Here is a 53,915-nt window from a genome sequence, read left to right on the forward strand (position 1 = left end):
AACTGTTTACAAAAGAGCAATTCATCGACATTTTCGATGTAAACCGACTTTCTAAGTCACCAGCTCTATTCGATATGCATAAACTAAAATGGGTGAACAACCAATACGTGAAAGCACTTGATCTTGATCAGGTTGTGGCACTAACACTTCCGCATCTTCAAAAAGCAGGCAAGGTAAGTGAGCAGCTGACTGAAGAAGAAAACACGTGGGTACGCAAGCTTATTTCTCTGTATCACGAACAATTAAGCTACGGAGCAGAAATTGTTGAGTTAACAGAGTTGTTCTTTAAGGAGCAAATTGAGTATAATCAAGAGGCAAAGGAAGTTCTAGCAGAGGAGCAAGTACCAGAAGTGATGGCATCTTTTGCAGGTCAGCTTGAACAGCTTGAGTCTTTCACACCTGATGAAATCAAGGCTGCCATTAAAGCGGTACAAAAAGAAACAGGGCATAAAGGCAAGAAACTATTCATGCCGATTCGTGTGGCTGTCACAGGACAAATGCATGGCCCAGAACTTCCGCAAAGTATTGAATTACTAGGTAAAGAAACGGTATTAAACCGCATTAAACAAATATAAGGAAATCGTTGCGAGGGAGAAGTACAATGTACTCGTCCATCACAGAAAGAGTCTCCACCGGCTGAAAGAGACTTATGGGCAGACATTGGAAATGCACCCTCAAGACCCTTGAGGAACACGTACGTTAGTATGCAAGGGCGGTACCCTCCGTTATGGGATTAAGTTGAGAAGGCTGAAAGATAAGTAGCTTTCTAAACAGAGTGGAACCGCGTTTTCAAAACGTCTCTGTCATTTGGCAGAGGCGTTTTTTATTTGTCCAAAAAAAGAGAGCAAGTCCTAAGAGAGATTCATGGGGAAGAACGGGGGGAGCATGTGTTTTTCAAAATGCTGAAAGAAGATATTGATACTGTGTTTGATCAAGATCCTGCTGCTAGAAGCTATATTGAAGTAGTGCTAACTTATTCAGGGCTTCATGCGATTTGGGCTCACCGTATTGCGCACGCATTTTATAAGCGGAAGCTGTATTTTATTGCGCGGATCATTTCTCAGGTCAGCCGCTTTTTCACAGGGGTGGAAATTCATCCGGCGGCAACCATTGGCAGGCGGTTCTTCATTGATCACGGCATGGGCGTCGTGATCGGGGAAACATGTGAAATTGGAGACAACGTCACTGTTTTCCAAGGCGTGACATTAGGGGGAACAGGGAAAGAAAAGGGAAAGCGGCATCCGACCATTTTAGATGATGCCCTCATTGCGACAGGTGCCAAGGTGCTTGGTTCTATCACGGTTGGAAAAGGGTCCAAGATTGGTGCAGGGTCAGTCGTGTTAAAAGACGTCCCAGACCATTCCACTGTTGTAGGTATACCTGGGCGAGTGGTCGTTCAAAATGGAAAGAAAATCAATCGTGATCTCAACCATCAAGATTTGCCAGATCCAGTTTCCGATCGTTTTAAAGAATTGGAACGAGAAATGGAAAAGCTAAAAGGTGAGCTGGCTTCATTGAGCAGAAAGGAAGAACAATCATGACAATCAATATTTATAATACATTGACACGTAAGAAGGAAGAATTTGTCCCGCTTGAGCCAGGAAAGGTCAAGATGTATGTGTGCGGACCAACCGTTTATAACTACATTCATATCGGGAATGCTAGACCTGCTATTGTTTATGACACTGTACGTAAGTATTTAGAATACAGCGGTTACGATGTGAACTTTGTATCAAACTTTACAGATGTGGATGATAAACTCATCAAGGCAGCCAATGAACTCGGAGAAGATGTGCCGACAATTGCTGATCGTTTTATCCAAGCCTACTTTGAAGACGTCAGTGCGCTCGGCTGCAAAAAAGCAGACCTTCACCCGCGAGTGACGGAAAACATGGATGATATCATTGCGTTTATTGCGACATTGATTGAAAAAGGCTACGCCTATGAAGCAGATGGTGACGTGTATTACAGCACACGCTCATTTGAAGGCTATGGAAAGCTTTCTCACCAATCAATTGACGAACTGAAGACGGGTGCTCGTATTCGTGTAGGTGAAAAGAAACGAGATGCGCTGGACTTTGCCCTTTGGAAGGCTGCAAAGGATCAGGAAATCTCTTGGGATAGCCCGTGGGGCAAAGGACGCCCAGGCTGGCACATCGAATGCTCGGCAATGGTCAAAAAATATTTAGGTGATACGATCGACATTCATGCTGGCGGACAGGATTTAACATTCCCTCACCATGAGAATGAAATTGCCCAATCTGAGGCTTTGACAGGGAAGCCTTTTGCGAAATATTGGATGCATAACGGGTATATTAATATCGATAATGAGAAAATGTCAAAATCACTTGGCAACTTTGTGCTCGTGCATGACATTGTGAAAGAACAAGATCCTGATGTGCTCCGCTTCTTTATGTTGTCGGTTCACTATCGCCACCCAATTAACTACTCAATGGATTTATTAGAAAGTACAAAGAGTGCGTTTAACCGACTCAAGACATCGTATGCGAACTTACATCACCGTCTTGAGAGCAGCACGAATATCACGGAAGACAATACTGAATGGCTGGAAAAAATTGAAGATCAGCGTGCGACATTTGTTTCTGAAATGAATGATGACTTCAATACGGCAAATGCGATCTCTGTTTTATTCGAATTAGCGAAACAGGCGAATTATTATATGGAAAATGATCATACTTCGGAGGAAGTGATCAAGGCATTTATCGGCTTGTTCCAAGAAATTACGTCTGTTCTCGGCTTCTCATTAGAAGAAAAGCACACGCTTGACGAAGAGGTAGAAGCGTTAATTGAAAAACGCAATGAAGCTAGAAGAAATCGTGACTTTGCCCTATCTGATCAAATTCGTGATCAATTAAAGAACATGAATATTGTGTTGGAGGACACTCCTCAAGGTACTCGTTGGAAAAGAGGAGAATAGGCAATGTTGAATTTTGAAAAGCTGAAAGACGGTAAACAGCTGAACGGACTTGCGCTGGCTTATATGGGTGATGCCATTTTTGAAGTATATGTGAGGCATCACCTCCTCCAAACGGGGGCGACAAAACCAAATGAGCTGCACAAACGAGCAAGCAAAATTGTTTCAGCTAAATCACAGGCTGCTATTTTATTTACGCTTCAGCAGCAAGGCTTTTTCACTGAAGCAGAAGAAGCGGTGCTGAAAAGAGGAAGAAACGCAAAATCAGGCACAGTGCCTAAAAACACAGACGTTCAAACGTATCGTTATAGTACAGCGTTTGAAGCGCTTATGGGTTATTTATTTATCGAAAAGCAGGACGAACGCTTAGAAGAGCTGATTGGTCAGGCGATTGAAATCGGAACGTCAGGGAGGAAGACAAATGAGTCAGCAACATGATTATGTCATTGGGAAAAATGCAGTGATTGAGACACTGAAGTCAGATCGGGAGTTATACAAGCTCTGGATGGCGGAAAACACTGTAAAAGGACAAGCCCAGCAGGTCATTGAACTCGCTAAAAAGCAAAATATCACCATTCAGTATGTTCCGAGGAAAAAGCTTGATCAAATGGTTACAGGTCAGCACCAGGGAATCGTTGCACAAGTAGCAGCATATGAATATGCAGAATTGGACGATCTGTATCAAATCGCTGAAAAGCGGAATGAACAGCCTTTCTTTCTGATTTTAGATGAAATTGAAGACCCGCATAATTTAGGATCTATTATGCGTACGGCAGATGCTGTAGGTGCACATGGGATTGTCATTCCGAAAAGGAGAGCGGTCGGTCTAACAACAACAGTTGCTAAGGCATCCACTGGAGCAATTGAGCATATTCCTGTTGCAAAAGTGACCAATCTTTCAAGAGCCCTTGATGAAATGAAAGAAAGAGGAATCTGGGTTGCGGGAACAGATGCGTCTGCTAAACAGGATTACAGACAATTTGATGGCACAATGCCGCTGGCTCTTGTGATTGGCAGTGAAGGAAAAGGAATTGGCCGATTGATTAAAGAAAAGTGTGATTTTCTGATTAAACTGCCTATGGCCGGGAAGGTTACTTCGTTAAACGCATCAGTTGCGGCTGGTCTATTGATGTATGAAGTGTATCGAAAACGTTATCCGTTAGGAGAATAGAGATGGATATCCTCTTAGTCGATGGATACAACATGATAGGTGCATGGCCTCAGCTGCAGCACTTAAAGGAAAACAGCTTTGAAGAAGCCAGAGACGTGCTGATTCAACATTTAGCAGAATATCAAGCCTACACAGGGTATCGAGTCATTGTCGTATTCGATGCCCATATGGTCAAAGGAATTGAAAAAAAGCGGACTAACCACCGAGTAGAGGTCATCTTTACGAGAGAGAATGAAACGGCGGATGAGCGGATTGAAAAGCTGGCGCAGGTTTTGAATAATATCCGGACGCAAATTCATGTGGCAACCTCAGATTTTACGGAACAATGGGCTATTTTTGGACAAGGAGCTCTTCGGAAGTCGGCTCGTGAGCTTTTAAGAGAGATTGAAGTGATAGAACGAAAGATTGAAACGAGGGTCAAAAAGATTACTTCTGATAAACCAGCATCTAAGATTGAATTGTCAGAAGATGTATTGAAAACGTTTGAAAAATGGCGGCGCGGGAATCTGGAATAGCTTGACGATATTCCAACCATTAATGTATAATATTTCTATCTAGGTGCGGTCGGGGGGATCGAAGTGAATCTAAACAACAGCAAGGGTAAGTCCATCAGAGAGCAATTTTGCCAGTTGGAAGATGAACAAGTCATTGAAAGGGTTCATGTCGGAGATAGTGATGCGCTAGATTATTTAATAACGAAATACCGCAATTTTGTACGTGCGAAAGCAAGATCTTATTTCTTGATAGGAGCGGATCGAGAGGACATTGTCCAAGAGGGGATGATCGGACTTTATAAGTCTATCCGCGATTTCAGAGAGGACAAGCTTACTTCATTTAAGGCTTTTGCAGAATTATGTATTACCCGCCAAATTATCACCGCAATTAAAACAGCTACTCGCCAAAAACATATCCCGTTAAATTCCTATGTATCATTAGACAAGCCGATCTACGATGAAGAATCGGACAGAACATTATTAGATGTCATTTCCGGTGCTAAAGCGCTTAACCCAGAAGACTTAATCATTAGCAAAGAAGAATTTGATGATATCGAAATGAAGATGGGTGAACTGCTAAGCGAGCTGGAAAGAAAGGTACTTGTGCTGTATCTTGATGGCAGATCCTATCAAGAGATTTCGGAAGATTTAAACCGTCATGTGAAATCAATTGATAACGCACTCCAAAGAGTAAAGAGAAAATTAGAGAAATATTTAGAGCTTCGCGAGATTAGTCTCTAATCAAACCTATATTGACAGCTTTTTCGACACTGTGATAAGGTACTAATGAAATGATGTCGAGAAAATAGGTGTAAATATGAGGAAAAAGATTACTCTAGCCTGTAAAGACTGCGGAAGCCGCAATTATACGACAATGAAAAGTGTTGCTTCAGCAGCTGAAAGATTAGAAGTTAAGAAATATTGCAAGACTTGTAATTCACATAAAACACATTTAGAAACGAAGTAAGATTTGCGTTCTTTAATCTGTGGAGGTCTTTTACATGCGTATTATCAGTTTCTTAAAAAGTGTCGGAAAAGAAATGAAAAAGGTCAGCTGGCCAAAGAAGAACGAAATGGTCCGCTACACAATCACTGTTATTTTAACAGTCGTATTCTTTGCCATCTTTTTCTCTTTTCTTGATATAGGAATCTCACAATTAATCGAATTAATTCATTAATACTTGAATAATGGTCTGCTGAACGTGCTATAATAGATCATAATATGACTTGCCAAAAAACCCGTTTTACGGGTTTTTTCAATTGCTTGAAAATATTTACCGTTACTCGAGATTCGTCAAATAGACATTATGAAATGTGGGGAGGGAAGGACTAAATAGTCCTGAACGAAAATGGAAAAGAATTGGTATGTTGTGCATACGTACTCTGGCTATGAAAACAAAGTAAAAGCGAATTTGGAAAAGCGTGTTGAATCAATGGGCATGCAGGATAAAATCTTCCGCGTCGTCGTACCGGAAGAAGAAGAAACGGATATTAAAAATGGTAAGAAAAAAGTTGTCAAAAAGAAAGTATTCCCTGGCTATGTCCTAGTGGAAATCGTGATGACTGACGACTCTTGGTATGTTGTTCGTAATACACCAGGTGTCACTGGATTCGTTGGATCAGCTGGATCAGGCTCAAAGCCGACTGCACTGCTGCCAGGCGAAGCCGAAACCATTCTGAAGAGAATGGGTCTTGAAGAACGCAAAACAGAAATCGACTTTGAACTGAAAGAAACAGTTAAGGTCATCGATGGACCATTTGCTAACTTCACTGGATCGATTGAAGAAATTGATTACGATAAAAGCAAAGTCAAAGTATTCGTTAATATGTTTGGTAGAGAAACACCTGTTGAACTTGAGTTCACGCAGATCGATAAATTGTAATTTAAAAGAGCTTGAAATGAGTGTATAGAAGTGGTAATATAGCAAAGGTACGTCTTGAGTTCACTCAAGATCGCTAGCTAGTTATTTCGTCATTCATATAAAGAATGAAGTTGTTGAGTGGGAGGGGGATTCCCCTATTACCACATCACGGACTTTAAGGAGGTGTGTCTCGTGGCTAAAAAAGTAGTTAAAGTTGTTAAATTGCAAATTCCTGCTGGAAAAGCTAACCCAGCTCCACCAGTTGGACCTGCACTAGGTCAAGCCGGTGTTAATATCATGGGATTCTGTAAGGAGTTTAACGCTCGTACAGCTGACCAAGCTGGTCTTATCATTCCTGTTGAAATTTCGGTTTTTGAAGACCGTTCATTTACATTTATTACTAAAACTCCACCTGCTGCAGTTTTACTTAAAAAAGCAGCTGGTATTGAGTCTGGTTCTGGTGAACCTAACCGTAATAAAGTGGCAACTGTTAAGCGTGATAAAGTACGCGAAATCGCGGAAACAAAAATGCCTGACTTAAACGCTGCTAGCGTTGAATCAGCTATGCGCATGGTTGAAGGTACTGCACGCAGTATGGGTATTGTCATCGAAGATTAATTTTTTGTCTTGTTGGGTTGCGAGTTTGGTTTTGACAAGTTCGCAACCCTTATTCGTGGGAGGTTATTCCGCTAAAACCACATAAGGAGGATTTTTATAATGGCTAAAAAAGGTAAAAAGTATGTAGAAGCTGCTAAGCTGATCGATCGTACTAAAGCGTATGATGTAGCTGAAGCTGTTTCTCTTACAAAAAAAGCAAATACAGCTAAATTTGATGCGACTGTAGAAGTTGCTTTTCGTTTGGGCGTAGACCCTCGTAAAAACGATCAACAAATCCGCGGTGCAGTTGTACTTCCTAACGGAACTGGTAAAACTCAACGCGTTCTTGTGTTCGCTAAAGGCGAAAAAGCAAAAGAAGCAGAAGCTGCTGGAGCAGACTACGTTGGAGATTCTGATTATATCACTAAAATCCAACAAGGCTGGTTCGAATTCGATGTAATCGTTGCGACACCTGACATGATGGGTGAAGTTGGTAAGATCGGTCGTGTACTTGGACCAAAAGGTCTTATGCCAAACCCTAAAACAGGAACTGTAACGTTCGAAGTTGAAAAAGCAATCAATGAAATCAAAGCTGGTAAAGTAGAATACCGCGTTGATAAAGCTGGTAACATCCACGCGCCAATCGGAAAGGTTTCTTTCGAGGACGAAAAGCTTGTTGAGAACTTTGCAACAATCTATGACACAATCCTTAAAGCAAAACCTGCAGCGGCTAAAGGTGTATACGTGAAAAACGTTTCTGTTACATCTACTATGGGCCCTGGCGTGAAAGTGGATCCATCTTCTTTCTCTGCAAAATAATTCTTGACTTATGACAACCATTTTGATAATATCAAAATGTTGTAAAATAGAATAATGTCCATTTATACCGTAGACAGCAGGGGCCTTATGGCTTAATTAACCCGCCGAGGTGTATATGTCACAGTCTTACGTTAACGTATGCTTGTATATACAGCCTCCATGTCTTAGTGGAGGCTTTTTATATGGAGAACCGTTCGTTAGGAACGTGATGGCCTGATCGGTATAAGTGTTACACAAAGAATGTACAGGAGGTGTAACCATGAGCAATGCAATCGATACTAAAAAAGTTGTCGTTGATGAAATTACTTCTAAATTTAAAGATAGTATGTCTACTGTCATTGTAGATTACCGCGGTCTTTCAGTTTCTGAAGTGACTGAACTTCGTAAACAGCTTCGTGAAGCTGGCGTAGAATTCAAAGTTTACAAAAACACTTTGACTCGCCGTGCAGTTGAACAAGTTGAACTAACGGGTTTAAACGATTTCTTAACAGGTCCAAACGCTATCGCATTCAGTAACGAAGATGTTATCGCACCTGCGAAAATCATCAACGAATTTGCGAAAAGCCACGAAGCTTTAGAAATCAAAGCTGGTGTCATCGAAGGAAACGTAGCGACTGTAGAAGAAGTGAAGGCTCTTGCGGAACTTCCGTCTCGCGAAGGCTTACTTTCTATGTTGCTTAGCGTTCTTCAAGCTCCAGTTCGTAATCTTGCTCTTGCTACTAAAGCAGTTGCAGATCAAAAAGAAGAACAAGGCGCTTAATGCGTACTTTACGTTTACGTAAAAAAACTTAAAATGGAGGAATTACAAATGGCTTTAAATATCGAAGAAATCATTGCTTCAGTTAAAGAAGCAACTGTACTTGAGTTAAACGACTTAGTAAAAGCAATCGAAGAAGAATTTGGCGTAACTGCTGCTGCTCCTGTAGCTGTAGCTGCTGGTGGCGGTGCTGCTGCTGAAGAAAAAACTGATTTTGATCTAGTACTTGCTGGTGCTGGAGACCAAAAAATCAAAGTTATCAAAGTGGTTCGTGAAATCACTGGTCTTGGCTTGAAAGAAGCTAAAGAACTTGTTGACAACACTCCAAAACCACTTAAAGAAGGTATTGCTAAAGAAGAAGCTGAAGAACTTAAAGCTAAGCTTGAAGAAGTTGGCGCTTCTGTAGAAGTTAAGTAATCTTCGCCTAATCTTTTGGGAAAGCTCGCTTTTACTGGCGGGCTTTTTCTTTTCTAATCTCCTGAAACGATTGAATCCAGAGGAGGTCCATTCACCATGAGTGACCACTATTATACGGAAAAGCCATCAGTGAAAAGCAATAAACAGACATGGGACTTCACCTTGAGAAACCGTACCTTTACTTTTACAAGTGACAGTGGAGTGTTTTCTAAGAAAGAAGTCGACTTTGGTTCAAGGCTTTTAATTGAAGCTTTCGAAGAACCTGACTTGGATGGCGATGTCTTAGATGTCGGTTGCGGTTATGGACCGATCGGCTTATCGTTAGCAAACGAAATGACTAGCCGTACCATTCATATGATTGATGTGAACGAAAGAGCAGTCGAACTTTCAAAGGAAAACGCTAAACATAATCGCATTGATAATGTTCGCATCTATCAAAGTGATTTGTTCTCGAATGTTCATTCCTCAGCTGCTTTTGCCTCTATACTGACCAATCCCCCAATACGGGCAGGGAAGAAAGTTGTACATGCGATCTTTGAAAAAAGTGCTGATCATTTATTGCCGGAAGGTGAGTTGTGGGTGGTTATTCAGAAAAAGCAAGGTGGGCCATCTGCGATTGAAAAATTAGAGCAGCTCTTTGGAGAAGTCGAGGTTGTGCTGAAAAAAAAGGGCTACTATATCATCAAAGCTAAAAAAGTTTGACGCAGTTTCCTAGCTGTGTTAACATTATAAAATGCCAATGTGTATATTTTGCTTGATAGGCTTAAAAAACAACTATTTTGTATAAATTATGCATACTTGGGAAAACTAATAAAATCGGTATTTGTTTTTGGATGTGGTTTTCTTATTTTAGAAACCCTTTTTTCTTTTGTCTTGTAAAAGTATTTCTTTACTGACATTTGAAAGACAGAAATACTTTTTACACATATAATACGCATGATTTGAGGGGTGAATCAGTTGACAGGTCAACTAGTTCAGTATGGACGACACCGCCAGCGCAGAAGCTACGCACGCATAAGCGAAGTGTTAGAATTACCAAATCTCATTGAAATTCAAACCTCTTCTTATCAGTGGTTTCTTGATGAGGGTCTTAGAGAGATGTTTCAAGATATATCCCCAATTGAGGATTTTACTGGTAACCTTTCTCTTGAATTCATTGATTACAGCCTAGGGGATCCTAAGTATCCTGTAGCAGAATCAAAAGAACGTGATGTAACTTACTCTGCTCCACTAAGAGTAAAAGTTCGTTTAATTAACAAAGAAACTGGAGAAGTAAAAGACCAAGATGTGTTCATGGGTGATTTCCCAATCATGACAGACACAGGTACTTTTATCATTAATGGTGCGGAACGTGTAATCGTTTCTCAGTTAGTGCGTTCTCCAAGTGTATATTTCAGTGGTAAAGTAGACAAAAACGGTAAAAAAGGTTTTACTGCGACTGTCATTCCAAACCGTGGCGCATGGTTAGAATACGAAACTGATGCGAAGGATGTAGTCTATGTACGCATCGATCGCACACGTAAGTTGCCGGTTACGGTTCTTTTGCGTGCTCTCGGCTTCAGCTCTGATCAAGAGATTCTTGACCTCATTGGCGAGAATGAATACTTACGCAACACACTGGAAAAAGACAATACAGAGAATGCGGATAAAGCACTTCTCGAAATCTACGAGCGCCTCCGTCCTGGAGAACCGCCAACTGTTGAAAATGCGAAAAGCTTGCTAGACTCTCGCTTCTTCGATCCGAAGAGATATGACCTAGCAAATGTTGGACGCTACAAGATTAATAAGAAGCTTCATATTAAAAATAGACTGTTCAATCAAAAATTGGCTGAAACGCTAGTTGATCCTGAAACAGGTGAAATTCTAGCAGAAAAAGGTCAAATTTTAGACAGAAGAGTTCTTGATAAAGTTCTTCCATACTTAGAAAACGGCATCGGATTTAGAAAGCTTTATCCTAATGGTGGCGTAGTAGAAGATGAAGTAGAACTTCAATCTATTAAGATTTATGCACCGACTGATCAAGAAGGCGAGCAAGTGATCAACGTGATTGGAAATGCATATGTAGAGGAAGCTGTGAAAAACATCACGCCTTCTGACATCATTGCGTCAATCAGTTACTTCTTCAACCTTCTTCATGGTGTAGGTGACACAGATGATATCGACCACCTTGGTAACCGTCGTCTGCGTTCTGTAGGTGAACTTCTGCAAAACCAATTCCGTATTGGTTTAAGCAGAATGGAGCGTGTTGTCCGTGAAAGAATGTCAATTCAAGACACAAACACGATCACACCTCAGCAGCTGATCAACATTCGTCCTGTGATCGCTTCTATCAAAGAGTTCTTTGGTAGTTCTCAGCTTTCTCAGTTCATGGATCAAACAAACCCGCTTGCTGAATTGACGCACAAACGTCGTCTGTCAGCGCTTGGACCGGGTGGTTTGACACGTGAGCGTGCAGGAATGGAAGTTCGTGACGTTCACTACTCTCACTATGGACGTATGTGTCCGATTGAAACACCAGAGGGTCCAAACATTGGTTTGATCAACTCTCTATCTTCATTTGCAAAAGTGAATCGCTTCGGATTTATCGAAACACCTTACCGCCGGGTTGATCCTGAAACTGGTAAAGTGACACCGAGAATCGATTACTTAACTGCTGATGAAGAGGATAACTACGTAGTAGCACAAGCGAACGCTCAGTTAGCTGATGATGGTTCGTTTATCGATGATAATATCATTGCTCGTTTCAGAGGGGAAAACACCGTTGTTCCTCGAAACCGCGTTGACTACATGGACGTTTCGCCAAAGCAGGTTGTTTCTGCAGCGACAGCATGTATCCCATTCTTAGAAAACGATGACTCTAACCGTGCTCTAATGGGAGCGAACATGCAGCGTCAGGCTGTGCCTTTGATGCAGCCAGAATCACCGATTGTTGGTACAGGTATGGAGTACGTATCAGGTAAAGACTCTGGTGCTGCTGTCATCTGCCGCTACCCAGGTGTTGTAGAACGTGTAGAAGCAAAAAATATTTGGGTTCGCCGTTATGAAGACGTTGACGGACAACAAGTCAAAGGAAACCTAGACAAATACAGCTTGCTGAAATTTGTCCGCTCTAACCAAGGGACTTGCTACAACCAGCGTCCTATCGTAAGTGTTGGAGATGAAGTCGTTAAAGGGGAAATCCTTGCAGACGGTCCTTCTATGGAAAAAGGTGAATTGGCTCTAGGACGTAACGTCATGGTCGGCTTCATGACTTGGGACGGTTACAACTACGAGGATGCGATCATCATGAGTGAGCGCCTTGTAAAAGATGACGTCTACACGTCTATTCATATTGAAGAATATGAATCAGAAGCTCGTGATACAAAGCTTGGACCAGAAGAAATCACTCGTGATATTCCAAACGTTGGGGAAGATGCTTTACGCAACCTTGACGAGCGCGGAATCATCCGTATCGGTGCAGAAGTAAAAGACGGAGACCTTCTTGTAGGTAAAGTAACGCCTAAAGGTGTAACTGAACTAACAGCTGAAGAACGTCTATTACATGCAATCTTCGGTGAAAAGGCTCGTGAAGTTCGTGATACGTCACTACGTGTTCCACACGGCGGCGGCGGAATTATCCACGATGTAAAAGTCTTCAACCGTGAAGATGGAGATGAATTACCTCCAGGTGTAAACCAATTAGTCCGCGTATACATCGTTCAGAAGCGTAAGATTTCTGAAGGTGACAAAATGGCCGGACGACATGGTAACAAAGGGGTTATCTCTAAAATCCTTCCAGAAGAAGATATGCCTTATCTTCCAGACGGAACACCGATCGATATCATGTTGAACCCTCTAGGGGTACCATCTCGTATGAACATCGGTCAGGTACTTGAGCTTCATATGGGTATGGCTGCACGTTACCTCGGCATCCACATTGCGTCACCAGTATTTGATGGTGCGCGCGAGGAAGATGTTTGGGAAACGCTTGAAGAAGCAGGTATGTCCCGTGATGCGAAAACAGTCCTTTATGACGGTCGAACTGGTGAACCATTCGACAACCGTGTATCTGTCGGAATCATGTACATGATCAAACTGGCTCACATGGTTGACGATAAACTTCACGCTCGTTCAACTGGACCATACTCACTTGTTACGCAGCAGCCACTTGGCGGTAAAGCACAGTTTGGTGGTCAGCGTTTCGGAGAGATGGAAGTATGGGCACTTGAAGCTTACGGTGCAGCATATACACTTCAAGAGATCTTAACAGTTAAATCGGATGACGTTGTGGGTCGTGTGAAAACATACGAAGCCATCGTCAAAGGGGATAACGTACCTGAACCAGGTGTCCCTGAATCATTCAAAGTGTTAATCAAAGAACTTCAAAGTTTAGGTATGGATGTGAAAATCCTATCTGGCGATGAAGAAGAGATAGAAATGAGAGATTTAGAAGACGATGAGGAAACGAAGAAAGCAGACGGATTAGCGTTATCTAATGACGAAGATGCTGCAGACCTCGCACCTGTCGATCTTGAACGTGACGCAGTCACAAAAGAATAGCAGAAACGATTAGAGCAAGTGACTAGGGTATAACCCGAAGATTAAAAGGGAGGTAGGCCCCTTGCTAGATGTGAACAATTTTGAGTATATGAACATCGGTCTCGCATCACCTGATAAAATCCGTTCTTGGTCTTTTGGTGAAGTGAAAAAGCCTGAAACGATTAACTATCGTACACTGAAACCTGAAAAAGATGGTCTCTTTTGTGAACGTATCTTCGGACCGCAAAAAGACTGGGAATGTCATTGTGGGAAGTATAAACGCGTTCGGTATAAGGGTGTTGTATGTGACCGTTGTGGTGTAGAAGTAACACGGGCAAAAGTCCGTCGTGAGAGAATGGGGCATATCGAACTGGCTGCCCCAGTTTCCCACATTTGGTATTTCAAAGGTATCCCAAGCCGTATGGGTCTTGTTCTTGATATGTCACCACGTGCGTTAGAAGAAGTGATCTACTTCGCTTCTTACGTCGTGACAGATCCGGGCAATACACCGCTTGAGAAGAAACAACTTCTTTCTGAGAAAGAATTCCGTGCTTATTTAGATAAATACGGTAATACATTCCAAGCAGCTATGGGTGCAGAAGCAATCAACAAACTTCTTCAAGATATCGATCTTGTAAAAGAAGTAGATACACTGAAAGAAGAGCTGAAAACTGCTCAAGGACAGCGCCGTACACGTGCGATCAAACGCCTTGAAGTGTTAGAAGCCTTCCGCAACTCAGGAAACAAACCATCTTGGATGATTCTTGATGTACTTCCGGTTATTCCACCAGAATTACGTCCAATGGTTCAGCTTGATGGTGGACGTTTTGCTACTTCTGACTTGAACGACCTTTATCGTCGTGTTATCAACCGTAACAATCGTCTGAAGCGTTTATTAGATCTTGGCGCGCCAAGCATCATCGTTCAGAACGAGAAGCGTATGCTTCAAGAAGCTGTCGATGCCTTGATTGATAATGGACGTAGAGGCCGACCAGTAACAGGACCAGGAAATCGACCATTGAAATCTCTTTCTCACATGCTGAAAGGGAAACAAGGACGTTTCCGTCAAAACTTGCTTGGTAAACGTGTTGACTATTCTGGACGTTCCGTTATCGTCGTAGGACCACATTTGAAAATGTATCAGTGTGGACTTCCGAAAGAAATGGCTCTTGAATTATTCAAACCATTCGTGATGAAGGAGCTTGTTGAAAAAGGATTAGCTCACAACATCAAGAGTGCGAAGCGTAAAATTGAACGCGTGCAGCCGGAAGTATGGGATGTTTTAGAATCAGTTATTCGTGAGCATCCAGTCTTACTAAACCGTGCACCGACTCTTCACAGACTTGGTATTCAAGCGTTTGAACCTACACTTGTGGAAGGACGCGCAATTCGTCTGCATCCACTTGTGTGTACAGCCTACAACGCTGACTTTGACGGTGACCAAATGGCGGTTCACGTACCATTGTCTGCTGAAGCTCAAGCTGAAGCTCGTATCTTAATGCTTGCGGCTCAAAACATTTTGAATCCGAAAGATGGAAAACCAGTTGTTACGCCATCTCAGGATATGGTGCTTGGTAACTACTACCTTACACTTGAGCGCAAAGGTGCTATCGGAGAAGGTATGGTCTTCAAAGATACTGACGAAGCCCTTCTAGCTTATCAAAATGGTTATGTGCATCTTCATACACGTGTAGCTGTTGCAGCTAGCTCGTTGAAGAATGTGACATTCACTGATGAACAGCGTTCTAAATTGTTGATTACAACAGTTGGAAAACTGATCTTTAACGAAATCTTACCGGAATCATTCCCATACATGAATGAGCCGACAAAGAGCAATATTGAAGAAAAAACGCCTGATCGTTTCTTCCTTGAAAAAGGTGAGGATGTAAAAGCTGCGATCGAGAAACAAGAAATCAATGCGCCGTTCAAAAAAGGTATTTTAGGTAAAATCATTGCAGAAATCTTTAAGAGATTCCATATTACTGAGACATCTAAAATGCTTGACCGCATGAAAAATCTTGGTTTCAGATACTCTACTAAAGCCGGTATTACGGTTGGTGTGTCTGATATCGTCGTATTAGATGATAAGCAGCAAATTCTTGAAGAAGCACAAGCAAAAGTAGATAACGTCATGAAGCAATTCAGACGTGGTTTGATTACTGAAGAAGAGCGTTATGAGAGAGTTATTTCAATCTGGAGTTCTTCTAAAGATGTGATCCAAGGTAAACTGATGAAGTCCCTTGATGAAGTCAACCCAATCTACATGATGAGTGACTCTGGAGCGCGTGGTAACGCATCTAACTTTACTCAGCTGGCTGGTATGCGTGGTCTGATGGCCAACCCGGCTGGACGTATCATCGAACTTCCGATTAAATCTAGTTTCCGTGAAGGTTTAACCGTATTGGAATACTTTATTTCCACTCACGGTGCGCGTAAAGGTCTTGCCGATACAGCCCTTAAAACAGCTGACTCAGGTTACCTCACGCGTCGTCTCGTTGACGTTGCACAGGATGTCATCATCCGTGAAACAGATTGCGGTACAGACCGTGGAATCTTGGCGAAGTCTATTAAAGAAGGAAATGAAATTATTGAGAAACTTGAAGAACGTCTGATCGGACGTTTTGCAAGAAAACCAATTGTTCATCCTGAAACAGGCGAAGTCATTGTAGCCGAAAACGAACTAATTGATGAAGATAAAGCACTTGAAGTAGTTGAAGCAGGAATTGAGGAAGTATGGATCCGTTCTGCATTTACATGTAACACGCCTCATGGTGTATGTAAACGATGCTACGGCCGTAACCTTGCAACTGGTACTGACGTTGAAGTCGGTGAAGCAGTTGGAATCATCGCTGCACAATCAATCGGTGAGCCAGGAACACAGCTTACAATGCGTACGTTCCACACCGGTGGGGTAGCAGGAGACGATATCACTCAAGGTCTACCTCGTATCCAAGAGCTATTTGAAGCGCGTAATCCGAAAGGGCAAGCGACAATTTCTGAAATTGATGGTGTCGTTGCTGAAATTAACGATGTTCGTGACAAGCAGCAGGAAATTGTGGTTCAAGGCGAAGTTGAAACTCGCTCATACACAGCTCCTTACAATGCGCGTTTGAAAGTTGTTGAAGGTGACACAGTTACTCGTGGTCAAGTACTTACAGAAGGTTCGATCGATCCGAAAGAACTTCTTAAAGTGACTGACATGACAGCTGTTCAAGAATATCTGCTTCATGAAGTACAAAAAGTATACCGTATGCAAGGGGTAGAAATCGGAGATAAGCACGTAGAGGTAATGGTTCGCCAAATGCTTCGTAAAGTGCGTGTCGCTGATGCAGGGGATACAGACGTATTACCAGGCACACTTCTTGATGTACATCAATTCACTGAAGCGAACAAAAAAGTACTATTCGAAGGCAAACGTCCTGCAACAGGCCGTCCAGTTCTTCTTGGTATTACAAAAGCTTCGCTTGAAACAGACTCATTCTTGTCTGCGGCATCCTTCCAAGAAACGACTCGTGTCCTAACAGATGCGGCGATCAAAGGAAAACGTGATGAACTGCTTGGCTTGAAAGAGAATGTGATCATTGGTAAACTTGTTCCTGCTGGAACGGGAATGCCAAACTACCGTAAAGTTAAGCCGGTTTCGCAAGTGCAGCCGTCTGACGATATGGTTCCTGTAGAGTAATCTTTCTCGTGAGATTCCTATAAAATCATCAAAAATGGTGAAGGATGTCAAGATAATCTGTCATACGATATTGACATCCTTCTGCCATGATGATAATATAACCAAGGTGCTCAAAATAAAACCTGTTACTTTGGAGGATATTCGATGTCTTATGATAAAGTATCACAGGCTCAATCCATTATTATCGGTACGAAGCAAACAGTAAAAGCTCTGAAACGAGATTCAGTAAAGGAAGTCGTCGTAGCGAAAGATGCTGATCCTGCTTTAACTGCTAGTGTATTGAAACTAGCACAAGAGAAGGGTGTAGACATTTTAGTGGTAGATTCCATGAAAAAGCTCGGCAAGGCCTGCGGAATTGAAGTTGGGGCAGCAGCTGTTGCCATTATGTTATAACGTACTTGTTTTGTTTTTGCATGCTTAAAATGCAAAAGCATTGTTTTTTGCCTTTTGATGAACCACCTGGGTATGTGGGTTATAAAAAAAGTAATGAAGGGAGGAATAACAACATGCCTACAATTAATCAGCTAGTACGCAAAGGACGCGTGAGTAAAGTTGAAAACTCAAAGTCTCCTGCACTTAACAAAGGATACAACAGTTTCAAAAAAGAGCACACTAACGTAACATCTCCACAGAAGCGCGGGGTTTGTACTCGTGTCGGTACAATGACACCGAAAAAACCAAACTCAGCACTACGTAAATATGCTCGTGTACGTTTGTCTAACCTGATTGAAGTAACAGCTTACATTCCTGGTATCGGACATAACCTACAAGAGCACAGTGTAGTACTTATCCGTGGCGGACGTGTAAAAGACTTACCGGGTGTACGTTACCACATCGTTCGTGGTGCGCTTGATACTGCCGGAGTTGACGGTCGTATGCAAGGACGTTCTAAATACGGAACAAAACGCCCTAAACAAAGCAAATAATACAAACAAACATAAGGGTTTTTAGAAGTTGATATCAGATCAGTGGAGTCAGGTAACTGACAATGATATTGAGATGAGAGACAGATAGAAATCCTTTTAAAAGAGAAGGGAGGCTATTCAGATGCCACGTAAAGGTCCTGTAGCAAAAAGAGACGTATTGCCAGATCCAATTTACAATTCTAAACTTGTATCTCGTTTGATCAACAAAATGATGATCGACGGTAAAAGAGGAAAAGCACAAACAATTCTCTACAAGTCATTTGATATCATCAAAGAACGTACTGGTAATGAAGCGATGGAGGTTTTCGAACAAGCCTTGAAAAACATCATGCCAGTTCTTGAAGTTAAAGCACGTCGTGTAGGTGGAGCTAACTACCAAGTTCCTGTAGAAGTTCGCCCAGACCGTCGTACTACTTTAGGTCTTCGCTGGTTAGTAAACTACGCTCGTCTTCGTGGAGAAAAAACGATGGAAGAGCGTCTTGCTAACGAAATCCTTGACGCAGCTAACAACACTGGTGCTGCTGTTAAGAAACGTGAAGATACACACAAAATGGCAGAAGCGAACAAAGCATTCGCTCACTACCGCTGGTAGGATTTATACCAAACTAAAAAAACTATTCCCTAATGAGGAAGGAGAAATTACCCAATGGCAAGAGAGTTCTCCTTAGACAAAACTCGTAATATTGGTATCATGGCTCACATCGATGCCGGTAAAACGACAACGACTGAGCGTATCTTATACTACACTGGTCGTATCCATAAAATTGGTGAAACTCACGAAGGAGCTTCACAAATGGACTGGATGGAGCAGGAGCAAGAACGTGGTATTACAATCACTTCTGCTGCTACTACAGCACAATGGAAAGGTTACCGTGTAAACATCATCGATACACCAGGACACGTAGACTTCACTGTTGAAGTTGAACGTTCTTTACGTGTACTTGATGGTGCGGTTGCTGTTCTTGATGCACAATCAGGTGTAGAGCCACAAACTGAAACAGTTTGGCGCCAAGCAACAACTTACGGAGTACCTCGTATCGTATTCGTTAACAAAATGGATAAAACCGGTGCGGACTTCCTTTACTCTGTAAGCACATTAAGAGATCGTCTTCAAGCGAACGCTCATGCAATTCAATTGCCGATCGGCGCTGAAGATCAATTCGAAGGAATCATCGACCTTGTAGAAAACGTAGCATACTTCTACGAAGATGACCTTGGAACTCGCTCTGATGCTAAAGAAATCCCTGCTGAGTATAAAGACAAAGCTGAAGAGCTTCGCAGCAGCCTAATTGAAGCTGTCGCTGAGCTTGATGAAGAGCTTATGGAAAAATACCTTGAGGGTGAAGAAATCACAATTCCTGAATTGAAAGCTGCAATCCGTAAAGGAACATTGAATGTTGAATTCTACCCAGTTCTTGTTGGATCTGCTTTCAAAAACAAAGGTGTTCAGCTTGTACTTGACGCTGTGCTTGACTACCTTCCTGCACCAACTGATGTTGCTGCAATCAAAGGTATCCTGCCAGATTCAAATGAAGAGGTTGTTCGTGAGTCTACTGATGACGCACCATTCGCAGCTCTTGCATTTAAAGTTATGACTGACCCTTATGTTGGGAAACTAACTTTCTTCCGCGTATACTCTGGAACACTTGATTCTGGTTCATACGTGAAGAACTCTTCTAAGAACAAGCGTGAACGTGTTGGACGTATCCTTCAAATGCACGCAAACAGCCGTGAAGAAATCTCTACTGTATATGCAGGGGATATCGCAGCAGCTGTAGGTCTTAAAGATACTTCTACTGGTGACACTCTTTGTGACGAGAAAAATCTTGTTATCCTTGAGTCTATGGAATTCCCAGAGCCAGTAATCGATGTAGCTATCGAGCCTAAATCTAAGGCTGACCAAGATAAAATGAGTATCGCTTTAGCTAAACTAGCTGAAGAGGATCCAACATTCCGTACACAAACAAACCCTGAAACTGGTCAAACGATCATCTCTGGTATGGGTGAGCTTCACCTTGATATCATTGTTGACCGTATGAAGCGTGAATTCAAGGTTGAAGCTAACGTAGGTGCTCCTCAGGTTGCGTACCGTGAAACATTCCGTTCTGGTGCAAAAGTTGAAGGTAAATTCGTACGTCAGTCTGGTGGACGCGGTCAGTTCGGACACGTTTGGATCGAGTTCGAACCAAACGAAGAAGGCGCGGGATTCGAGTTTGAAAATGCAATCGTCGGTGGGGTTGTTCCACGTGAATACATCCCAGCAATTCAAGCAGGTCTTGAAGATTCACTTGAAAATGGTGTATTAGCTGGATTCCCATTAATCGACATCAAAGCAAAATTATTTGATGGATCTTACCACGATGTTGACTCGAACGAAATGGCGTTCAAAATTGCTGCATCTATGGCATTGAAAAATGCTGTCAGCAAATGTAACCCAGTTCTACTTGAGCCAATGATGAAAGTGGAAGTTGTTATCCCAGAAGAATACATGGGAGACATCATGGGTGATATCACATCTCGTCGTGGACGTGTAGAAGGTATGGAAGCTCGCGGTAACGCTCAAGTTGTTCGCGCTATGGTTCCACTTTCTGAAATGTTCGGATATGCTACTGCACTCCGTTCTAACACACAAGGACGCGGTACTTTCACTATGCACATGGATCACTACGAAGAAGTGCCTAAGAGCATCAGTGAAGAAATCATCAAAAAAAATAAAGGTGAATAATTGATTTTGCCTTTAAACTAAAGTATAACTACTATTGAAGATCAGAAAGTGAGAGGTAACTCTTCACTTTCTATCACTCTATACCAAATACAATGAACCTTTAAGGAGGATTTTTAGAATGGCTAAAGAAAAATTCGACCGTTCCAAATCGCATGCTAACATTGGTACAATTGGACACGTTGACCATGGTAAAACAACTCTAACTGCTGCTATCTCAACAGTTCTTCATAAGAAATCTGGTAAAGGTACAGCTATGGCTTATGACCAAATCGATGGTGCTCCAGAAGAGCGCGAGCGTGGAATCACAATCTCAACTGCACACGTTGAGTATGAAACTGAAACTCGTCACTATGCACACGTAGACTGCCCAGGACACGCTGACTATGTTAAAAACATGATCACTGGTGCTGCTCAAATGGACGGCGCGATCTTAGTAGTATCTGCTGCTGATGGTCCAATGCCACAAACACGTGAGCACATCCTACTTTCTCGTAACGTAGGTGTACCATACATCGTAGTATTCCTTAACAAATGTGACATGGTTGACGATGAAGAGTTACTTGAACTTGTTGAAATGGAAGTTCGTGACCTTCTTTCTGACTATGACTTCCCTGGTGACGATGTACCAGTTATCAAAGGTTCTGCTCTTAAAGCTCTTGAAGGAGATGCTGATTACGAAGCAAAAATCTTTGAACTTATGGATGCGGTTGATGAGTACATCCCAACTCCAGAGCGTGACACTGAGAAGCCATTCATGATGCCAGTTGAGGACGTATTCTCAATCACTGGTCGTGGAACAGTTGCTACTGGTCGTGTTGAGCGTGGACAAGTTAAAGTCGGTGACGAAGTTGAAATCATCGGTCTTCAAGAAGAAAACGGTAAAACAACTGTTACAGGTGTTGAAATGTTCCGTAAACTTCTTGACTATGCTGAAGCTGGTGACAACATCGGTGCACTACTTCGTGGTGTATCTCGTGAAGATATCCAACGTGGTCAAGTACTTGCTAAACCAGGTACAATCACTCCACACAGCCGCTTCAAAGCTGAAGTTTATGTACTTTCTAAAGAAGAGGGTGGACGTCATACTCCATTCTTCGCTAACTACCGTCCGCAGTTCTACTTCCGTACAACTGACGTAACTGGTATCGTACATCTTCCAGAAGGTACTGAAATGGTAATGCCTGGCGATAACACTGAGATGGAAGTTGAACTTATCTCTACTATCGCTATCGAAGAAGGAACTCGTTTCTCTATCCGTGAGGGTGGACGTACTGTAGGTTCTGGCGTCGTTTCAACTATCATTAAGTAATAAACATATAAAAGAGACTCCTTGCAAAAGGGTCTCTTTTTTTGCTTTTCCAGATCAGAACGGCTACTATAAGCTATAGAATCTAAATGGAACCGAGAGGATCGCTGGAATGGCAAAGACATATTTGAAAAAATGGTCGATCGGCGGAATTGACCAATGGATTAGGATGAAAGAAGATCAGACGAGTGAAACGAAGCCTGTACTTTTATTTTTACACGGTGGGCCCGGCTCAGCTCAAATCAGTTATATTGATTCCTTTCTCGAGGAACTTGATCAAGACTTTACAGTTGTCCATTGGGATCAGCGTGGCGCAGGACTTTCCTATCACGAGAATCTTCCCGATGCATCGATGACCATTCAGCAATTTATTGAAGACACGATTGAATTGACAGAGAAGATCCTATCTTATCTAGGTCATTCAAAATTGTATATCGCAGGATACTCGTGGGGATCATTAATTGCCATACAAGCAGTACATAAGCGTCCGGATCTTTATCATGCTTATTATGGGATTAGTCAGGTAGTAGATGTGTTAAAGGAAGATATCGTATCATACGAGCTTCTTTTGAAGAAATACCATCGCAATCGGCTGTTTACTGGGTGTCTGCGATTACTGACGCCTCCTCCATGGAAACGGACATCAGCTCATGCCTTGTTTTCTCTATATAAAGAGTTTGCGAGCGTAGGTCTCACACATAGATGGAAGCCGGTTTTTCAAATACTAAAAGGGTTTCTTTTTAGTAAGCAATATCAGCTGAAAGATAAATGGAAGTTCATAAAAGGGCAGAAGTTTAGTCAAGACAAGTTATGGGATCAGCTAATGAATGAGAGTATTCAATACCGAGTTTCTACTATATTAATACCGTGCTACTTTCTCATTGGCGATCACGACATGATTACACCAGCTGCTGTATCAAAACCATATGTTGATCAATTAAAAGCACCAATCAAAGAATGGTTTACCTTTAAAGACTCTGCACATTCTCCGCATATCGAAGAGCCAGATGAATTTATACGTATCATAAGAAAGACTGCTATACATCATCTTCAGGGAAAGCTTGATTTATAGGCTGAATCCCTGTATAATATGAAAAGTGTGCAAATCATAAATTTATCCGATTTATTATTGCAACACGCAGGCCAATTTGGTACAATAGTGCATGTTGGTCTTTGACTGCGATGAAGTGAGAGGTTGCTGACACACCCGGCCGCTTTGCCATGGCGAGGTGATCAGGTTTTTCTCACGGAGAACTGTCTAACGTAAGTAGGCGAAAAGGAGGGAAAATAATGGCAAAACAAAAAATTCGTATTCGTTTAAAAGCATATGATCATAGAATTCTTGATCAATCTGCCGAGAAGATTGTTGAAACGGCTAAGCGTTCTGGTGCTAGTGTATCTGGTCCAATCCCGCTTCCGACTGAAAAATCAGTTTACACAATCCTTCGTGCGGTGCATAAGTACAAAGATTCTCGTGAGCAATTCGAGATGCGTACTCACAAACGTCTAATCGACATCGTGAATCCAACTCCGCAAACAGTTGATGCACTTATGCGTTTAGATTTACCATCTGGTGTAGATATCGAAATCAAACTTTAATTCAAATAGAAAACACATATTATAGGAGGTGTGACTAATGACCAAAGGAATCTTAGGTAGAAAAATTGGTATGACGCAAGTATTCGCAGAAAACGGTGATCTTATCCCTGTAACTGTTGTTGAGGCTGCTGCTAACGTTGTTCTTCAAAAGAAGACTGTTGACACGGATGGCTATGAAGCAATCCAAATCGGTTTTGATGACAAACGTGAAAAGCTTTCTAACAAGCCAGAGAAAGGCCACGTTGCTAAAGCGGAAACTGCTCCTAAGCGCTTCGTAAAAGAATTACGCGGTGCGGAGTTAGATGCGTATGAAGTTGGTCAGGAAGTCAAAGTTGATATTTTCGCAAATGGAGATATCGTAGATGTAACAGGAACATCAAAAGGTAAAGGATTCCAAGGGGCTATCAAACGCCACGGACAATCACGCGGACCAATGACTCACGGTTCACGTTACCACCGTCGTCCTGGTTCAATGGGACCTGTTGATCCAAACCGTGTATTCAAAGGTAAACTTCTTCCAGGTCGTATGGGCGGAGAGCAAATCACTGTCCAAAACCTTGAGATCGTGAAAGTTGATGCAGAACGCAATCTTCTATTGATCAAAGGAAACGTACCAGGAGCTAAAAAATCTCTAGTAACTGTAAAGAGTGCAGTTAAATCTAAATAACTCTCTTAGGAAAGGAGGAAACAAGTCATGCCAAAAGTAGCATTATATAACCAAAACGGTTCTACTAACGGTGAAATCGAATTAAACGCTTCTGTGTTTGGAATCGAGCCAAACGAAAGCGTAGTATTCGATGCTATTCTTATGCAAAGAGCTTCCTTACGTCAAGGAACTCACAAAGTAAAAACTCGTTCTGAAGTACGTGGCGGAGGTCGTAAGCCTTGGAGACAGAAGGGTACAGGTCGTGCTCGTCAAGGTTCTATCCGTTCACCACAATGGCGCGGAGGCGGTATCGTATTCGGTCCAACACCACGCAGTTATTCTTATAAATTACCTAAAAAAGTTCGCCGCTTGGCTATCAAGTCAGTATTGTCTTCTAAAGTAATCGACAACAACATCATCGTTCTTGAAGATCTGACTCTTGATGCAGTGAAAACGAAAGAATTCGCAGGCATCCTTAAAGGATTATCTGTTGAGAAGAAAGCGTTGATCGTCACTGCGGATGCAAACGAAACAGTTGCTTTATCTGCTCGTAACATCCCTGGAGTAACAGTTGTTGAAGCTAACGGTATCAACGTTCTTGACGTTGTCAACCACGACAAACTTCTGATCACTAAAGCAGCGGTTGAAAAAGTAGAGGAGGGACTTGCATAATGAAAGATCCTCGTGATGTTCTAAAGCGCCCTATCATTACTGAACGTTCTGCTGATCTAATGACAGAGAAGAAGTACACGTTCGAAGTTGATGTCAGAGCTAACAAAACAGAAGTGAAAGACGCTGTTGAAGAAATCTTTGGAGTGAAAGTTGAGAAAGTCAACGTTCAAAACTACAAAGGAAAATCAAAACGCGTTGGACGCTACACTGGTATGACTAGCCGTCGCAGAAAAGCGATCGTGAAATTAACTGCTGACAGCAAAGAAATCGAAATTTTTGAAGCGTAAATCTTAAAAAGAAGGAGGGAAATTCAAAATGGCGATTAAAAAGTATAAACCAACCAGTAATGGTCGTCGTGGCATGACTACTTCAGATTTTGCTGAAATCACGACTGACAAACCAGAAAAATCGTTGCTTGCACCGCTACACAAAAAAGGCGGACGTAACAACCAAGGTAGATTGACTGTTCGTCATCAAGGTGGCGGTCACAAACGTCAATACCGTATCATCGACTTTAAGCGTGATAAAGACGGTATACCTGGACGCGTTGCTACAATCGAGTATGATCCAAACCGTTCAGCTAACATCGCTCTTGTAAACTATGCAGATGGTGAGAAACGTTACATTCTTGCTCCGAAAGGAATCCAAGTTGGTACTGAAGTTACTTCTGGACCAGAAGCTGACATCAAACCAGGTAATGCTCTTCCACTTATCAACATCCCAGTTGGTACAGTTGTGCATAACATTGAATTAAAACCAGGTAAAGGTGGACAATTAGTTCGTTCTGCTGGTACTTCTGCTCAAGTTCTAGGTAAAGAAGGTAAATACGTTCTTGTACGTTTGAACTCAGGAGAAGTTCGCATGATTCTTTCTGCTTGCCGTGCGACTATCGGTCAAGTTGGAAACGAGCAACACGAATTAATCAACATCGGTAAAGCTGGACGTTCTCGCTGGAAAGGCGTACGCCCAACAGTTCGTGGTTCTGTAATGAACCCTAACGATCACCCACACGGTGGTGGTGAAGGACGCGCTCCAATCGGACGTAAATCACCAATGTCTCCATGGGGTAAACCGACTCTTGGATTCAAGACTCGTAAGAAAACCAACAAGTCTGATAAATTCATTGTACGTCGTCGTAAAAACAAGTAACGGGGTTGTCTACGGTTCATTTAGGACCGTAGTTCAATCACGAAGGGAGGTTCCACAATGGCTCGCAGCTTAAAAAAAGGACCATTTGTTGATGATCATTTGATGGCTAAAGTCGAGAAATTGAATGAAACTGACAAAAAGCAAGTCGTAAAAACTTGGTCTCGTCGTTCTACAATTTTCCCACAATTCATCGGTCACACAATCGCTGTCTATGACGGACGCAAACATGTACCTGTTTTCATTTCTGAAGATATGGTAGGTCACAAATTGGGCGAATTCGCACCAAGCCGTACTTACAAAGGTCATGCTAGTGACGATAAAAAAACAAGACGCTAATGAGAGGAGGCTTTTAAATGCAAGCTAAAGCTGTCGCAAGAACAGTCCGTATTGCTCCTCGTAAAGCACGTCTAGTAATGGACCTGATCCGAGGTAAGCAAGTAGGAGAAGCAGTTTCTATCTTAAACCTTACACCTAAGGCTGCTTCACCAATTATTGAAAAAGTATTAAAATCTGCTATCGCAAACGCTGAGCACAACTACGAGTTGGACGCTAACAGCCTAGTGATTACTCAAGCATTCGTTGACGAAGGTCCAACACTTAAGAGATTCCGTCCACGTGCTATGGGTCGTGCGAGCGCAATTAACAAACGTACTAGCCACATTACAATCGTTGTATCAGAAAAGAAGGAGGGATAATCCGTGGGTCAAAAGGTAAATCCAGTAGGTCTTCGTATTGGCGTCATTCGTGATTGGGAATCTAAATGGTTCGCAGGAAAAGATTACGCTGACTTCTTACATGAAGACTTGAAAATCCGTGAATTCATCAGCAAGCGTTTGTCTGACGCGTCTGTTTCTAAAGTAGAAATCGAACGTGCTGCAAACCGCGTAAATATCACAATCCACACGGCTAAACCAGGTATGGTAATTGGTAAAGGCGGATCTGAAGTTGAAGCACTTCGTAAAGCTCTTAACAGCCTAACTGGCAAACGTGTACACATCAACATTCTTGAAATCAAGAGAGCAGATCTTGATGCTCAGCTAGTTGCTGAAAACATCGCTCGTCAACTTGAAAACCGTATTTCATTCCGTCGTGCACAAAAACAAACAATCCAACGCACAATGCGTGCTGGAGCACAAGGAATCAAAACAATGGTTTCTGGTCGTCTTGGCGGTGCAGATATTGCTCGTTCTGAATATTACAGTGAAGGTACTGTTCCATTGCACACACTTCGTGCTGACATCGACTATGCTACTGCTGAAGCTGACACTACTTATGGTAAGCTTGGCGTAAAAGTATGGATCTATCGTGGAGAAGTCCTTCCAACTAAGAAGAATACTGCGGAAGGAGGAAAATAATATGTTATTGCCAAAACGCGTGAAGTATCGCAGAGAACATCGTGGAAAAATGCGTGGTCGTGCAAAAGGCGGTACTGAAGTACATTTCGGTGAGTACGGTATCCAGGCTCTTGAAGCTTCTTGGATCACAAACCGTCAAATCGAAGCTGCTCGTATTGCTATGACTCGTTACATGAAACGTGGCGGTAAAGTTTGGATTAAAATTTTCCCTTCTAAGCCATACACAGCTAAACCTCTAGAGGTCCGCATGGGTTCCGGTAAAGGTGCTCCAGAAGGATGGGTAGCTGTAGTAAAACCGGGCAAAGTTTTATTTGAAATTTCTGGTGTGTCTGAAGAAGTTGCTCGTGAAGCTCTTCGTCTTGCATCTCACAAATTGCCAATTAAAACGAAGTTCGTAAAACGTGAAGAAATTGGTGGTGAATCAAATGAAAGCTAATGAAATTCGTGACCTTACCACTGCTGAAATTGAACAAAAAGTAAAGTCTCTTAAAGAAGAACTTTTCAATCTTCGTTTCCAATTAGCGACTGGGCAGCTTGAAAACACTGCTCGCATTCGTGAAGTGCGTAAATCAATCGCACGCATGAAAACTGTGATTCGTCAAAGAGAAATCGCTGCTAATAAATAATAATTAGAGGGGAGGCCCCGCAAACATGAGCGAACGTAACCAACGTAAAGTGTATCAAGGTCGTGTTGTTTCTGACAAAATGGATAAAACCATCACTGTTGTAGTTGAAACATACAAAAAGCATTCACTTTATGGCAAACGTGTAAGATACTCTAAAAAGTTCAAAGCACATGATGAAAACAACCAAGCAAAAATCGGAGACATCGTAAAGGTCATGGAAACTCGTCCTTTATCTGCGACTAAACGCTTTCGTCTAGTTGAAGTTGTCGAAGAAGCCGTTATTATCTAATAAAGTTCGGATTTCTTTTTCCGAAAGGAGGTAACATTAATGATTCAACAGGAGACTCGTTTAAAAGTAGCTGACAACTCTGGCGCACGCGAAGTACTAACGATTAAAGTTCTTGGTGGCTCTGGACGTAAAACGGCTAACATCGGTGATGTCATTGTTTGTACGGTTAAACAAGCAACACCTGGAGGCGTTGTCAAAAAAGGTGAAGTTGTGAAAGCAGTTATCGTTCGTACTAAGAGCGGAGCTCGCAGAAACGATGGATCTTACATCAGTTTCGATGAAAATGCATGTGTCATCATCCGTGACGACAAGAGCCCACGTGGAACTCGTATCTTCGGACCAGTAGCACGTGAACTTCGTGAAAACAACTATATGAAAATTGTTTCTCTAGCACCAGAAGTACTTTAATGAATACAATCCGCGACTCAAGGAGGTGCGATTAAATGCATGTTAAAAAGGGCGATAAAGTAGTGGTTATCTCTGGTAAAGATAAAGGTAAACAAGGTGTCATCCTTGCTGCTTTCCCTAAAAAGGAACGTGTTTTAGTAGAAGGTATTAACCTTGTGAAAAAACACTCTAAACCAACCCAAGCTAACCCTCAAGGCGGAATTTCTGAACAAGAAGCGCCGATCCACGTATCAAACGTAATGCCGCTTGATCCTAAAACGGGTGAAGTGACACGTGTTGGGTATAAAGTTGAGGACGGAAAGAAAGTCCGTGTAGCGAAAAAATCTGGGCAAGTTCTAGATAAATAGTAAATAAGGAAGGGAGGTCTTTCTCATGAACCGCCTTAAAGAAAAGTATGTAAAAGAAATTACACCTGCATTAGTTTCTAAATTTGAATACACTTCAGTAATGCAAGTGCCAAAAATCGAAAAAATCGTGATCAACATGGGTGTTGGTGACGCTGTTCAAAACGCTAAAGCAATCGATACTGCTGTTGAAGAATTAACGTTTATCGCTGGTCAAAAACCTGTCGTTACTCGTGCGAAGAAGTCTATTGCTGGATTCCGTCTACGTGAAGGAATGCCAATCGGTGCGAAAGTAACACTTCGCGGAGAGCGCATGTATGATTTCCTTGATAAACTTATTTCTGTGTCTTTACCACGTGTACGTGACTTCCGCGGGATTTCTAAGAAATCTTTCGACGGTCGTGGAAACTACACGCTTGGTATTAAAGAACAGTTAATCTTCCCAGAAATTGATTACGATAAAGTAACAAAGGTCCGCGGTATGGATATCGTTATCGTTACTACTGCCAATACGGACGAAGAAGCACGTGAGTTATTAACTCAAGTAGGTATGCCGTTCCAGAAATAATCAATGAAAGGGAGGCGAAATCGTGGCTAAAAAGTCTATGATTGCGAAACAACAACGCAAACAAAAGTTTAAAGTTCAAGAGTATACGCGCTGCGAACGTTGTGGACGTCCACATTCAGTTATTCGTAAGTTTAAACTTTGCCGTATTTGTTTCCGCGAACTTGCATATAAAGGACAAATTCCTGGCGTTAAAAAAGCCAGCTGGTAATCCCCATAAATGGGAAGGAGGTTATTAAATAATGGTTATGACAGATCCGATTGCAGATTTGCTGACTCGTATTCGCAATGCGAACATGGTACGTCATGAGAAGCTAGAAGTACCGGCTTCAAAAATCAAAAGAGAAATTGCTGAAATTTTAAAGCGTGAAGGTTTTATCCGTGACGTTGAGTACGTCGAAGACAGCAAACAAGGAATTATCCGTTTGTTCCTTAAATACGGCCAAAACAACGAACGTGTTATCACTGGTCTTAAAAGAATCAGTAAACCTGGTTTACGCGTATATGCGAAATCAAATGAAGTACCACGTGTACTTAACGGACTTGGAATCGCAATTATTTCTACATCACAAGGTGTTTTATCGGACAAAGAAGCCCGTGCTAAACAAGCTGGTGGAGAAGTACTTGCTTACGTATGGTAAAAAAAGTTTAAGATGAATGGAGGTGCTTGGTATGTCTCGTATAGGTAAAAAACTAATCGAGATCCCTTCAGGAGTAACTGTGACAAACAACGATAACACAGTGACAGTAAAGGGACCAAAAGGTGAACTAACTCGTGCATTTCACCCTGATATGGAAATTAAAATTGAGGACAACGTCTTAACTGTAAGCCGTCCGTCTGAAAATAAAGAACACCGTGCATTACATGGTACAACACGTAGCTTGATTGCAAACATGGTTGAAGGTGTATCTAAAGGTTTCGAAAGAGGTTTAGAACTTATCGGTGTCGGTTACCGTGCAGCTAAATCTGGAAACAAACTTGTTCTTAACGTTGGATACTCTCATCCAGTTGAAATCGTTCCTGAGGCTGGAGTTGAAATCGAAGTTCCATCTCAAACGAAAGTAATCATTAAAGGTATCGATAAAGAGCGTGTAGGAGCTCTAGCTTCTAACATCCGCGCTGTCCGTGCTCCAGAGCCTTACAAAGGTAAAGGAATTCGTTACGAAGGTGAATTCGTTCGCCGTAAAGAAGGAAAAACTGGTAAGTAAGATCGCTTAAAGTGAAGAAAGGAGTGACTCGGATGATTACGAAAACTAGCAAAAACGCTACTCGTCTTAAAAGACATGCTCGTGTTCGTGCGAAACTTTCAGGTACTGCTGAAAGACCTCGCCTTAACGTTTTCCGTTCTAACAAGAATATCTACGCTCAAGTAATTGATGATGTTAACGGTGTAACACTTGTAAGTGCTTCTACTCTTGATAAAGAGTTAAAGATCGAGAATAGTTCTGACACTGCAGCTGCTACGAAAGTTGGCGAACTTGTTGCAAAACGTGCTGTTGAAAAAGGAATCTCTAACGTGGTATTTGACCGCGGAGGATACCTATATCATGGACGTGTAAAAGCTCTAGCTGAAGCTGCTCGTGAGGCTGGACTTAAATTTTAATAAAAGAAGGAGGGACACATCCGAATGAGTCGTATTGACCCAAGCAAATTAGAGTTAGAAGAACGCTTAGTTACGGTTAACCGCGTAGCGAAAGTTGTTAAAGGTGGACGTCGTTTCCGTTTTGCAGCTTTAGTTGTTGTCGGTGACAAAAACGGTCATGTAGGTTTCGGTACTGGTAAAGCACAAGAAGTACCAGAAGCGATCCGCAAAGCTGTTGAAGATGCGAAAAAGAATTTAATTGAAGTACCAATGGTTGGAACTACAATTCCACATGAAATCATCGGTCGATTCGGTGCAGGAAACGTTCTATTGAAGCCTGCTTCAGAAGGTACAGGAGTTATCGCTGGAGGCCCAGTGCGTGCGGTACTTGAGCTTGCTGGTCTAGCTGATATCCTTTCTAAATCTCTAGGTTCTAATACACCGATCAACATGATCCGCGCAACACTTCAAGGTTTAAGTGAGCTTAAACGTGCTGAAGATGTAGCGAAGCTTCGTGGAAAATCTGTAGAAGACCTGTTAGGATAAGGAGGGAACAATAATGGCAAATAAATTAGAAATTACCCTCAAACGCAGTGTAATCGGTCGCCCTGAAGATCAGCGTGTCACTGTTCGTACTCTTGGTCTTAAGAAAACAAACCAAACAGTCGTACATGAAGACAATGCAGCGATCCGCGGCATGATTAACAAGGTGTCTCATTTAGTTTCTGTTAAAGAACAATAAAACATTTTTAATCGATAAGGAGGTGCCCAAATGAAACTTCATGAATTGAAGCCTTCAGAAGGTTCACGTAAAGTACGCAACCGTGTTGGTCGTGGTATTGGATCAGGTAACGGTAAAACTTCTGGTAAAGGTCATAAAGGTCAAAACGCTCGTTCTGGCGGCGGTGTACGCCCTGGTTTCGAAGGTGGTCAGATGCCTTTATTCCAACGCCTTCCAAAACGTGGTTTTACAAACATCAACCGTAAAGATTACGCGGTAATCAACTTAGACAGATTAAACAGTTTTGACGAAGGAACGGAAGTAACTCCTGAACTTCTTCTAGAGACTGGTGCAATAAGCAAGTTAAAAGCAGGAGTAAAAATTCTTGGCAACGGTAAATTAGAAAAAAAATTAACTGTAAAAGCCAATAAATTCTCTGCTTCTGCGAAAGAAGCGATTGAAGCTGCTGGCGGTACAGCCGAGGTGATCTAACTTGTTTAAGACAATCTCCAATTTTATGCGCGTGAAAGATATACGGAATAAGATTATATTCACACTTTTAATGTTAGTCGTCTTTCGTATAGGTGCTTTCATCCCTGTGCCTAATGTGAACGCCGATGTTCTCCAGGCACAGGATCAAATGAGTGTTTTCGGCATCCTCAACACGTTTGGGGGCGGGGCACTTTTCCAATTCTCCATTCTTGCAATGGGGATTATGCCGTATATCACTGCTTCGATCATCATTCAGCTCTTGCAGATGGATGTTGTGCCGAAGTTTACTGAGTGGTCAAAGCAAGGAGAGGTTGGCCGCCGAAAATTAGCACAATTCACAAGGTATTTTACAATTGTTCTAGGATTTATCCAGGCGTTGGGAATGTCATATGGATTCAACAATATGGCAGGAGGCATGCTGATTGAAAACCCTGGTGTTTCAACGTATCTCTTAATTGCGGTCGTACTCACTGCGGGAACAGCATTTTTAATGTGGCTGGGTGAGCAGATTACTGCTCACGGTGTTGGTAACGGTATTTCGATTATTATCTTTGCCGGTATCATCGCTGGTATCCCTCAAACATTAAAACAAGTGTACGCTCAACAATTTGTAGGTGGAGATGGACAGCTGTTCATGCAAATCCTTAAAATTGCCCTTATTGTCATTGCCATTCTTGTCATTGTTATCGGTGTTATTTACATTCAAATGGCAGTGAGAAAGATTGCAATTCAATATTCAAAAGGAACTGGCCGTGCACAAATGTCTGCTAGTCAAGCAACGCACCTTCCATTGAAAGTGAATCCAGCAGGGGTGATTCCAGTCATCTTTGCCGTTTCTTTCATTATTACTCCGCAGACGATCGCATCGTTCTTCGGAACCAATAATGTGACAACTTGGATAACCAACAACTTTGACTATACTAAGCCAATCGGTATGACGATTTATGTAGCACTGATTGTTGCTTTCACATATTTTTATGCCTTTGTCCAAGTCAATCCTGAACAAATGGCTGAAAATCTGCAAAAGCAGGGTGGCTATATCCCGGGAGTTCGTCCAGGGAAAATGACTCAAGATAGAATTACGAGCATTTTGTACCGACTCACGTTTGTGGGCGCCATTTTCTTAGCCGTGATTTCAATACTTCCTATCTTTTTCATTCAATTCGCTGGATTACCTTCCGCTGCACAAATTGGCGGCACAAGTCTTCTCATTGTTGTAGGTGTTGCACTTGAAACAATGAAACAGCTTGAAAGCCAATTAGTGAAACGAAATTACCGTGGATTTATGAAATAAAACAGAGGGCTGGGCAGCTGCCCAACCTCTCTAAGTAAGGAAGGGGAAATCCGAAATGAACTTAGTCTTAATGGGGCTTCCGGGTGCTGGTAAAGGCACTCAGGCAGAACGAATTGTTGATGATTATGGGATCCCTCATATCTCAACAGGAGATATGTTCCGCGCTGCTATGAAAGAGGAGACACAACTTGGGCTCGAAGCAAAATCCTTTATCGATAAAGGAGAGCTTGTTCCTGATGAGGTCACAATCGGTATTGTTAGAGAAAGACTTGGCAAAAATGATTGTGAACAAGGTTTTCTTCTGGACGGATTTCCGCGAACAGTCGCTCAGGCTGAAGCTTTAGAAGAAATTCTAAAGGACCTTGGCAGAACGATTGATTATGTCATTAATATTAAAGTCGATAAAGATGCTTTGATGGAGCGTCTGACTGGCCGAAGAATTTGCAAAAATTGCGGAGCAACATATCATTTAGTATTCAATCCACCTGCGAAAGAAAATGTTTGCGACAAGTGCGGAGGCGAGCTTTATCAACGTGCAGATGATAATGCAGAAACCGTTTCGACTAGACTTGAAGTAAACTTAAAGCAGACTGAACCTTTACTGAACTTCTATTCAGAAAAAGGATATCTTGCAAACATTGATGGTGCGAAGCACATTAACGATGTATATGCAGATATTAAGGATCTGCTTGGAGGATTAAATAAATGATTATCTGTAAAACTCCTCGCGAGCTTGAGATTATGAGAGAAGCTGGACGTATTGTCGCACTGACTCATGAAGAGCTGAAGAAACACATAAAACCAGGTATTTCGACAAAAGAATTGGATCAAATTGCCGAACGTTTTATTACAAAGCAGGGTGCAATCCCATCTTTTAAAGGGTATAATGGTTTTCGCGGGAGCATTTGCGTTTCGGTGAATGAAGAACTCGTTCACGGTATTCCTGGTAAACGGGTTTTACGTGATGGTGACATCATTAGTATCGATATTGGCGCAAAGTTAAATGGCTATCATGGTGACTCTGCTTGGACTTATCCAGTTGGGGTAATCAGTGATGAAGACCGCAAACTACTGGAAGTCACAGAGGAATCTCTATATAAAGGCTTACAGGAAGCAAAGCCAGGCGAACGTCTGTCGAACATTTCCCATGCCATACAAACGTATGTTGAAAATGAGAATTTTTCAGTTGTTAGAGAATATGTTGGACATGGGGTCGGACAGGATCTTCATGAGGACCCTCAAATTCCTCATTATGGTCCGCCCAACAAAGGCCCGCGGCTAAAACCTGGAATGGTGTTGGCCATCGAACCGATGGTGAACGCAGGCAGCCGATATGTGAAAACATTGGCTGATAACTGGACGGTTGTAACGGTTGATGGGAAAAAGTGTGCTCACTTTGAGCATACGATTGCGATTACAGATACAGGTTTTGATATACTGACTAAGATTTAGGTCTTCACTGAAGCCTTTCAGGCCCAAATCGGGCAGGTTGTCTGTATAGTCCAAAGAAAGAACAAGATCAGTATACAGGTGTCATCGGCATATTCGTTGACTGCCATGTACTAATCGCAGACGGAGAAAAGCGTAAATTTCATTCTCCTAAGAAAAAATATCAATCATATAACCTTTTATGATTGCGTATCTCCGGAAGTTCAGAACAGTATATTCAAAACAGGTCGGGTGATAGATGAACAATTGAGAGATTCTCATTTGGACATTTGTCAGAGAGCAAGTTACTGATTTGAAGAAGGGAGAACACTTGAATGGCGAAAGACGATGTAATTGAAGTGGAAGGTACTGTAGCAGAAACTTTGCCAAACGCAATGTTCAAAGTTGAACTAGAGAATGGTCATACAGTTTTGGCTCATGTATCAGGAAAAATCCGTATGCACTTCATTCGCATTTTACCTGGAGACAAAGTTACGGTAGAATTATCTCCATATGACTTAACTCGTGGTAGAATTACGTACCGTTACAAATAAAGCAACTCCGGAAGAAGGAGGTTGGAAACACATGAAAGTGAGACCATCTGTTAAACCTATCTGTGAAAAATGTAAAGTGATTCGCAGAAAAGGAAAAGTAATGGTGATCTGTGAAAACCCAAAACATAAACAAAAACAAGGCTAATAACAAGGAGGTGCCCAAATCATGGCTCGTATTGCTGGTGTAGATATTCCACGTGATAAGCGTGTTGTCATTTCTTTAACATATGTTTTTGGAATTGGTCGTACGACTGCGCAACAAGTCCTTAAAGAAGCAGGTGTTTCTGAAGACACTCGCGTTCGCGATCTAACTGAAGACGAACTTGGTAAAATCCGTGATATCATTGACAAACTTAAAGTAGAAGGTGACCTTCGTCGTGAAGTTTCACTTAACATTAAGCGTCTAATTGAAATCGGAAGCTACCGCGGAATCCGTCATCGTAGAGGACTTCCTGTTCGTGGACAAAACACAAAAAACAACGCGCGTACTCGTAAAGGTCCGCGTCGTACTGTAGCTAACAAGAAAAAATAAGTAAAGGAGGTAGTTAAAGAATGGCTGCTGCTCGTAAACAAAATACGCGTAAACGTCGCGTGAAAAAGAATATTGAAGCTGGAATCGCTCATATCCGTTCCACTTTCAACAACACGATTGTAACGATTACTGATGTTCATGGAAACGCAATTTCTTGGTCAAGTGCTGGTGCATTAGGATTCAGAGGTTCTCGTAAATCTACTCCTTTCGCTGCACAAATGGCTGCTGAAACAGCTGCTAAAGGTTCTATCGAACACGGTCTTAAAACACTTGAAGTAACTGTTAAAGGTCCTGGTTCTGGTCGTGAAGCTGCAATTCGTGCGCTTCAAGCTGCAGGTCTTGAAGTTACTGCAATTAGAGACGTAACTCCAGTTCCTCATAACGGATGCCGTCCACCAAAACGTCGCCGCGTGTAATTTGTTTGTATAGATTTTGTGTCCCTGTCAATAATGGGTTATGATACAGTTATTTATGAGACGAATACACGACTCGTTGCCTGAGCACATACGGGACTAAACAATGAGGAATTTCGGATGGAATCTCATATGATTCTATTCGAGGTTTCGACGTTTTGAAGGAGGGTTTTATTAGATGATCGAAATTGAAAAACCAAAAATCGAAACGGTTGAAATCAGCGACGATGCCAAGTATGGCAAGTTTGTCGTAGAGCCACTTGAGCGTGGATATGGTACCACTTTAGGGAACTCCCTTCGTCGTATCCTTTTATCCTCACTTCCTGGTGCAGCTGTAACATCGATCCAGATAGATGGTGTCTTACACGAATTCTCAACGATCGAAGGCGTGGTTGAAGATGTTACAACGATTATCTTAAACATTAAAAAGCTTGCACTCAAAATCTACTCTGAAGAAGAGAAGACGCTTGAAATTGATGTACAAGATGAAGGTACTGTAACAGCTGCTGATATTACACACGACAGCGATATTGAAATCTTAAATCCAGATCTTCACATCGCAACTCTTGGCAAGAATGCGAGCTTCCGTGTTCGCTTAACTGCACAAAGAGGTCGCGGGTATAATCCTGCTGATGCAAACAAAAGAGACGATCAGCCAATCGGTGTGATTCCGATCGACTCAATCTATACACCTGTATCTCGTGTGACTTATCAAGTGGAGAACACCCGTGTTGGGCAAATCACAAACTATGATAAATTAACACTAGATGTATGGACTGATGGAAGCACAGGACCGAAAGAAGCGATCGCTCTAGGTTCTAAGATTTTAACTGAACACCTGAATATTTTCGTTGGGTTAACTGACGAAGCTCAGCATGCTGAAATCATGGTTGAGAAAGAAGAAGACCAAAAAGAAAAAGTGCTTGAAATGACAATTGAAGAGCTTGATCTTTCTGTTCGTTCTTACAACTGTTTGAAGCGTGCGGGTATTAACACTGTTCAAGAGCTTGCTAACAAGACAGAAGAGGATATGATGAAAGTTCGTAACCTTGGACGTAAATCTCTTGAAGAAGTGAAAGCGAAACTAGAAGAACTTGGACTGGGTCTTCGTAAAGACGATTGACTAGTTTCATTGTGAACTAGGATTTTCGTGTGTTTTTTATTCATACAGCATCTCTAATTAAGGAGGGGACATCACATGGCATACAGAAAGCTAGGACGCACTAGTGCACAACGTAAAGCAATGCTTCGTGACCTAACGACTGATTTGATCATCAACGAACGCATCGAAACAACTGAAACACGTGCGAAAGAACTTCGCTCTGTAGTTGAAAAAATGATCACTCTTGGCAAACGCGGAGATCTTCATGCTCGCCGTCAAGCTGCAGCTTACATTCGTAATGAAGTAGCTAACGCTGAAACAAACCAAGATGCACTTCAAAAATTATTCGCTGACGTTGCAACTCGCTACGAAGATCGCCAAGGTGGATACACTCGTATCATGAAGCTTGGACCTCGTCGCGGCGATGGCGCACCAATGGCTGTCATTGAATTAGTTTAATCACATATCGTGTATCTAAGAAAGGGCGGGACAGTTCATAACTGGATCTATGCCCTTTTTTAGGTACTACGGCTTTTTTTAGGAATAAGCAAAGAAGAGGTTGAGCTGAGAGGAGGTCCGGTAGAGATGGGGAAGACATTAATTGACGTAAAGGACATTGTATTTCGTTATCACAAGGATGCGGACAAGCCCGCTTTAGATCAAGTGTCACTGCATGTGAATCAAAATGAATGGCTCGCCATTGTTGGTCATAACGGTTCAGGTAAATCCACACTTGCCCGTGTGCTGAATGGGCTCATTTTACCGGATGCTGGTACGGTCAAGGTTGGAGAGATTGAGCTCAAAGAAGAAAGTGTTTGGGATATTCGCAAAAAGGTCGGAATGGTCTTTCAAAACCCAGATAACCAATTTGTGGGCTCAACGGTTCGTGATGATGTGGCTTTTGGTTTAGAAAATAACGGGGTTGAGCGGGAATTGATGATAGAACGTGTAGATTGGGCTGTCAAACAGGTCAATATGCAGGAGTTTCTTGATCAAGAGCCGCACCATCTATCAGGCGGGCAGAAGCAGAGAGTCGCTATTGCAGGTGTGCTTGCCGCAAGCCCTGACATCATGATCTTGGATGAAGCAACATCAATGCTTGATCCGATTGGCCGTGAAGAAGTGTTAGAGACTGTTAGACTTCTGAAGGAACAAGGTACAGTCACAGTCATTTCCATCACACATGATTTAGACGAGGCTGCCAAGGCAGACCGCGTCATTGTGATGAATGGCGGGAAGAAATTTGCCGAGGGAACGCCAGAGGAAGTATTTGAACTAGATGAACAGCTGGTTCAGATTGGACTTGATCTGCCATTCTCCTATCGCTTGAGCAAGCAATTGAAGCAGCAAGGTGTGCCGCTTGCAAATGCCCATTTGACACAAGAAGGATTGGTGAAAGAGCTATGGACATTACGATCAAAGAATTAGAGCATCGTTATCAAATGAAAACGCCGTTTGAGCGTCTCGCTTTGTATGATGTCAATGCTTCCATCAAAGAGGGCAGCTATGTCGCTGTCATTGGTCATACGGGCTCTGGCAAGTCTACATTGCTGCAGCATTTAAATGGATTGCTCAAACCAACGAAGGGGAGCATTGCGCTTGGAGAGACCATTTTACAAGCTAATAAAAAGCAGAAGGATATGAAACCCCTCCGGAAAAAGGTAGGCATCGTGTTTCAGTTTCCTGAACATCAGCTCTTTGAGGAAACCATCCTCAAGGATATCTGCTTTGGTCCAATGAACTTCGGTGTCCCTCAAGAGAAGGCAGAAGCGAAAGCGAAGGAGATGCTGAAACTGGTCGGTCTTCCTGAATCCCTATCATCTCGATCTCCCTTTGAACTAAGCGGCGGTCAAATGAGACGTGTGGCGATTGCAGGCGTTTTAGCGATGGAGCCAGAAGTGCTTGTGCTTGATGAGCCGACTGCTGGGCTGGATCCACGCGGACGGAAGGAAATCATGGACATGTTCTATGACCTTCATCAAAAGGCAAACCTTACTACGATCCTGGTCACACACAGTATGGAGGATGCCGCTCATTATGCGGATCAAATGATTGTGATGCATAAAGGGACAGTGAAGGCGACAGGTACGCCGAGAGAGTTGTTTGCCAATCGTACAGACATGTCTTCGTTTGGTCTCGACCTCCCAGAAACGATTAAATTCCAGCAGACTGTAGAAGAAAAGCTTGGAATTACGTTTCCAAGGCCGCTTCTGACCATGGATGAGATGGCAGAAGCCTTAACGGCTCTTTATCAGGAGGACACGACATCATGATGGATAGTATGATTATCGGCAAGTATGTGCCAGGCTCATCCTTTGTCCATCGTCTTGATCCAAGGACAAAGCTGTTATCAATTTTCTTTTTCGTCTTTATTGTCTTTTTTGCTAATAATTACATCACTTACGGGCTGTTAGGTGTCTTTACCATTCTTGTGGTGATGGTTTCTCAGGTGCCGCTATACTTTATTCTCAAGGGAATGAAGCCGATCCTATGGATTGTCCTGTTCACCTTTATTCTGCATATTTTCATGACAAAGGATGGCGCCTTGCTATTCCACTTTGGTTTTCTGAATATTTATGAAGAAGGTCTAAAGCAGGGGATCTTCATTTCACTCCGTTTTGTCTATCTCATTATGATGACGACACTTCTTACGTTAACGACAACGCCTATAGAAGTGACAGATGGGATGGAAAAACTGCTGCACCCGTTCCGTAAAATCAAACTGCCTGTTCATGAGCTTGCTCTCATGATGTCCATCTCTCTTCGGTTTATTCCGACGTTATTAGAAGAGACAGACAAAATCATGAAGGCACAAATGGCACGAGGCGTTGATTTTACAAGCGGACCTTTAAAGGATCGCCTGAAAGCTATCGTTCCTTTGCTTGTTCCGCTTTTCGTCAGTGCGTTTAAGCGTGCAGAGGAACTGGCGACCGCGATGGAAGCGAGAGGCTACCGCGGGGGAGAAGGACGGACGAAATACCGTCAGCTTGTCTGGGGCATGAAGGACACGTTCACGCTACTTCTATTCATCCTGTTAACAGCACTCCTTGTGCTGCTTAGAAATTAGGTGATTCCTAGATGAAGGTCAAATGTACCGTATCCTACGATGGGACACATTTTAAAGGCTATCAGGTGCAGCCAGGGCAGCGAACCGTTCAGACGGAGATTGAGTCTGCCCTTGCAAGAATGCACAAACAGGATGAACCGATTCCGATTGTGGCTTCCGGCCGGACAGACAGCGGTGTCCATGCAAAGGGACAGGTCATCCATTTTGAGACCCCGCTCTCGATCCCGATGGAGAGATGGCCTTTTGCCCTCAACAGCCTGCTGCCGGATGATATCCGTGTTCTAAAGGCTGAGGAGGTCGATGATTCGTTTCATGCCAGATTTGGTGTTGTTTCGAAGGAGTACCGTTATAAGGTCTCAACGGAAACACACCAAAATGTGTTCACGAGACAGTATGCCTGCCACTATCCTTACCGGCTGGATATCGATAAAATGAGAGAAGCCGCAAAGCACCTGATTGGGACACATGACTTTACAAGCTTTTGTGCGGCCAATACAGAGGTTCAGGACAAGGTGAGGGTTATTTATGCCCTCGAGTGGCAAAGCGTCTCAGACGGCCTTGAAATGCGTGTGAGAGGGAATGGTTTTTTATACAACATGGTGCGGATTATCGCTGGAACGTTGCTTGAAATCGGTTCTGGTAAATTTCACCCTGATGAGATAAAAGCCATGCTTGCCGCCCGAAATCGCGAAGCGGCAGGCAAGACTGCGCCTAGTCACGGACTGTATTTATGGGAAGTTTTCTATGACAACTAAACCAGGTGTAACATGTTCTTGACACAGGAAGCAGAAAGTTATAAGATATCATATGGTATGTATTTCAACCCCACAAATAAGCCCCGGAAGACTTATCTGTGTTTTGAAATAGAACGTAGCATTTGATTCAAGGAAAATTCATTGATTTATTTAGGAGGGAAACTCATGCGTACAACACCAATGGCGAACGCAAGCACAATTGAGCGCAAATGGCTAGTTGTTGATGCGGCAGGCAAGACTCTAGGTCGTCTTTCTACTGAAGTAGCATCACTTTTGCGCGGTAAGCACAAACCAACTTATACACCACACGTTGATACAGGTGATCATGTGATCATCATCAATGCTGAGAAAATCGAATTAACTGGTAAGAAATTGACGGACAAAATTTACTACCGTCACACGATGCACCCAGGTGGTTTGAAACAAAGAACTGCTCTTGAGATGCGTACAAACTACCCTGAAAAAATGTTGGAGCTTGCTATCAAAGGTATGCTTCCAAAGGGTCCACTAGGTCGTCAAATGTTCAAAAAATTAAATGTGTACCGTGGTTCTGAGCATCCACATCAAGCACAACAACCTGAAGTTTACGAACTTCGCGGTTAATTATAAGGGAGGTTAACAATTTGGCACAGGTTCAATATTACGGTACAGGTCGTCGTAAAAGTTCTGTAGCGCGCGTTCGCTTAGTTCCAGGTGAAGGCCGTATCGTCGTTAATAATCGTGAAATTACTGAATACATTCCATTCGCTGCTTTAATCGAAGACGTGAAACAGCCTTTGAACATCACAGAAACAGCTAACAGCTACGATGTTCTTGTAAATGTTCACGGTGGTGGATTCTCTGGTCAAGCTGGAGCAATTCGTCACGGTATCTCTCGTGCTCTTCTAGAAGTAGATCCTGAGTACCGTACACCACTTAAACGTGCTGGACTTCTTACTCGTGACTCTCGTATGAAAGAGCGTAAGAAATACGGTCTTAAAGGCGCACGTAGAGCTCCTCAGTTCTCAAAACGTTAATATATCAGCGATCCAAGGCTCTTTTCACATTTGTGGAAAGGGTCTTTTTGTTGTTTGGAATTAAAGAACACCCACAAAACACCCACTTTTTAAATGTCGATATATGATTGAAACAGTTCTGCTGTTCTTTCCTTAACCGTTTTGGTTACGTGCGTGTATATATTCATTGTTGTTTTAATATCACGATGGCCAAGACGAACTTGTACTTCTTTTACTGTTGCGCCAGCTTCAAATAATATCGAAGCGTGCGTATGTCTAAATCCATGTACCGTGATGGGGTGTAGATTATGAGTTTTAATAAAACTTTCTAACTTATCATTAGGGTATGCGAGACGCAACGGACGTTTATCTTCCCTTGTAAGCACGTTTTTTATGTCTAGGGTATCATTACTATTCAGGACGTGTTTTTGTTGCTGTATACGCCATTTCTTTAATATATCAACGGTTTTCGTGTCGATATGTATTGTTCTAGTTTGATATGTCTTAGCCTTTTGTATTATTTGTTTATCATCCTTAAAAAACAGTGTCTTAGAAATGAATATAGTACATTCATCAAAATCAATGTCATTCCATTCTAATGATAAAAGTTCTCCTTTCCTCATACCTGTATAAATTAACAAGTGGAACATTACATAATCTTGTTTATTGAGATTTAACTTTGCAAGTTTAAAAAAATCTTTAATTTCCTGTTTAGTCCAGAAATTTCTTTTTGGTTCTTCGACTAAAAAATCAGCTTCTTTTTTTGGGATGATTACATGTTCCATTGGATTGTTAACTATATAGTCCATACGTACGGCATATTTAAACACTTGATTGGCTTGTATCTTTACATCATTGACAGAATCAATTTGTTCCGCAATTTCATCAATCATTTTTTGACAATATTCTTTTGTAATGTCCTGAATTTTTAAATGACCGAATCTAGGAAGAATATGTTTTTTGAATTTTGATCCCAGAGTGTATTGAGTACTTGGTTTTAATCTTTTGGAGTGAGAAATCCACCAATTATCAAAGACCTGTTTGAATGTGGTTGAATTATTTGTAATATAAGTGCCGGTACTAATTTCTTGCTCTATCTTAGCTGCAGCCAGTTGAGCAGCTTTTTTTGTTGGAAACCCCCGTTTTGATTTTTCTTTAAACTTTCTGGATATTGGGTCTTTTATTTTTATGCGATATTCCCATGATCCGTTAGAGTGTTTTCTGAAACTGGCCATCTTTTTCCTCCTTGGCAGAAACGTATGTTCGATTTTTAGGTTAAAAAGAATTGTCAAACCACTCTATTACACCAAGTGGTTCAAAACAAATGGTGTATTCACCATAGTTAACAGTAGCACCGTATTTTTCTTTATAGCGTTTAATGGCGTTATCTAGAAATTCTTCTGTAATTTCAAGGTACTGGGCAAGCTCATACCGATTTCTTATGGTTTCTTTGTGGGCTTGAACAATTTTAGACAAAGGTACTAGCTTTTCGTAAGCCCACGTTCTCGCAATTTTTTCTTGTCTTCGCTTTTCAATTGTATCTTGTTCTAATATATCTCCACTAGAAGTATAATAATGGCCTAGTTCTTCAGCCAGGATACATGCCTTTTCACAAGCGGTATCCATGTATTTATTAATTAAAATAACATTTTTTGAATATAATCCTTTAAGTCTAAGAGGCATATATTTTTCATAGGTGTCTATTCCAAGAAAAGAAGCCTCTGTTAGTAATGCTTCGTACATTACATCTACTCCTATTGTTTTCTTTTTAAACGAACAAATTCTTTAAAACGTTCGATCTCCCTTAGTTCTTCTTCGGTCCAATCTTCTCCATCGTGATGTGCGGCTATAGTATCAATGTCGTATTGACCTTGTATTTTTGAATCATCGGTACGGCCAAGTAGATAATCAACTGATACATCGAAGTAGTCGGCTACTTTTTTGAGTTTGTCACTGGAAGGGTTGTTCTGCTTCCATGAATAAATAGAATTTTTGCCGAATCCTACATTTTCTTCTAGTTTAGAAAGGCTTATGCCCCGATCTTTACAAAGTTTTTTTACTCTTTCAAAAGTAATCATATTAACCATCCTTAATGGCTCATGAAAATAAATTAAAGAAATCTTTATTTTTTGTTTGACTTTTAAAGAAATCTTTAATAAGCTATGTTCATAAGCTACTTATTCAGCTTACTAGACACCACAAATAAAAGCCTAGACTACGTCCCCCAACGTTTAAGGCTGTTTTTGTAGGTTAATTTAGTTATGCCTATAATCTATAATATTCTTTAAAAAATGTCAATAATAAGCTGAATATTTAGCTATAAATTTAAAAAAGGAGTGATTTGATTGAAATCAGATTTCGGAAAACAAGTGAAGACATGGTTAATACTGAATGATATGCAGCAAAAGGACCTAGCGAAGATGTTAAACATTTCAAATGCATATCTCTCTGACATTTTGCTTGGGAAAAGACAGGGTGAAAAAGTCAGAGAGAAAATTGTGAAAATCCTTGACGTGATGGAGGAGGTTTCATAATAGCAATGCTATCAATTCAGATTGATGAAAATGAAATTAAACGTATCTGCTTAGAAAAAATCGAAAAGCAATTAAAAGCCATCGAAAATGAAAAGGTTTTTTGGAATACAAAAACGCTCCAAGAAAAGACAGATATGAGTTGGACGGAGATTTTAGATAAATTTTTTTATGACCCTCGTTGTCCAAAATATAAGGTGGGTTCTCGATGGAGATTTCCCGCTGAGGAAATGAAAAAATTCTTACTGACCTGGTTGTCTGAACAGCCAAGACATTAAATTTTAGTGTCGAATGAACAAGATAGGAGATAAACGAGAGGTTAGAGCGGCTCAAATTTGAGCTTAACAGGATGCTTCATTCCCCAAATATGAGGAGTGATAAATAACTCGAAAAACAGGAGGGCGTAATGAACAAATTAATACCAACACAACAAACTAGTGAAGGTAACTTGCTTGTCAGTGGTCGTGATCTACATGAATTCTTGGAAATCGGTACTCGGTATGATATTTGGTTTAACCGCATGAAAGAATATGGATTTGTTGAAAACATTGATTTCTTATTGGTTGTTCAAAAAAGATCGACCAATAATCCGAAGAATCCTTTCACTGACATAACAGACCATCACATCAAAATTTCAATGGCTAAAGAAATTGCAATGCTTCAAAGGAATGAAAAAGGTAAAGAAGCTCGTTTGTATTTTTTAGAACTTGAACGGAAATGGAATAGTCCCGAAATGGTTATGAAAAGGGCTATGGATTATTTGAATGATCAAGTAGATAAATTGCAGACTTCTAATTTATTACTGGAACAGCAGGTAAATGAGTTAAAGCCAAAAGCAACTTATTATGACATGGTTCTGCAAAACAAGTCACTTCTATCAGTATCTAAAATTGCCAAGGACTACGGTATGAGTGCCATGAAATTGAACAAGCTTCTTCATGAATTAGGTGTGCAATACAAGCAGGGTGACATATGGCTCTTGTATGCAAAGCACCAAGATAAGGGGTATACACAAACTCATACTCACGTTATTGATGTTGATAAATCTAAAGTACAGACAAAGTGGACTCAAAAAGGAAGATTGTTCATTTACGAACTTTTAAAACAACAAGGCTTTCTTCCAATAATTGAACGAGAAGAGTGTGCATCGTAAGGTAAAAATTTAATCAGCTCAAATTTGAGCCCGGCTCAAGTACCAAAATGGTATTCGTATTACGATCATTTCAAATGAGGGTATTCACTCACCGCAGATGACCGTCATTGTGTTCCGGTCACATAGGATGTCGTTTCAATCGACACCCTCAAAGGTCGCATTTTCCGACTTTTGAAGTACGATTTGTGACACCCTCACAGCTCAATTTTGAGCCGTCAAATTATGAAGAAGCTATAAGCTGATGTCATTTCAAATGACACACCGTAGTTTTAAACGATGCAAAACTCACTCCTCAAAGTTGTGGAGTCAAAACAAACGGAAAGAAGGTAAATCAAATGGAATTGTTGATTGAAAACATTTGTCCGGAGCCAGTAGACCGTGAGAGCTTTATCCGAAACGTTCAATCTGTTATTAGACTTAAAGGTTTCGTCCTATGCTATAAATCGGAAAACAATAACAACGGTACTATCTTTGAAGTTGTTGAACAGGTTCATCATGAGCGTGGCGCTGTTATCAATAGCTTTGATATGAACGGCGTTCCCTATGTCTTGCGGTTGAGAGAAGCGTCAGTAGAAGAAATACTAAACGTCAAAGCAAAAGTGAAAGCACAAGGTGAAGGCGCAAGCATTCCGTCAGAGGTTTCTATATCAATTGACAAAATTGAAACACAGGAGGTAACGGCATGAGCGTCAAGCAAAATAAAACAACCCCTGCGGCAACAGAGGTTGTGATGAGGTGGTTTTATGAGTAATAGACAATTCCATTTTTACGGAATTATTATCAGTGGGATATGTGTTGTCATTTCCATAATCGCATTCTTAATATCCTTATAAATCGCTTCTAGCTGCTTTCATTTTAATAGAATACGACTTTCTAGATGTTTTTACTATTAGCGAACCATCTATTTCCGATGTGTCTGTGTTTAGTTCTTTAATTGTAGTAAACACAATTACCCCATATTCAGAAGAGTAAGGACTCAAATTAACTGGTGGCTTCAAGAGTTTTGTGTCGGTAACATTAACAGACATATTCTTACCAATAGTATAGTGATCAGCAGGTCTATGATGTCCTTTCATAAATGTTGTTTGCCCGATATCTTTTGAAACGAATTCATATTCATAGATGGATATAGGCTGTTCACTCTTGTTTACAAGATTTAACTCAATGATTAGCCTGTAAGGACTCGCATATCTATCTTGATTTTCTGCTCTAAAAAGATAAGAGTTTAAAACATCGATTTTAACTTTTGGGAAAGTATGTACATATTTAAGTATATGAATTCCTAAAGTAAAGAAAGAGACAGCTATAGCAACCAAAGAAAGCGTTGTTGCAAGATTCATGATTTCACCTCCTATCAAAACAGATAGGAACATTATATCAATGTAAGAGATTAGCAAAAAGATAGAATTGAAATATTTTCTATTCACAAGTGACACACCCTTATCGGGAACGTTCTGCCGCTCCTGGTAAAAATATATTTTAGGAGGACGAAACGAATGACAACAATCACGACATGGAATAAGAGACTAAAGAAGGTTTACACAGAGGTGAAGGGGATTGAACCGCTCTTAACCGCTGCTATCAAACGGTATGAAAGCATGTATTCACGTGGGGTTAAAAAGATCATGCAGGCCAATTTGAAAGAGATTATGGTAGGAGTGCCAAAGGAAGAAGCTGTTGAATTATTGGGACCTAAGTTACTAGATGTGTTTGAGTGGGACGATATTCTACCAGTGGAGAAATACAGCAAATTCAACGCTTTGGTTTGGGCTAAACGTATTCAAAGAGAACTGAATCAGCAGGATGAAGTCATTAGGTATTATCGAAATCGTCTATGGAGAATTCATTCTTTGCTTGAAAAGTTAGAGGAAGCGTATAGAAAGAGTAACGAAAAGAAAAAAGTGAGAAAAGTCTTTGAGTTGATGCACCGAGTGACATACCTCATTTTCTTGCGTCCTTACCGTGCTTCGGACATTGCTAGCCTTATTGAAATGTGTTTCTTCACAATGACCAAAAACGATTTCTTGTCATTGCTATCAATTGATCACAGCAAAGAAAGAGCGGAAGAAGTGAAAAGTCACATTGATTCTATTCCTGAACAAGTTGATTTTAATACATTCTGCCATTTTGTTCATGACTGGGGATTAGAAGATGAAAACAGGGACGAGTTTTTCACCATCCTTTCATTCAATAATGTTGAAGCGGTGAGTCTAAGATATGACAAATATAAGTTAGATCAGGCTAAATAAAAAAGCTGATCCGCTTGGGATCAGCCAACAATCTTACTTGTCATCATTATAGGGTCATGCAAGTAAGGAAGGATATCGGGAAGCTCCTACGCTTTCCGATATTGATTCGACTTTAACATGATTAACAAAAAAATACAATAATCAAATTTGAGATAAAAAGGGGATTTTTCAAATGAAATTAATGGGGACACCTTCAAAAATAATCAAAGCGAGAGCGAAGCTAGAGCATATCGGACGTCAAGATGAAAAAGAGGCTCATATGTATGATGCGGGCATGGTTGCCGTTTTAAAGTTTGTTGCGGCTAAAACCCTTTATGGTCCTCAAGGTCCGCTTACCGCTGACATTGAATGGTCTGAATCAACAGTACAGGCACAAGAAAATGTAGATGATTTATACGAGAAACTAGAAGGATTGTTGTCTCACTCAAAAAATCTATTGAAAGACTTTGATTCAGCGCATGCAGCAAAAGCGGGTCTTGAGGTAGAAGACGCTTTTGTAACTGGATTCGTGGCAGGTTTCCGCTACTTGATGGATGAAGCAGCGTACAGCAAGAACGTAAATTTTCTAAAGTAAGGTGATTGTGATGATTGGTTGGATTAAGCTTCATCGGAGCATACAAGATCATTGGATATATCAAGAAAAAAGGAAGTTTTCTAAATATGAAGCTTGGCTCGATTTACTTATGAAAGCCAGTCATAAAGATAACAAATTCGTGTTAGGGAATGACCTTCATGAATTGAAGAAGGGCGAGCTAGTGACTTCAATTCGCAAACTTGGTGAACATTGGTCTTGGTCAAATACGAAGGTTTCGCATTTTCTCGATCTGTTAAAAAGCGATGGAATGATCGAGTATAAAAAAGACACAAAAAAGACGCTTATAACCATTGTCAATTATGGGGTTTATCATGATTCAGAAAATGAAAAAAAGACACAAAAAGAACACGAAAAAGACACGAACCGAACACAAAAACACACAATCAAGAATGAAAAGAATGTAAAGAATGAAAAGAATATAAATAATTCTCGTCACAAGTACGAACCTTGTGACATGGAAAATGCCAATTTGCTTTATCAAAAAATACTTGAAAATAATCCGCAAGCTAAGAAACCAAACCTTGAAAAATGGGCGAGTGATTTTAGGTTGATTAGACAGATCGATAAGCGGACGGATGCACAGGTGAAGTATTTGATTAACTGGACGCAAAAAGATAGTTTTTGGAAATCAAATATATTGAGTCCAGCAAAACTTAGAAAGCATTTCGATAAATTGACCGTAAAAATTAAAAGCGATAGAGAAGCAGCAAAGAGAAAAGTAGCTGTGAATGAAAAGGAGTTTGATTTGACAGATGACTAAAGCAGAGACACTTGAATTGTTAAAACTAATCAAGACATATTACGAGCATTTTGAGTTTGATCAAACAAAGCTAGACGCATGGGCAAGAATCTTAAAGCCCGAGAATTACGAGAAGATCGAGGCGAATTTGATCGTTTATGTGAAATACAATCAGTTTCCTCCTAAAGTTGCTGATCTAATCAAAGCGAAAGAGGCAAGAAAAGACCGATCCGCTGCCATACCGAACGCCGAGGAAACTCAAAACTATCTTGCTGAAATGGATAAGGCTGAACCAACCGAGGAAGAACAAGAGCAGATCGAGCGGCATAAAGCAGAGATACGAAAGGTACTTGGGATAGGTGATCCATCATGACAGGAGCGGTATTTTATTACAACGATGAAGCGGAACAGCAATATCTAGGCGCAATCTTACAAGAGCCGGATTTGATTAAATATTCGCAGCTCAAGCCGCTGCATTTCTACCGACAACAAAATCAATCCATTTTCAAAGCCTTTCAAGAGCTTGATAAAAAGGGCGAACCTATTGACCTAGTCGCAATTATTGAACATGTTGGGCGTGAAAATATAAAAAGTATAGGCGGTAGAGAATACTTATCCGCGTTGATGAACACGGCAGCCACCACCGCAAGACAGTCCTACTTTGAAAATGTAATCATTGAATACTGGCAAAAGCGAGAAATTGCAAAAATAGCCGCTGACCTTAAAGAATCATCCAAAAGTGAGGACACAAGTCAAGTCATTCAAGAAGGTATTAGCTCTCTCATGAGTTTAGAGGATGCGACTGGCACGGATGATGATGGGTCTATCAATAATGATCTTGTTGAAATCTATCAGGAGTTAGAAACACCTAAAGGTGATGTAACTGGTATGCCTAGCGGTTTTACTGAATTGGATCGAATGACGTCGGGTTTTCAGAAGCAAGAATTTATCATCGTCGCCGCTCGTCCATCCGTAGGAAAAACCGCCTTTTGTTTGAATGTCGCAAGCAATTTCATGGAAAACCCGCTTAATTTAGGTAAAGGCGGAGCGGTTGGCATCTTTTCGCTTGAAATGTCACGTAAGCAATTAATAAAACGTATGCAATCAAGCATAGGAAACATTAATGCTCAATCCATTCGCACGAGTAATTTAAACGCTGATGAGTGGGGCAGATTAAGCAAAGTGAACGGGGTTTTAGATAGTGCTGCTCTTAGAATATTTGATCAACCGGGCATGACGATTAATGACATTTGGGCAAAGGCTCGCAAGATGAGAAGGGAATTTGAAGGCAAGGACATGATGATCATTATTGACTATCTGCAATTGATCGTCGGAAATCCAGTCCACAGAGGAAATAGAACAGCAGAAATCGGAGAAATTAGCCGTATGCTCAAGCAGATGGCAAGGGAATTGGACATTGCTGTCATAGCATTGAGTCAGCTATCACGTGGAGTTGAACAACGCCAGGATAAGCGCCCTATGATGTCAGATATTCGTGAATCAGGGCAGATCGAGCAAGACGCTGATGTGATCGCCTTCCTTTATCGTGATGATTATTACGACAAAGAAACAGAGAATAAGAACATTATTGAAATCATTATTGCTAAACAGCGTAACGGTCCAGTCGGAACTGTGTCACTAGCGTTCGTCAAAGAATATAACCAATTCGTCAATTTGGAATATAGGCAATCGTCATGACGGTCAAAGATTGGTATAACGAGGCGATGACATTCAATTATTACGCCTTGATATTGCTAATCGAATTTCTTGTTTACGAAAAGGCAGTAATAAAATGGACGGACCAAGAAGAAAAACTATTCTTTTACTTACAACCAAAATTTAAAGAAAAGATGAATGAGCATTTAAAGAACTATCATACAAAAATTCAATTGGAGGAATCGGGCATATGAATCATAAGAAGGTGCATCAATGACAAAGCGACTACTCATCTTTTATATCGTGTTCGGATCGGTTTCTGTTTTGGCTGTTATGAATATGAATTAAGGAGGCAATGAAAGACTTGAGATTACAAGACATTCCAAGTAAAATTATAGATGTTGAGACTTTAACAAGAAAAGGACCTATTGTTCTCGTTATATCTGATGGCAAAGCGAGATTTTCATCACTGCCGTCGCACGGGGAAACAAAGATCGTTACACATGACAATAAAGTAACTCGTGTTAACTTCAACGAAGGCGAGTTATTCAAGTAAATAAAACCGTTCTACCGGAAAGCCGGGGGACACTGATCATGACAGCAAAGCGCTGTTTGGTTGGTGTCCCTTTTTTATTTCAGAAAAGGGGAGATTTGTATGCAAAAGCTAACAGCGGAAGAATTACAGGCTCTTAGGAAATTGGAAAGATGGTGCTACGACACAATGAACAAGGCTAGTATTCCACCCGCTTTATTGACTAAGTTGCTAAACGGCTATAACCCGAAACAGGATAACTAGAAATTAAGGAGAGGAATGGAATGAAAACGTTGAGAGCTGCCTTTCTAAAAGCGGGTTATAAATCTATGTCTAAAAAAAGAACTGGTGTTCCTAAGAACAAATGTGCCCGAAATCGCACGCAGGAGCTTTCTGAAGAAGAGATAAAAGCGCTCATGGGTGTTTACCGCCCAACATATAAAAGAGGGCGTGGCGGGGCATTTAAAAGCAAATAAAAGGGGGTGGTATTTTGAAGGATTTAATCAAGGAATATAAAGTAGCGTTAGAAGAGACTAAAAGAAGTTTGGTAGCATCTACAGACGAAGGAGAAAAGAAAACGTATCGTTCAATGATTTCCGACTTAGAGTATGCGATTGAGTGGATGGAAACAGAAAGGCAACCCAGCGCAAGACGTGGCATGGATCGCCGTTCCTATTATGAACGCACAATATTCACAACAATAGAAGTCCTTGACTTCCTATATTCAACATACCACGTTCCCGAATCTGACCCGCATTCTGTAAGCGAAAACGAACTAGATTTAATCGAGTATGCCATGTCAACACTGACGCAGAAGGAGAAAGAGATATTCATAACCGTTGTTGGTCATAACCTATCTTTCAGTAAATGCGCCGCACTTCATGGCGTAGCGAAAGGCACGATCCAAAAGAATATAGAGAGGGCAAGAAAAAAGATCGCTCTAAAGGTAGAGGAATTGAGATCGGGAGAAAGGGGATACGCTAATGTTGGGTGATCCACCTGTAATAGATAAAAAAGAAACGAGAAAAAGAGTTGAGCGTATTCTAGACAATTATCGTTTGTATCTTCTTCAGGTTCCCGATGATATGCTGCCTAAAATAACGGCCGGGTTTAGTATCGTCCCTCCAGCTGTAACGAATGCTTTTCATTCATCTACAGAGAGTACGGCCATTAAACGTATTGAGTGGGAACAGAAACGAAATGCCTTTCTTGAAAGAGTGCAAAAGGCTGTCAATCGTCTTCCTGCTTATGAAAGGCAGATCATTATAAAACGTTACATGCAGCAAGAACCTGTTTTCGATTACCAGGTTTATAATGAAATCGGCATGAGTGAAAGATCATATACACGCCTGAAAGGAAAGACTTTCCTAGACCTGGCGTATGCACTCAATGAAGTTGTATTTAAAGCACCCGTTTAGAGGTGTTTTTTATTTTGGCTGAATTTTGGCGTAAAAGTGGCGTGTTTTTGGCGTAATGTTGGCGTAGCATGACGTGAAAAAGGTTGTAATATTGTATTATGCGATAGATTGATAGAGAGACATATAAATGACGCACATAATTGAAAAGTGAACATAAACTGATAAAAAAATGGAATGTTCATTTATGGATAATAAATCTAAAAAAATACTAGGGTCATTTCTTTCTATGATAGGTACAATACAA

Annotated in this window: 77 protein-coding genes, 1 pseudogene and 2 other annotated features (2 of these 80 running past the window's edge); of the genes and pseudogenes, 74 read left to right on the forward strand and 4 right to left on the reverse strand. The window is 41.3% G+C overall.

Going from position 1 to position 53,915, the window contains the following annotated elements; genetic code table 11:
- The 60 genes and pseudogenes from gltX to rpsI form a co-directional block, all read left to right on the forward strand.
- A protein-coding gene (gene gltX, locus NSQ76_RS00615; protein WP_267542902.1) for a glutamate--tRNA ligase crosses the window boundary here: on the forward strand, nt 1-575 show its 3' portion. 877 nt of this gene lie to the left of the window's left edge; only the last 575 of its 1,452 coding nucleotides appear in the window; its start codon lies beyond the left edge, outside the window; its stop codon occupies nt 573-575.
- Nucleotides 575-805: a binding site (T-box leader), on the forward strand. Its footprint overlaps the gene before it by 1 nt.
- A gap of 82 nt (nt 806-887) precedes the next feature.
- Nucleotides 888-1,541 carry a serine O-acetyltransferase gene (cysE, locus tag NSQ76_RS00620; protein ID WP_024425585.1) on the forward strand — a complete coding sequence of 218 codons (654 nt, stop codon included), beginning with the start codon at nt 888-890 and terminating at the stop codon, nt 1,539-1,541.
- Entirely contained in the window at nt 1,538-2,938 is a 1,401-nt protein-coding gene (gene cysS / locus NSQ76_RS00625; protein ID WP_327823282.1) for a cysteine--tRNA ligase, read from the forward strand. The genes cysE and cysS overlap by 4 nt, the downstream gene beginning before the upstream one ends.
- 3 nt (nt 2,939-2,941) lie before the next feature.
- Nucleotides 2,942-3,373, forward strand: a complete 432-nt coding sequence (locus tag NSQ76_RS00630) for a Mini-ribonuclease 3 (RefSeq protein WP_024425587.1) — start codon at nt 2,942-2,944, stop codon at nt 3,371-3,373.
- Entirely contained in the window at nt 3,357-4,106 is a 750-nt protein-coding gene (rlmB, locus tag NSQ76_RS00635) for a 23S rRNA (guanosine(2251)-2'-O)-methyltransferase RlmB (RefSeq protein WP_024425588.1), read from the forward strand. The genes NSQ76_RS00630 and rlmB overlap by 17 nt, the downstream gene beginning before the upstream one ends.
- 2 nt (nt 4,107-4,108) lie before the next feature.
- The gene (gene rae1, locus NSQ76_RS00640; RefSeq protein ID WP_341051731.1) at nt 4,109-4,621 is read left to right on the forward strand and encodes a ribosome-dependent mRNA decay endonuclease Rae1/YacP; all 513 of its coding nucleotides are present in this window, start codon (nt 4,109-4,111) and stop codon (nt 4,619-4,621) included.
- A 63-nt stretch (nt 4,622-4,684) separates the two neighbouring features.
- Nucleotides 4,685-5,341: an RNA polymerase sporulation sigma factor SigH gene (gene sigH / locus NSQ76_RS00645; RefSeq protein WP_008345424.1), complete on the forward strand. Its 657-nt coding sequence runs from the start codon at nt 4,685-4,687 to the stop codon at nt 5,339-5,341.
- Nucleotides 5,342-5,417: 76 nt separating this feature from the next.
- Nucleotides 5,418-5,567 carry a 50S ribosomal protein L33 gene (rpmG, locus tag NSQ76_RS00650; protein ID WP_008356502.1) on the forward strand — a complete coding sequence of 50 codons (150 nt, stop codon included), beginning with the start codon at nt 5,418-5,420 and terminating at the stop codon, nt 5,565-5,567.
- A 34-nt stretch (nt 5,568-5,601) separates the two neighbouring features.
- The gene (gene secE, locus NSQ76_RS00655; RefSeq protein ID WP_008345422.1) at nt 5,602-5,778 is read left to right on the forward strand and encodes a preprotein translocase subunit SecE; all 177 of its coding nucleotides are present in this window, start codon (nt 5,602-5,604) and stop codon (nt 5,776-5,778) included.
- 171 nt (nt 5,779-5,949) lie between these two features.
- On the forward strand, nt 5,950-6,483 hold the full coding sequence (gene nusG / locus NSQ76_RS00660) for a transcription termination/antitermination protein NusG (protein ID WP_003217197.1): 534 nt from the start codon (nt 5,950-5,952) through the stop codon (nt 6,481-6,483).
- A gap of 171 nt (nt 6,484-6,654) precedes the next feature.
- Nucleotides 6,655-7,080 carry a 50S ribosomal protein L11 gene (gene rplK / locus NSQ76_RS00665; protein ID WP_003216956.1) on the forward strand — a complete coding sequence of 142 codons (426 nt, stop codon included), beginning with the start codon at nt 6,655-6,657 and terminating at the stop codon, nt 7,078-7,080.
- A 99-nt stretch (nt 7,081-7,179) separates the two neighbouring features.
- Nucleotides 7,180-7,878 (forward strand): 50S ribosomal protein L1, encoded by a 699-nt coding sequence (gene rplA, locus NSQ76_RS00670; RefSeq protein ID WP_017359164.1) that lies wholly within the window; start codon nt 7,180-7,182, stop codon nt 7,876-7,878.
- Nucleotides 7,879-7,927: 49 nt separating this feature from the next.
- Nucleotides 7,928-8,068: a sequence feature (ribosomal protein L10 leader region), on the forward strand.
- Nucleotides 8,069-8,137: 69 nt separating this feature from the next.
- Nucleotides 8,138-8,638 (forward strand): 50S ribosomal protein L10, encoded by a 501-nt coding sequence (gene rplJ / locus NSQ76_RS00675; RefSeq protein ID WP_024425590.1) that lies wholly within the window; start codon nt 8,138-8,140, stop codon nt 8,636-8,638.
- 48 nt (nt 8,639-8,686) lie between these two features.
- On the forward strand, nt 8,687-9,052 hold the full coding sequence (rplL, locus tag NSQ76_RS00680) for a 50S ribosomal protein L7/L12 (RefSeq protein ID WP_008345418.1): 366 nt from the start codon (nt 8,687-8,689) through the stop codon (nt 9,050-9,052).
- Nucleotides 9,053-9,148: 96 nt separating this feature from the next.
- Nucleotides 9,149-9,754: a class I SAM-dependent methyltransferase gene (locus NSQ76_RS00685; protein ID WP_024425591.1), complete on the forward strand. Its 606-nt coding sequence runs from the start codon at nt 9,149-9,151 to the stop codon at nt 9,752-9,754.
- A 255-nt stretch (nt 9,755-10,009) separates the two neighbouring features.
- Nucleotides 10,010-13,591: a DNA-directed RNA polymerase subunit beta gene (gene rpoB / locus NSQ76_RS00690; protein ID WP_024425866.1), complete on the forward strand. Its 3,582-nt coding sequence runs from the start codon at nt 10,010-10,012 to the stop codon at nt 13,589-13,591.
- Nucleotides 13,592-13,652: 61 nt separating this feature from the next.
- Nucleotides 13,653-17,252, forward strand: coding sequence for a DNA-directed RNA polymerase subunit beta' (gene rpoC / locus NSQ76_RS00695; protein ID WP_024425592.1), 3,600 nt, complete (start codon nt 13,653-13,655; stop codon nt 17,250-17,252).
- Between the two features lie 144 nt (nt 17,253-17,396).
- Nucleotides 17,397-17,645 carry a 50S ribosomal protein L7ae-like protein gene (locus NSQ76_RS00700; protein WP_024425593.1) on the forward strand — a complete coding sequence of 83 codons (249 nt, stop codon included), beginning with the start codon at nt 17,397-17,399 and terminating at the stop codon, nt 17,643-17,645.
- Nucleotides 17,646-17,758: 113 nt separating this feature from the next.
- Entirely contained in the window at nt 17,759-18,178 is a 420-nt protein-coding gene (gene rpsL / locus NSQ76_RS00705) for a 30S ribosomal protein S12 (RefSeq protein ID WP_008356518.1), read from the forward strand.
- A gap of 121 nt (nt 18,179-18,299) precedes the next feature.
- The gene (gene rpsG / locus NSQ76_RS00710; RefSeq protein WP_008356520.1) at nt 18,300-18,770 is read left to right on the forward strand and encodes a 30S ribosomal protein S7; all 471 of its coding nucleotides are present in this window, start codon (nt 18,300-18,302) and stop codon (nt 18,768-18,770) included.
- A gap of 54 nt (nt 18,771-18,824) precedes the next feature.
- A complete protein-coding gene (gene fusA / locus NSQ76_RS00715; RefSeq protein ID WP_024425594.1) occupies nt 18,825-20,903 on the forward strand; it encodes an elongation factor G in 2,079 nt (692 codons plus the stop codon).
- 118 nt (nt 20,904-21,021) lie between these two features.
- Nucleotides 21,022-22,212 (forward strand): elongation factor Tu, encoded by a 1,191-nt coding sequence (gene tuf / locus NSQ76_RS00720; RefSeq protein WP_034283892.1) that lies wholly within the window; start codon nt 21,022-21,024, stop codon nt 22,210-22,212.
- A 109-nt stretch (nt 22,213-22,321) separates the two neighbouring features.
- Entirely contained in the window at nt 22,322-23,281 is a 960-nt protein-coding gene (locus NSQ76_RS00725) for an alpha/beta fold hydrolase (protein ID WP_341051740.1), read from the forward strand.
- Between the two features lie 218 nt (nt 23,282-23,499).
- Complete coding sequence (gene rpsJ, locus NSQ76_RS00730) at nt 23,500-23,808, forward strand: 30S ribosomal protein S10 (protein ID WP_003156464.1); 309 nt, start codon at nt 23,500-23,502, stop codon at nt 23,806-23,808.
- A 37-nt stretch (nt 23,809-23,845) separates the two neighbouring features.
- Nucleotides 23,846-24,475 (forward strand): 50S ribosomal protein L3, encoded by a 630-nt coding sequence (gene rplC, locus NSQ76_RS00735; RefSeq protein ID WP_024425597.1) that lies wholly within the window; start codon nt 23,846-23,848, stop codon nt 24,473-24,475.
- Between the two features lie 27 nt (nt 24,476-24,502).
- Nucleotides 24,503-25,126, forward strand: coding sequence for a 50S ribosomal protein L4 (gene rplD / locus NSQ76_RS00740; RefSeq protein ID WP_024425598.1), 624 nt, complete (start codon nt 24,503-24,505; stop codon nt 25,124-25,126).
- Nucleotides 25,126-25,413 (forward strand): 50S ribosomal protein L23, encoded by a 288-nt coding sequence (gene rplW, locus NSQ76_RS00745; protein ID WP_003217016.1) that lies wholly within the window; start codon nt 25,126-25,128, stop codon nt 25,411-25,413. The genes rplD and rplW overlap by 1 nt, the downstream gene beginning before the upstream one ends.
- 28 nt (nt 25,414-25,441) lie before the next feature.
- On the forward strand, nt 25,442-26,275 hold the full coding sequence (gene rplB / locus NSQ76_RS00750; protein WP_024425599.1) for a 50S ribosomal protein L2: 834 nt from the start codon (nt 25,442-25,444) through the stop codon (nt 26,273-26,275).
- 57 nt (nt 26,276-26,332) lie between these two features.
- On the forward strand, nt 26,333-26,611 hold the full coding sequence (gene rpsS / locus NSQ76_RS00755; RefSeq protein ID WP_003216920.1) for a 30S ribosomal protein S19: 279 nt from the start codon (nt 26,333-26,335) through the stop codon (nt 26,609-26,611).
- A gap of 17 nt (nt 26,612-26,628) precedes the next feature.
- Nucleotides 26,629-26,970, forward strand: coding sequence for a 50S ribosomal protein L22 (gene rplV / locus NSQ76_RS00760; protein ID WP_007496316.1), 342 nt, complete (start codon nt 26,629-26,631; stop codon nt 26,968-26,970).
- Nucleotides 26,971-26,973: 3 nt separating this feature from the next.
- Entirely contained in the window at nt 26,974-27,630 is a 657-nt protein-coding gene (rpsC, locus tag NSQ76_RS00765; RefSeq protein ID WP_003217241.1) for a 30S ribosomal protein S3, read from the forward strand.
- Between the two features lies 1 nt (nt 27,631).
- A complete protein-coding gene (gene rplP, locus NSQ76_RS00770; protein WP_003156478.1) occupies nt 27,632-28,066 on the forward strand; it encodes a 50S ribosomal protein L16 in 435 nt (144 codons plus the stop codon).
- A complete protein-coding gene (rpmC, locus tag NSQ76_RS00775; protein ID WP_003217155.1) occupies nt 28,056-28,256 on the forward strand; it encodes a 50S ribosomal protein L29 in 201 nt (66 codons plus the stop codon). Before rplP ends, rpmC begins: the two co-directional genes overlap by 11 nt.
- A gap of 25 nt (nt 28,257-28,281) precedes the next feature.
- The gene (gene rpsQ, locus NSQ76_RS00780; protein WP_003216906.1) at nt 28,282-28,545 is read left to right on the forward strand and encodes a 30S ribosomal protein S17; all 264 of its coding nucleotides are present in this window, start codon (nt 28,282-28,284) and stop codon (nt 28,543-28,545) included.
- 39 nt (nt 28,546-28,584) lie between these two features.
- Nucleotides 28,585-28,953 (forward strand): 50S ribosomal protein L14, encoded by a 369-nt coding sequence (rplN, locus tag NSQ76_RS00785; RefSeq protein ID WP_003216882.1) that lies wholly within the window; start codon nt 28,585-28,587, stop codon nt 28,951-28,953.
- Nucleotides 28,954-28,988: 35 nt separating this feature from the next.
- Nucleotides 28,989-29,300 carry a 50S ribosomal protein L24 gene (gene rplX, locus NSQ76_RS00790; protein WP_008356538.1) on the forward strand — a complete coding sequence of 104 codons (312 nt, stop codon included), beginning with the start codon at nt 28,989-28,991 and terminating at the stop codon, nt 29,298-29,300.
- Nucleotides 29,301-29,325: 25 nt separating this feature from the next.
- Complete coding sequence (rplE, locus tag NSQ76_RS00795; protein ID WP_024425600.1) at nt 29,326-29,865, forward strand: 50S ribosomal protein L5; 540 nt, start codon at nt 29,326-29,328, stop codon at nt 29,863-29,865.
- 22 nt (nt 29,866-29,887) lie between these two features.
- Nucleotides 29,888-30,073 (forward strand): 30S ribosomal protein S14, encoded by a 186-nt coding sequence (gene rpsN / locus NSQ76_RS00800; RefSeq protein ID WP_008356542.1) that lies wholly within the window; start codon nt 29,888-29,890, stop codon nt 30,071-30,073.
- Nucleotides 30,074-30,104: 31 nt separating this feature from the next.
- The gene (gene rpsH / locus NSQ76_RS00805; RefSeq protein ID WP_007496327.1) at nt 30,105-30,503 is read left to right on the forward strand and encodes a 30S ribosomal protein S8; all 399 of its coding nucleotides are present in this window, start codon (nt 30,105-30,107) and stop codon (nt 30,501-30,503) included.
- A 31-nt stretch (nt 30,504-30,534) separates the two neighbouring features.
- The gene (rplF, locus tag NSQ76_RS00810; protein WP_024425602.1) at nt 30,535-31,071 is read left to right on the forward strand and encodes a 50S ribosomal protein L6; all 537 of its coding nucleotides are present in this window, start codon (nt 30,535-30,537) and stop codon (nt 31,069-31,071) included.
- Nucleotides 31,072-31,103: 32 nt separating this feature from the next.
- Nucleotides 31,104-31,466 carry a 50S ribosomal protein L18 gene (rplR, locus tag NSQ76_RS00815; protein ID WP_008356544.1) on the forward strand — a complete coding sequence of 121 codons (363 nt, stop codon included), beginning with the start codon at nt 31,104-31,106 and terminating at the stop codon, nt 31,464-31,466.
- Between the two features lie 24 nt (nt 31,467-31,490).
- The gene (rpsE, locus tag NSQ76_RS00820; protein WP_007496332.1) at nt 31,491-31,991 is read left to right on the forward strand and encodes a 30S ribosomal protein S5; all 501 of its coding nucleotides are present in this window, start codon (nt 31,491-31,493) and stop codon (nt 31,989-31,991) included.
- A 13-nt stretch (nt 31,992-32,004) separates the two neighbouring features.
- On the forward strand, nt 32,005-32,187 hold the full coding sequence (rpmD, locus tag NSQ76_RS00825; RefSeq protein WP_003217067.1) for a 50S ribosomal protein L30: 183 nt from the start codon (nt 32,005-32,007) through the stop codon (nt 32,185-32,187).
- Between the two features lie 30 nt (nt 32,188-32,217).
- The gene (gene rplO, locus NSQ76_RS00830) at nt 32,218-32,658 is read left to right on the forward strand and encodes a 50S ribosomal protein L15 (protein ID WP_003216888.1); all 441 of its coding nucleotides are present in this window, start codon (nt 32,218-32,220) and stop codon (nt 32,656-32,658) included.
- A gap of 1 nt (nt 32,659) precedes the next feature.
- On the forward strand, nt 32,660-33,952 hold the full coding sequence (gene secY / locus NSQ76_RS00835) for a preprotein translocase subunit SecY (protein ID WP_024425603.1): 1,293 nt from the start codon (nt 32,660-32,662) through the stop codon (nt 33,950-33,952).
- Nucleotides 33,953-34,007: 55 nt separating this feature from the next.
- Entirely contained in the window at nt 34,008-34,661 is a 654-nt protein-coding gene (locus NSQ76_RS00840; RefSeq protein WP_024425604.1) for an adenylate kinase, read from the forward strand.
- The gene (gene map, locus NSQ76_RS00845) at nt 34,658-35,404 is read left to right on the forward strand and encodes a type I methionyl aminopeptidase (RefSeq protein ID WP_003217210.1); all 747 of its coding nucleotides are present in this window, start codon (nt 34,658-34,660) and stop codon (nt 35,402-35,404) included. The genes NSQ76_RS00840 and map overlap by 4 nt, the downstream gene beginning before the upstream one ends.
- A 27-nt stretch (nt 35,405-35,431) precedes the next feature.
- A pseudogene (locus tag NSQ76_RS00850) lies at nt 35,432-35,738 on the forward strand (KOW domain-containing RNA-binding protein).
- A complete protein-coding gene (infA, locus tag NSQ76_RS00855; RefSeq protein ID WP_003217190.1) occupies nt 35,716-35,934 on the forward strand; it encodes a translation initiation factor IF-1 in 219 nt (72 codons plus the stop codon). The pseudogene NSQ76_RS00850 and the gene infA overlap by 23 nt, the downstream one beginning before the upstream one ends.
- 31 nt (nt 35,935-35,965) lie before the next feature.
- Nucleotides 35,966-36,079 carry a 50S ribosomal protein L36 gene (gene rpmJ / locus NSQ76_RS00860; RefSeq protein ID WP_003156543.1) on the forward strand — a complete coding sequence of 38 codons (114 nt, stop codon included), beginning with the start codon at nt 35,966-35,968 and terminating at the stop codon, nt 36,077-36,079.
- 21 nt (nt 36,080-36,100) lie between these two features.
- Nucleotides 36,101-36,466, forward strand: a complete 366-nt coding sequence (gene rpsM, locus NSQ76_RS00865; RefSeq protein ID WP_003217023.1) for a 30S ribosomal protein S13 — start codon at nt 36,101-36,103, stop codon at nt 36,464-36,466.
- A 20-nt stretch (nt 36,467-36,486) separates the two neighbouring features.
- Nucleotides 36,487-36,882 carry a 30S ribosomal protein S11 gene (gene rpsK / locus NSQ76_RS00870; RefSeq protein WP_003217231.1) on the forward strand — a complete coding sequence of 132 codons (396 nt, stop codon included), beginning with the start codon at nt 36,487-36,489 and terminating at the stop codon, nt 36,880-36,882.
- 175 nt (nt 36,883-37,057) lie between these two features.
- Nucleotides 37,058-38,002: a DNA-directed RNA polymerase subunit alpha gene (locus tag NSQ76_RS00875; RefSeq protein WP_003217009.1), complete on the forward strand. Its 945-nt coding sequence runs from the start codon at nt 37,058-37,060 to the stop codon at nt 38,000-38,002.
- A 75-nt stretch (nt 38,003-38,077) separates the two neighbouring features.
- The gene (gene rplQ, locus NSQ76_RS00880; protein WP_003216944.1) at nt 38,078-38,440 is read left to right on the forward strand and encodes a 50S ribosomal protein L17; all 363 of its coding nucleotides are present in this window, start codon (nt 38,078-38,080) and stop codon (nt 38,438-38,440) included.
- 126 nt (nt 38,441-38,566) lie between these two features.
- The gene (locus NSQ76_RS00885; RefSeq protein ID WP_008356549.1) at nt 38,567-39,409 is read left to right on the forward strand and encodes an energy-coupling factor ABC transporter ATP-binding protein; all 843 of its coding nucleotides are present in this window, start codon (nt 38,567-38,569) and stop codon (nt 39,407-39,409) included.
- The gene (locus NSQ76_RS00890) at nt 39,385-40,254 is read left to right on the forward strand and encodes an energy-coupling factor ABC transporter ATP-binding protein (protein WP_341051745.1); all 870 of its coding nucleotides are present in this window, start codon (nt 39,385-39,387) and stop codon (nt 40,252-40,254) included. The genes NSQ76_RS00885 and NSQ76_RS00890 overlap by 25 nt, the downstream gene beginning before the upstream one ends.
- The gene (locus NSQ76_RS00895; RefSeq protein ID WP_024425607.1) at nt 40,251-41,048 is read left to right on the forward strand and encodes an energy-coupling factor transporter transmembrane component T family protein; all 798 of its coding nucleotides are present in this window, start codon (nt 40,251-40,253) and stop codon (nt 41,046-41,048) included. Before NSQ76_RS00890 ends, NSQ76_RS00895 begins: the two co-directional genes overlap by 4 nt.
- Nucleotides 41,049-41,059: 11 nt before the next feature.
- Nucleotides 41,060-41,803: a tRNA pseudouridine(38-40) synthase TruA gene (gene truA / locus NSQ76_RS00900; RefSeq protein WP_024425868.1), complete on the forward strand. Its 744-nt coding sequence runs from the start codon at nt 41,060-41,062 to the stop codon at nt 41,801-41,803.
- 165 nt (nt 41,804-41,968) lie between these two features.
- Entirely contained in the window at nt 41,969-42,406 is a 438-nt protein-coding gene (gene rplM / locus NSQ76_RS00905) for a 50S ribosomal protein L13 (protein ID WP_003217042.1), read from the forward strand.
- Nucleotides 42,407-42,426: 20 nt separating this feature from the next.
- Nucleotides 42,427-42,819, forward strand: coding sequence for a 30S ribosomal protein S9 (rpsI, locus tag NSQ76_RS00910; protein WP_007496354.1), 393 nt, complete (start codon nt 42,427-42,429; stop codon nt 42,817-42,819).
- 89 nt (nt 42,820-42,908) lie between these two features.
- Here rpsI and NSQ76_RS00915 read toward each other — a convergent pair whose 3' ends face one another.
- The 3 genes from NSQ76_RS00915 to NSQ76_RS00925 are packed head-to-tail and all read right to left on the reverse strand — an operon-like array spanning nt 42,909 to nt 44,876.
- Nucleotides 42,909-44,033 (reverse strand): tyrosine-type recombinase/integrase, encoded by a 1,125-nt coding sequence (locus tag NSQ76_RS00915; RefSeq protein WP_268453926.1) that lies wholly within the window; start codon nt 44,031-44,033, stop codon nt 42,909-42,911.
- A 40-nt stretch (nt 44,034-44,073) separates the two neighbouring features.
- Complete coding sequence (locus NSQ76_RS00920; RefSeq protein ID WP_047946810.1) at nt 44,074-44,541, reverse strand: ImmA/IrrE family metallo-endopeptidase; 468 nt, start codon at nt 44,539-44,541, stop codon at nt 44,074-44,076.
- An 11-nt stretch (nt 44,542-44,552) separates the two neighbouring features.
- Entirely contained in the window at nt 44,553-44,876 is a 324-nt protein-coding gene (locus NSQ76_RS00925) for a helix-turn-helix domain-containing protein (protein WP_047946809.1), read from the reverse strand.
- Between the two features lie 267 nt (nt 44,877-45,143).
- On the opposite strand from NSQ76_RS00925, the gene NSQ76_RS00930 reads away from it, so the two are divergent.
- The 4 genes from NSQ76_RS00930 (at nt 45,144) to NSQ76_RS00945 (ending at nt 47,168) form a co-directional block, all read left to right on the forward strand.
- Nucleotides 45,144-45,332, forward strand: coding sequence for a helix-turn-helix domain-containing protein (locus tag NSQ76_RS00930; RefSeq protein ID WP_047946808.1), 189 nt, complete (start codon nt 45,144-45,146; stop codon nt 45,330-45,332).
- A 5-nt stretch (nt 45,333-45,337) separates the two neighbouring features.
- Nucleotides 45,338-45,607: a group-specific protein gene (locus tag NSQ76_RS00935; protein WP_341051754.1), complete on the forward strand. Its 270-nt coding sequence runs from the start codon at nt 45,338-45,340 to the stop codon at nt 45,605-45,607.
- A 128-nt stretch (nt 45,608-45,735) separates the two neighbouring features.
- Nucleotides 45,736-46,482, forward strand: coding sequence for a phage antirepressor KilAC domain-containing protein (locus NSQ76_RS00940; RefSeq protein ID WP_341051756.1), 747 nt, complete (start codon nt 45,736-45,738; stop codon nt 46,480-46,482).
- A 335-nt stretch (nt 46,483-46,817) separates the two neighbouring features.
- On the forward strand, nt 46,818-47,168 hold the full coding sequence (locus NSQ76_RS00945) for a hypothetical protein (RefSeq protein WP_341051758.1): 351 nt from the start codon (nt 46,818-46,820) through the stop codon (nt 47,166-47,168).
- 141 nt (nt 47,169-47,309) lie between these two features.
- On the opposite strand, the gene NSQ76_RS00950 is transcribed toward NSQ76_RS00945, so the two are convergent.
- Nucleotides 47,310-47,822: a hypothetical protein gene (locus NSQ76_RS00950; protein ID WP_341051761.1), complete on the reverse strand. Its 513-nt coding sequence runs from the start codon at nt 47,820-47,822 to the stop codon at nt 47,310-47,312.
- A 156-nt stretch (nt 47,823-47,978) separates the two neighbouring features.
- On the opposite strand from NSQ76_RS00950, the gene NSQ76_RS00955 reads away from it, so the two are divergent.
- The 10 genes from NSQ76_RS00955 to NSQ76_RS01000 all read left to right on the forward strand — a co-directional run.
- Nucleotides 47,979-48,731: a hypothetical protein gene (locus NSQ76_RS00955; protein ID WP_341051764.1), complete on the forward strand. Its 753-nt coding sequence runs from the start codon at nt 47,979-47,981 to the stop codon at nt 48,729-48,731.
- A 172-nt stretch (nt 48,732-48,903) separates the two neighbouring features.
- Entirely contained in the window at nt 48,904-49,305 is a 402-nt protein-coding gene (locus NSQ76_RS00960) for a hypothetical protein (RefSeq protein WP_341051766.1), read from the forward strand.
- Nucleotides 49,306-49,315: 10 nt separating this feature from the next.
- A complete protein-coding gene (locus NSQ76_RS00965) occupies nt 49,316-50,086 on the forward strand; it encodes a Replication protein O (RefSeq protein ID WP_341055743.1) in 771 nt (256 codons plus the stop codon).
- Nucleotides 50,079-50,438, forward strand: a complete 360-nt coding sequence (locus NSQ76_RS00970; protein WP_250026781.1) for a replicative helicase loader/inhibitor — start codon at nt 50,079-50,081, stop codon at nt 50,436-50,438. The genes NSQ76_RS00965 and NSQ76_RS00970 overlap by 8 nt, the downstream gene beginning before the upstream one ends.
- A complete protein-coding gene (gene dnaB, locus NSQ76_RS00975) occupies nt 50,435-51,763 on the forward strand; it encodes a replicative DNA helicase (protein ID WP_341051772.1) in 1,329 nt (442 codons plus the stop codon). The genes NSQ76_RS00970 and dnaB overlap by 4 nt, the downstream gene beginning before the upstream one ends.
- A gap of 322 nt (nt 51,764-52,085) precedes the next feature.
- Nucleotides 52,086-52,277, forward strand: coding sequence for an XtrA/YqaO family protein (locus tag NSQ76_RS00980; RefSeq protein WP_341051775.1), 192 nt, complete (start codon nt 52,086-52,088; stop codon nt 52,275-52,277).
- A 260-nt stretch (nt 52,278-52,537) separates the two neighbouring features.
- The gene (locus NSQ76_RS00985) at nt 52,538-52,729 is read left to right on the forward strand and encodes a hypothetical protein (RefSeq protein ID WP_341051777.1); all 192 of its coding nucleotides are present in this window, start codon (nt 52,538-52,540) and stop codon (nt 52,727-52,729) included.
- A 14-nt stretch (nt 52,730-52,743) separates the two neighbouring features.
- Nucleotides 52,744-53,247, forward strand: coding sequence for a sigma factor-like helix-turn-helix DNA-binding protein (locus NSQ76_RS00990; RefSeq protein ID WP_341051779.1), 504 nt, complete (start codon nt 52,744-52,746; stop codon nt 53,245-53,247).
- A complete protein-coding gene (locus tag NSQ76_RS00995) occupies nt 53,237-53,671 on the forward strand; it encodes an ArpU family phage packaging/lysis transcriptional regulator (protein WP_341051782.1) in 435 nt (144 codons plus the stop codon). The genes NSQ76_RS00990 and NSQ76_RS00995 overlap by 11 nt, the downstream gene beginning before the upstream one ends.
- A gap of 184 nt (nt 53,672-53,855) precedes the next feature.
- A protein-coding gene (locus tag NSQ76_RS01000; protein ID WP_341051785.1) for a DUF6944 family repetitive protein crosses the window boundary here: on the forward strand, nt 53,856-53,915 show its start. 483 nt of this gene lie beyond the right edge of the window; the window shows 60 of its 543 coding nt (coding positions 1-60); it begins with the start codon at nt 53,856-53,858; the stop codon falls past the right edge of the window.

The organism is Bacillus sp. FSL M8-0256, assembly GCF_038005765.1.
Lineage (GTDB): Bacteria > Bacillota > Bacilli > Bacillales > Bacillaceae > Bacillus > Bacillus safensis.

Coding starts and splice junctions, on each gene's coding strand:
- rpsM (WP_003217023.1), top strand. CDS start 36,101: ATGGCTCGTATTGCTGGTGTAGATATTCCACGTGATAAGCGTGTTGTC.
- fusA (WP_024425594.1), top strand. CDS start 18,825: ATGGCAAGAGAGTTCTCCTTAGACAAAACTCGTAATATTGGTATCATG.
- rpsJ (WP_003156464.1), top strand. CDS start 23,500: ATGGCAAAACAAAAAATTCGTATTCGTTTAAAAGCATATGATCATAGA.
- NSQ76_RS00970 (WP_250026781.1), top strand. CDS start 50,079: ATGACTAAAGCAGAGACACTTGAATTGTTAAAACTAATCAAGACATAT.
- rpsL (WP_008356518.1), top strand. CDS start 17,759: ATGCCTACAATTAATCAGCTAGTACGCAAAGGACGCGTGAGTAAAGTT.
- NSQ76_RS00725 (WP_341051740.1), top strand. CDS start 22,322: ATGGCAAAGACATATTTGAAAAAATGGTCGATCGGCGGAATTGACCAA.
- rpmG (WP_008356502.1), top strand. CDS start 5,418: ATGAGGAAAAAGATTACTCTAGCCTGTAAAGACTGCGGAAGCCGCAAT.
- rpsS (WP_003216920.1), top strand. CDS start 26,333: ATGGCTCGCAGCTTAAAAAAAGGACCATTTGTTGATGATCATTTGATG.
- rplV (WP_007496316.1), top strand. CDS start 26,629: ATGCAAGCTAAAGCTGTCGCAAGAACAGTCCGTATTGCTCCTCGTAAA.
- NSQ76_RS00985 (WP_341051777.1), top strand. CDS start 52,538: ATGAAAACGTTGAGAGCTGCCTTTCTAAAAGCGGGTTATAAATCTATG.
- secE (WP_008345422.1), top strand. CDS start 5,602: ATGCGTATTATCAGTTTCTTAAAAAGTGTCGGAAAAGAAATGAAAAAG.
- rplM (WP_003217042.1), top strand. CDS start 41,969: ATGCGTACAACACCAATGGCGAACGCAAGCACAATTGAGCGCAAATGG.
- NSQ76_RS00685 (WP_024425591.1), top strand. CDS start 9,149: ATGAGTGACCACTATTATACGGAAAAGCCATCAGTGAAAAGCAATAAA.
- NSQ76_RS00630 (WP_024425587.1), top strand. CDS start 2,942: ATGTTGAATTTTGAAAAGCTGAAAGACGGTAAACAGCTGAACGGACTT.
- rpsQ (WP_003216906.1), top strand. CDS start 28,282: ATGAGCGAACGTAACCAACGTAAAGTGTATCAAGGTCGTGTTGTTTCT.
- rplP (WP_003156478.1), top strand. CDS start 27,632: ATGTTATTGCCAAAACGCGTGAAGTATCGCAGAGAACATCGTGGAAAA.
- NSQ76_RS00960 (WP_341051766.1), top strand. CDS start 48,904: ATGAAATTAATGGGGACACCTTCAAAAATAATCAAAGCGAGAGCGAAG.
- NSQ76_RS00700 (WP_024425593.1), top strand. CDS start 17,397: ATGTCTTATGATAAAGTATCACAGGCTCAATCCATTATTATCGGTACG.
- rpsH (WP_007496327.1), top strand. CDS start 30,105: ATGGTTATGACAGATCCGATTGCAGATTTGCTGACTCGTATTCGCAAT.
- rplN (WP_003216882.1), top strand. CDS start 28,585: ATGATTCAACAGGAGACTCGTTTAAAAGTAGCTGACAACTCTGGCGCA.
- NSQ76_RS00965 (WP_341055743.1), top strand. CDS start 49,316: ATGATTGGTTGGATTAAGCTTCATCGGAGCATACAAGATCATTGGATA.
- map (WP_003217210.1), top strand. CDS start 34,658: ATGATTATCTGTAAAACTCCTCGCGAGCTTGAGATTATGAGAGAAGCT.
- rplB (WP_024425599.1), top strand. CDS start 25,442: ATGGCGATTAAAAAGTATAAACCAACCAGTAATGGTCGTCGTGGCATG.
- tuf (WP_034283892.1), top strand. CDS start 21,022: ATGGCTAAAGAAAAATTCGACCGTTCCAAATCGCATGCTAACATTGGT.
- rpmD (WP_003217067.1), top strand. CDS start 32,005: ATGGCAAATAAATTAGAAATTACCCTCAAACGCAGTGTAATCGGTCGC.
- rae1 (WP_341051731.1), top strand. CDS start 4,109: ATGGATATCCTCTTAGTCGATGGATACAACATGATAGGTGCATGGCCT.
- rplW (WP_003217016.1), top strand. CDS start 25,126: ATGAAAGATCCTCGTGATGTTCTAAAGCGCCCTATCATTACTGAACGT.
- cysS (WP_327823282.1), top strand. CDS start 1,538: ATGACAATCAATATTTATAATACATTGACACGTAAGAAGGAAGAATTT.
- infA (WP_003217190.1), top strand. CDS start 35,716: ATGGCGAAAGACGATGTAATTGAAGTGGAAGGTACTGTAGCAGAAACT.
- rpmJ (WP_003156543.1), top strand. CDS start 35,966: ATGAAAGTGAGACCATCTGTTAAACCTATCTGTGAAAAATGTAAAGTG.
- rplL (WP_008345418.1), top strand. CDS start 8,687: ATGGCTTTAAATATCGAAGAAATCATTGCTTCAGTTAAAGAAGCAACT.
- rpmC (WP_003217155.1), top strand. CDS start 28,056: ATGAAAGCTAATGAAATTCGTGACCTTACCACTGCTGAAATTGAACAA.
- rplC (WP_024425597.1), top strand. CDS start 23,846: ATGACCAAAGGAATCTTAGGTAGAAAAATTGGTATGACGCAAGTATTC.
- rplF (WP_024425602.1), top strand. CDS start 30,535: ATGTCTCGTATAGGTAAAAAACTAATCGAGATCCCTTCAGGAGTAACT.
- NSQ76_RS00890 (WP_341051745.1), top strand. CDS start 39,385: ATGGACATTACGATCAAAGAATTAGAGCATCGTTATCAAATGAAAACG.
- rlmB (WP_024425588.1), top strand. CDS start 3,357: ATGAGTCAGCAACATGATTATGTCATTGGGAAAAATGCAGTGATTGAG.
- NSQ76_RS00940 (WP_341051756.1), top strand. CDS start 45,736: ATGAACAAATTAATACCAACACAACAAACTAGTGAAGGTAACTTGCTT.
- rpsG (WP_008356520.1), top strand. CDS start 18,300: ATGCCACGTAAAGGTCCTGTAGCAAAAAGAGACGTATTGCCAGATCCA.
- rpsE (WP_007496332.1), top strand. CDS start 31,491: ATGAGTCGTATTGACCCAAGCAAATTAGAGTTAGAAGAACGCTTAGTT.
- rpsK (WP_003217231.1), top strand. CDS start 36,487: ATGGCTGCTGCTCGTAAACAAAATACGCGTAAACGTCGCGTGAAAAAG.
- rplQ (WP_003216944.1), top strand. CDS start 38,078: ATGGCATACAGAAAGCTAGGACGCACTAGTGCACAACGTAAAGCAATG.
- NSQ76_RS00920 (WP_047946810.1), bottom strand. CDS start 44,541: ATGTACGAAGCATTACTAACAGAGGCTTCTTTTCTTGGAATAGACACC.
- rplE (WP_024425600.1), top strand. CDS start 29,326: ATGAACCGCCTTAAAGAAAAGTATGTAAAAGAAATTACACCTGCATTA.
- NSQ76_RS00895 (WP_024425607.1), top strand. CDS start 40,251: ATGATGGATAGTATGATTATCGGCAAGTATGTGCCAGGCTCATCCTTT.
- NSQ76_RS00945 (WP_341051758.1), top strand. CDS start 46,818: ATGGAATTGTTGATTGAAAACATTTGTCCGGAGCCAGTAGACCGTGAG.
- rplJ (WP_024425590.1), top strand. CDS start 8,138: ATGAGCAATGCAATCGATACTAAAAAAGTTGTCGTTGATGAAATTACT.
- dnaB (WP_341051772.1), top strand. CDS start 50,435: ATGACAGGAGCGGTATTTTATTACAACGATGAAGCGGAACAGCAATAT.
- nusG (WP_003217197.1), top strand. CDS start 5,950: ATGGAAAAGAATTGGTATGTTGTGCATACGTACTCTGGCTATGAAAAC.
- NSQ76_RS00915 (WP_268453926.1), bottom strand. CDS start 44,033: ATGGCCAGTTTCAGAAAACACTCTAACGGATCATGGGAATATCGCATA.
- rplX (WP_008356538.1), top strand. CDS start 28,989: ATGCATGTTAAAAAGGGCGATAAAGTAGTGGTTATCTCTGGTAAAGAT.
- rplD (WP_024425598.1), top strand. CDS start 24,503: ATGCCAAAAGTAGCATTATATAACCAAAACGGTTCTACTAACGGTGAA.
- NSQ76_RS00995 (WP_341051782.1), top strand. CDS start 53,237: ATGTTGGGTGATCCACCTGTAATAGATAAAAAAGAAACGAGAAAAAGA.
- NSQ76_RS00885 (WP_008356549.1), top strand. CDS start 38,567: ATGGGGAAGACATTAATTGACGTAAAGGACATTGTATTTCGTTATCAC.
- NSQ76_RS00935 (WP_341051754.1), top strand. CDS start 45,338: ATGCTATCAATTCAGATTGATGAAAATGAAATTAAACGTATCTGCTTA.
- rplR (WP_008356544.1), top strand. CDS start 31,104: ATGATTACGAAAACTAGCAAAAACGCTACTCGTCTTAAAAGACATGCT.
- rplA (WP_017359164.1), top strand. CDS start 7,180: ATGGCTAAAAAAGGTAAAAAGTATGTAGAAGCTGCTAAGCTGATCGAT.
- truA (WP_024425868.1), top strand. CDS start 41,060: ATGAAGGTCAAATGTACCGTATCCTACGATGGGACACATTTTAAAGGC.
- NSQ76_RS00950 (WP_341051761.1), bottom strand. CDS start 47,822: ATGAATCTTGCAACAACGCTTTCTTTGGTTGCTATAGCTGTCTCTTTC.
- NSQ76_RS00840 (WP_024425604.1), top strand. CDS start 34,008: ATGAACTTAGTCTTAATGGGGCTTCCGGGTGCTGGTAAAGGCACTCAG.
- rplO (WP_003216888.1), top strand. CDS start 32,218: ATGAAACTTCATGAATTGAAGCCTTCAGAAGGTTCACGTAAAGTACGC.
- NSQ76_RS00925 (WP_047946809.1), bottom strand. CDS start 44,876: ATGATTACTTTTGAAAGAGTAAAAAAACTTTGTAAAGATCGGGGCATA.
- NSQ76_RS00875 (WP_003217009.1), top strand. CDS start 37,058: ATGATCGAAATTGAAAAACCAAAAATCGAAACGGTTGAAATCAGCGAC.
- NSQ76_RS00955 (WP_341051764.1), top strand. CDS start 47,979: ATGACAACAATCACGACATGGAATAAGAGACTAAAGAAGGTTTACACA.